Annotated in this window: 57 protein-coding genes (1 of these 57 only partly in view); 29 read left to right on the forward strand and 28 right to left on the reverse strand. The window is 59.6% G+C overall.

Going from position 1 to position 55,674, the window contains the following annotated elements:
* Window positions 1–225: 225 nt before the first annotated feature.
* From HMPREF2888_RS09675 to HMPREF2888_RS09695, 5 genes are read right to left on the reverse strand one after another with little or no spacing between them, the layout of a single operon-like run.
* Entirely contained in the window at window positions 226–1,224 is a 999-nt protein-coding gene (locus HMPREF2888_RS09675; RefSeq protein ID WP_061925181.1) for a hypothetical protein, read from the reverse strand.
* Entirely contained in the window at window positions 1,221–2,057 is an 837-nt protein-coding gene (locus HMPREF2888_RS09680; RefSeq protein ID WP_201040776.1) for an AAA family ATPase, read from the reverse strand. Before HMPREF2888_RS09680 ends, HMPREF2888_RS09675 begins: the two co-directional genes overlap by 4 nt.
* The gene (locus HMPREF2888_RS09685; RefSeq protein WP_070518706.1) at window positions 2,054–2,992 is read right to left on the reverse strand and encodes a hypothetical protein; all 939 of its coding nucleotides are present in this window, start codon (window positions 2,990–2,992) and stop codon (window positions 2,054–2,056) included. Before HMPREF2888_RS09685 ends, HMPREF2888_RS09680 begins: the two co-directional genes overlap by 4 nt.
* Complete coding sequence (locus tag HMPREF2888_RS09690) at window positions 2,985–3,863, reverse strand: ATP-binding cassette domain-containing protein (protein ID WP_070518707.1); 879 nt, start codon at window positions 3,861–3,863, stop codon at window positions 2,985–2,987. Before HMPREF2888_RS09690 ends, HMPREF2888_RS09685 begins: the two co-directional genes overlap by 8 nt.
* Window positions 3,860–4,234 carry a GntR family transcriptional regulator gene (locus HMPREF2888_RS09695; RefSeq protein ID WP_061925189.1) on the reverse strand — a complete coding sequence of 125 codons (375 nt, stop codon included), beginning with the start codon at window positions 4,232–4,234 and terminating at the stop codon, window positions 3,860–3,862. The genes HMPREF2888_RS09690 and HMPREF2888_RS09695 overlap by 4 nt, the downstream gene beginning before the upstream one ends.
* Window positions 4,235–4,448: 214 nt before the next feature.
* Between HMPREF2888_RS09695 and HMPREF2888_RS09700 the strand changes: the two genes are divergently transcribed.
* Complete coding sequence (locus tag HMPREF2888_RS09700) at window positions 4,449–5,627, forward strand: NYN domain-containing protein (RefSeq protein ID WP_061925192.1); 1,179 nt, start codon at window positions 4,449–4,451, stop codon at window positions 5,625–5,627.
* Window positions 5,628–5,731: 104 nt separating this feature from the next.
* On the opposite strand, the gene HMPREF2888_RS09705 is transcribed toward HMPREF2888_RS09700, so the two are convergent.
* Together HMPREF2888_RS09705 and trxA are read right to left on the reverse strand one after the other, a co-directional pair.
* Window positions 5,732–6,475 carry a PspA/IM30 family protein gene (locus HMPREF2888_RS09705; RefSeq protein WP_061925196.1) on the reverse strand — a complete coding sequence of 248 codons (744 nt, stop codon included), beginning with the start codon at window positions 6,473–6,475 and terminating at the stop codon, window positions 5,732–5,734.
* Window positions 6,476–6,622: 147 nt separating this feature from the next.
* The gene (gene trxA / locus HMPREF2888_RS09710; protein ID WP_061925198.1) at window positions 6,623–6,997 is read right to left on the reverse strand and encodes a thioredoxin; all 375 of its coding nucleotides are present in this window, start codon (window positions 6,995–6,997) and stop codon (window positions 6,623–6,625) included.
* Window positions 6,998–7,126: 129 nt separating this feature from the next.
* Between trxA and HMPREF2888_RS09715 the strand changes: the two genes are divergently transcribed.
* From HMPREF2888_RS09715 to HMPREF2888_RS09730, 4 genes are read left to right on the forward strand one after another with little or no spacing between them, the layout of a single operon-like run.
* Entirely contained in the window at window positions 7,127–7,330 is a 204-nt protein-coding gene (locus HMPREF2888_RS09715; protein ID WP_061925201.1) for a heavy-metal-associated domain-containing protein, read from the forward strand.
* A 42-nt stretch (window positions 7,331–7,372) separates the two neighbouring features.
* Window positions 7,373–9,637, forward strand: a complete 2,265-nt coding sequence (locus HMPREF2888_RS09720; protein ID WP_061925204.1) for a heavy metal translocating P-type ATPase — start codon at window positions 7,373–7,375, stop codon at window positions 9,635–9,637.
* Window positions 9,638–9,682: 45 nt separating this feature from the next.
* Window positions 9,683–11,020, forward strand: coding sequence for an MFS transporter (locus HMPREF2888_RS09725; protein ID WP_061925206.1), 1,338 nt, complete (start codon window positions 9,683–9,685; stop codon window positions 11,018–11,020).
* A 2-nt stretch (window positions 11,021–11,022) separates the two neighbouring features.
* The gene (locus HMPREF2888_RS09730) at window positions 11,023–11,601 is read left to right on the forward strand and encodes a VanZ family protein (protein WP_061925209.1); all 579 of its coding nucleotides are present in this window, start codon (window positions 11,023–11,025) and stop codon (window positions 11,599–11,601) included.
* Here the strand turns inward: HMPREF2888_RS09730 and HMPREF2888_RS12900 are convergent.
* The 9 genes from HMPREF2888_RS12900 to HMPREF2888_RS09770 all read right to left on the reverse strand — a co-directional run bounded on the left by HMPREF2888_RS12900 (window position 11,525) and on the right by HMPREF2888_RS09770 (window position 20,520).
* Window positions 11,525–12,532, reverse strand: a complete 1,008-nt coding sequence (locus tag HMPREF2888_RS12900; RefSeq protein WP_082778667.1) for an alpha/beta hydrolase fold domain-containing protein — start codon at window positions 12,530–12,532, stop codon at window positions 11,525–11,527. The genes HMPREF2888_RS09730 and HMPREF2888_RS12900 overlap by 77 nt on opposite strands.
* Complete coding sequence (gene dnaB / locus HMPREF2888_RS09735; protein ID WP_061925212.1) at window positions 12,525–13,964, reverse strand: replicative DNA helicase; 1,440 nt, start codon at window positions 13,962–13,964, stop codon at window positions 12,525–12,527. Before dnaB ends, HMPREF2888_RS12900 begins: the two co-directional genes overlap by 8 nt.
* Window positions 13,965–14,532: 568 nt before the next feature.
* The gene (rplI, locus tag HMPREF2888_RS09740) at window positions 14,533–14,985 is read right to left on the reverse strand and encodes a 50S ribosomal protein L9 (protein WP_061925214.1); all 453 of its coding nucleotides are present in this window, start codon (window positions 14,983–14,985) and stop codon (window positions 14,533–14,535) included.
* Between the two features lie 48 nt (window positions 14,986–15,033).
* A complete protein-coding gene (locus HMPREF2888_RS09745; RefSeq protein ID WP_061925217.1) occupies window positions 15,034–15,597 on the reverse strand; it encodes a single-stranded DNA-binding protein in 564 nt (187 codons plus the stop codon).
* Window positions 15,598–15,652: 55 nt separating this feature from the next.
* A complete protein-coding gene (rpsF, locus tag HMPREF2888_RS09750) occupies window positions 15,653–15,943 on the reverse strand; it encodes a 30S ribosomal protein S6 (RefSeq protein ID WP_179294269.1) in 291 nt (96 codons plus the stop codon).
* A 200-nt stretch (window positions 15,944–16,143) separates the two neighbouring features.
* A complete protein-coding gene (locus tag HMPREF2888_RS09755; RefSeq protein WP_061925223.1) occupies window positions 16,144–16,332 on the reverse strand; it encodes a hypothetical protein in 189 nt (62 codons plus the stop codon).
* A complete protein-coding gene (locus HMPREF2888_RS09760; RefSeq protein WP_061925226.1) occupies window positions 16,333–17,823 on the reverse strand; it encodes a glycosyltransferase family 87 protein in 1,491 nt (496 codons plus the stop codon). It abuts the gene before it with no gap.
* A 9-nt stretch (window positions 17,824–17,832) separates the two neighbouring features.
* Window positions 17,833–20,076, reverse strand: coding sequence for a transglycosylase domain-containing protein (locus tag HMPREF2888_RS09765; protein WP_061925229.1), 2,244 nt, complete (start codon window positions 20,074–20,076; stop codon window positions 17,833–17,835).
* Window positions 20,077–20,154: 78 nt separating this feature from the next.
* Window positions 20,155–20,520: a DUF5318 family protein gene (locus HMPREF2888_RS09770; protein ID WP_061925232.1), complete on the reverse strand. Its 366-nt coding sequence runs from the start codon at window positions 20,518–20,520 to the stop codon at window positions 20,155–20,157.
* A 183-nt stretch (window positions 20,521–20,703) separates the two neighbouring features.
* Between HMPREF2888_RS09770 and HMPREF2888_RS09775 the strand changes: the two genes are divergently transcribed.
* The 3 genes from HMPREF2888_RS09775 to HMPREF2888_RS09785 all read left to right on the forward strand — a co-directional run bounded on the left by HMPREF2888_RS09775 (window position 20,704) and on the right by HMPREF2888_RS09785 (window position 22,817).
* Complete coding sequence (locus HMPREF2888_RS09775) at window positions 20,704–21,177, forward strand: MarR family winged helix-turn-helix transcriptional regulator (protein ID WP_070455818.1); 474 nt, start codon at window positions 20,704–20,706, stop codon at window positions 21,175–21,177.
* 155 nt (window positions 21,178–21,332) lie between these two features.
* Window positions 21,333–22,316: a universal stress protein gene (locus HMPREF2888_RS09780; RefSeq protein WP_070518708.1), complete on the forward strand. Its 984-nt coding sequence runs from the start codon at window positions 21,333–21,335 to the stop codon at window positions 22,314–22,316.
* A 24-nt stretch (window positions 22,317–22,340) separates the two neighbouring features.
* Window positions 22,341–22,817: a hypothetical protein gene (locus HMPREF2888_RS09785; RefSeq protein ID WP_062042983.1), complete on the forward strand. Its 477-nt coding sequence runs from the start codon at window positions 22,341–22,343 to the stop codon at window positions 22,815–22,817.
* A gap of 281 nt (window positions 22,818–23,098) precedes the next feature.
* Here HMPREF2888_RS09785 and HMPREF2888_RS09790 read toward each other — a convergent pair whose 3' ends face one another.
* Window positions 23,099–24,037, reverse strand: coding sequence for an oxygen-dependent tRNA uridine(34) hydroxylase TrhO (locus tag HMPREF2888_RS09790; protein WP_070518709.1), 939 nt, complete (start codon window positions 24,035–24,037; stop codon window positions 23,099–23,101).
* Between the two features lie 58 nt (window positions 24,038–24,095).
* Window positions 24,096–25,592 (reverse strand): DUF1846 domain-containing protein, encoded by a 1,497-nt coding sequence (locus HMPREF2888_RS09795; protein WP_070518710.1) that lies wholly within the window; start codon window positions 25,590–25,592, stop codon window positions 24,096–24,098.
* Between the two features lie 712 nt (window positions 25,593–26,304).
* On the opposite strand from HMPREF2888_RS09795, the gene HMPREF2888_RS09800 reads away from it, so the two are divergent.
* Both HMPREF2888_RS09800 and HMPREF2888_RS09805 read left to right on the forward strand, forming a co-directional pair.
* On the forward strand, window positions 26,305–27,123 hold the full coding sequence (locus tag HMPREF2888_RS09800; RefSeq protein WP_070518711.1) for an Fpg/Nei family DNA glycosylase: 819 nt from the start codon (window positions 26,305–26,307) through the stop codon (window positions 27,121–27,123).
* Between the two features lie 22 nt (window positions 27,124–27,145).
* Complete coding sequence (locus HMPREF2888_RS09805) at window positions 27,146–28,771, forward strand: bifunctional ADP-dependent NAD(P)H-hydrate dehydratase/NAD(P)H-hydrate epimerase (protein ID WP_070518724.1); 1,626 nt, start codon at window positions 27,146–27,148, stop codon at window positions 28,769–28,771.
* Here the strand turns inward: HMPREF2888_RS09805 and HMPREF2888_RS09810 are convergent.
* From HMPREF2888_RS09810 to HMPREF2888_RS09820, 3 genes are read right to left on the reverse strand one after another with little or no spacing between them, the layout of a single operon-like run.
* Entirely contained in the window at window positions 28,768–29,460 is a 693-nt protein-coding gene (locus tag HMPREF2888_RS09810) for a YwaF family protein (RefSeq protein WP_246815066.1), read from the reverse strand. The genes HMPREF2888_RS09805 and HMPREF2888_RS09810 overlap by 4 nt on opposite strands.
* 43 nt (window positions 29,461–29,503) lie before the next feature.
* Complete coding sequence (locus HMPREF2888_RS09815) at window positions 29,504–30,118, reverse strand: ABC transporter ATP-binding protein (RefSeq protein ID WP_070518712.1); 615 nt, start codon at window positions 30,116–30,118, stop codon at window positions 29,504–29,506.
* Window positions 30,118–31,113, reverse strand: coding sequence for an ABC transporter permease (locus HMPREF2888_RS09820; protein ID WP_049146725.1), 996 nt, complete (start codon window positions 31,111–31,113; stop codon window positions 30,118–30,120). The genes HMPREF2888_RS09815 and HMPREF2888_RS09820 overlap by 1 nt, the downstream gene beginning before the upstream one ends.
* Window positions 31,114–31,219: 106 nt before the next feature.
* Here HMPREF2888_RS09820 and HMPREF2888_RS09825 point away from each other — a divergent pair, with 106 nt between their 5' ends.
* From HMPREF2888_RS09825 to HMPREF2888_RS09835, 3 genes are read left to right on the forward strand one after another with little or no spacing between them, the layout of a single operon-like run.
* Window positions 31,220–32,389 (forward strand): sensor histidine kinase, encoded by a 1,170-nt coding sequence (locus HMPREF2888_RS09825; protein ID WP_371326270.1) that lies wholly within the window; start codon window positions 31,220–31,222, stop codon window positions 32,387–32,389.
* On the forward strand, window positions 32,382–32,999 hold the full coding sequence (locus tag HMPREF2888_RS09830) for a response regulator (RefSeq protein ID WP_049146724.1): 618 nt from the start codon (window positions 32,382–32,384) through the stop codon (window positions 32,997–32,999). Before HMPREF2888_RS09825 ends, HMPREF2888_RS09830 begins: the two co-directional genes overlap by 8 nt.
* Window positions 33,000–33,998: an NAD(P)-binding domain-containing protein gene (locus HMPREF2888_RS09835; protein WP_049146722.1), complete on the forward strand. Its 999-nt coding sequence runs from the start codon at window positions 33,000–33,002 to the stop codon at window positions 33,996–33,998.
* On the opposite strand, the gene HMPREF2888_RS09840 is transcribed toward HMPREF2888_RS09835, so the two are convergent.
* Window positions 33,995–34,651 carry a TetR/AcrR family transcriptional regulator gene (locus HMPREF2888_RS09840; protein WP_168163263.1) on the reverse strand — a complete coding sequence of 219 codons (657 nt, stop codon included), beginning with the start codon at window positions 34,649–34,651 and terminating at the stop codon, window positions 33,995–33,997. The genes HMPREF2888_RS09835 and HMPREF2888_RS09840 overlap by 4 nt on opposite strands.
* A 110-nt stretch (window positions 34,652–34,761) precedes the next feature.
* Here HMPREF2888_RS09840 and HMPREF2888_RS09845 point away from each other — a divergent pair, with 110 nt between their 5' ends.
* Window positions 34,762–35,775: an ABC transporter permease gene (locus HMPREF2888_RS09845; RefSeq protein WP_061925253.1), complete on the forward strand. Its 1,014-nt coding sequence runs from the start codon at window positions 34,762–34,764 to the stop codon at window positions 35,773–35,775.
* Window positions 35,776–35,793: 18 nt separating this feature from the next.
* Here HMPREF2888_RS09845 and HMPREF2888_RS09850 read toward each other — a convergent pair whose 3' ends face one another.
* A complete protein-coding gene (locus HMPREF2888_RS09850; RefSeq protein ID WP_049146716.1) occupies window positions 35,794–36,381 on the reverse strand; it encodes a VanZ family protein in 588 nt (195 codons plus the stop codon).
* A gap of 87 nt (window positions 36,382–36,468) precedes the next feature.
* On the opposite strand from HMPREF2888_RS09850, the gene HMPREF2888_RS09855 reads away from it, so the two are divergent.
* Both HMPREF2888_RS09855 and HMPREF2888_RS09860 read left to right on the forward strand, forming a co-directional pair.
* Window positions 36,469–37,437 (forward strand): acrylyl-CoA reductase family protein, encoded by a 969-nt coding sequence (locus HMPREF2888_RS09855; protein WP_049146748.1) that lies wholly within the window; start codon window positions 36,469–36,471, stop codon window positions 37,435–37,437.
* A gap of 59 nt (window positions 37,438–37,496) precedes the next feature.
* Window positions 37,497–38,369 (forward strand): hypothetical protein, encoded by an 873-nt coding sequence (locus HMPREF2888_RS09860; protein WP_070518714.1) that lies wholly within the window; start codon window positions 37,497–37,499, stop codon window positions 38,367–38,369.
* 18 nt (window positions 38,370–38,387) lie between these two features.
* On the opposite strand, the gene HMPREF2888_RS09865 is transcribed toward HMPREF2888_RS09860, so the two are convergent.
* The 3 genes from HMPREF2888_RS09865 to HMPREF2888_RS09875 all read right to left on the reverse strand — a co-directional run bounded on the left by HMPREF2888_RS09865 (window position 38,388) and on the right by HMPREF2888_RS09875 (window position 41,985).
* Window positions 38,388–39,713 carry an MFS transporter gene (locus tag HMPREF2888_RS09865; protein WP_070518715.1) on the reverse strand — a complete coding sequence of 442 codons (1,326 nt, stop codon included), beginning with the start codon at window positions 39,711–39,713 and terminating at the stop codon, window positions 38,388–38,390.
* A gap of 45 nt (window positions 39,714–39,758) precedes the next feature.
* Entirely contained in the window at window positions 39,759–41,024 is a 1,266-nt protein-coding gene (locus tag HMPREF2888_RS09870; protein ID WP_371326212.1) for an AMP-binding protein, read from the reverse strand.
* Between the two features lie 352 nt (window positions 41,025–41,376).
* Entirely contained in the window at window positions 41,377–41,985 is a 609-nt protein-coding gene (locus HMPREF2888_RS09875) for a TetR/AcrR family transcriptional regulator (RefSeq protein WP_061925260.1), read from the reverse strand.
* A gap of 99 nt (window positions 41,986–42,084) precedes the next feature.
* Here HMPREF2888_RS09875 and HMPREF2888_RS09880 point away from each other — a divergent pair, with 99 nt between their 5' ends.
* From HMPREF2888_RS09880 to HMPREF2888_RS09925, 10 genes are all read left to right on the forward strand, one after another.
* On the forward strand, window positions 42,085–42,519 hold the full coding sequence (locus HMPREF2888_RS09880; RefSeq protein WP_061925263.1) for a hotdog fold thioesterase: 435 nt from the start codon (window positions 42,085–42,087) through the stop codon (window positions 42,517–42,519).
* A 134-nt stretch (window positions 42,520–42,653) separates the two neighbouring features.
* Window positions 42,654–43,622 carry a 1,2-phenylacetyl-CoA epoxidase subunit PaaA gene (gene paaA / locus HMPREF2888_RS09885; RefSeq protein WP_061925266.1) on the forward strand — a complete coding sequence of 323 codons (969 nt, stop codon included), beginning with the start codon at window positions 42,654–42,656 and terminating at the stop codon, window positions 43,620–43,622.
* A gap of 29 nt (window positions 43,623–43,651) precedes the next feature.
* Entirely contained in the window at window positions 43,652–43,939 is a 288-nt protein-coding gene (gene paaB / locus HMPREF2888_RS09890) for a 1,2-phenylacetyl-CoA epoxidase subunit PaaB (protein ID WP_005530876.1), read from the forward strand.
* On the forward strand, window positions 43,936–44,772 hold the full coding sequence (gene paaC / locus HMPREF2888_RS09895; RefSeq protein WP_061925270.1) for a 1,2-phenylacetyl-CoA epoxidase subunit PaaC: 837 nt from the start codon (window positions 43,936–43,938) through the stop codon (window positions 44,770–44,772). Before paaB ends, paaC begins: the two co-directional genes overlap by 4 nt.
* 14 nt (window positions 44,773–44,786) lie before the next feature.
* On the forward strand, window positions 44,787–45,326 hold the full coding sequence (gene paaD, locus HMPREF2888_RS09900) for a 1,2-phenylacetyl-CoA epoxidase subunit PaaD (RefSeq protein ID WP_061925273.1): 540 nt from the start codon (window positions 44,787–44,789) through the stop codon (window positions 45,324–45,326).
* Entirely contained in the window at window positions 45,326–46,480 is a 1,155-nt protein-coding gene (paaE, locus tag HMPREF2888_RS09905) for a 1,2-phenylacetyl-CoA epoxidase subunit PaaE (RefSeq protein WP_061925276.1), read from the forward strand. The genes paaD and paaE overlap by 1 nt, the downstream gene beginning before the upstream one ends.
* 30 nt (window positions 46,481–46,510) lie before the next feature.
* Window positions 46,511–47,287, forward strand: a complete 777-nt coding sequence (locus tag HMPREF2888_RS09910; RefSeq protein WP_061925279.1) for an enoyl-CoA hydratase/isomerase family protein — start codon at window positions 46,511–46,513, stop codon at window positions 47,285–47,287.
* Window positions 47,288–48,493: a thiolase family protein gene (locus tag HMPREF2888_RS09915; protein WP_061925282.1), complete on the forward strand. Its 1,206-nt coding sequence runs from the start codon at window positions 47,288–47,290 to the stop codon at window positions 48,491–48,493. It begins immediately after the preceding gene.
* On the forward strand, window positions 48,494–49,276 hold the full coding sequence (locus HMPREF2888_RS09920) for an enoyl-CoA hydratase/isomerase family protein (RefSeq protein ID WP_061925286.1): 783 nt from the start codon (window positions 48,494–48,496) through the stop codon (window positions 49,274–49,276). It begins immediately after the preceding gene.
* The gene (locus tag HMPREF2888_RS09925; protein ID WP_061925289.1) at window positions 49,260–50,096 is read left to right on the forward strand and encodes a 3-hydroxyacyl-CoA dehydrogenase family protein; all 837 of its coding nucleotides are present in this window, start codon (window positions 49,260–49,262) and stop codon (window positions 50,094–50,096) included. Before HMPREF2888_RS09920 ends, HMPREF2888_RS09925 begins: the two co-directional genes overlap by 17 nt.
* A 73-nt stretch (window positions 50,097–50,169) precedes the next feature.
* Here the strand turns inward: HMPREF2888_RS09925 and HMPREF2888_RS09930 are convergent, their stop codons facing one another.
* Together HMPREF2888_RS09930 and HMPREF2888_RS09935 are read right to left on the reverse strand one after the other, a co-directional pair.
* On the reverse strand, window positions 50,170–51,057 hold the full coding sequence (locus HMPREF2888_RS09930) for an endonuclease domain-containing protein (RefSeq protein WP_061925292.1): 888 nt from the start codon (window positions 51,055–51,057) through the stop codon (window positions 50,170–50,172).
* 144 nt (window positions 51,058–51,201) lie between these two features.
* Window positions 51,202–51,594 carry a PaaI family thioesterase gene (locus tag HMPREF2888_RS09935; protein WP_061925297.1) on the reverse strand — a complete coding sequence of 131 codons (393 nt, stop codon included), beginning with the start codon at window positions 51,592–51,594 and terminating at the stop codon, window positions 51,202–51,204.
* A 90-nt stretch (window positions 51,595–51,684) separates the two neighbouring features.
* Here HMPREF2888_RS09935 and paaZ point away from each other — a divergent pair, with 90 nt between their 5' ends.
* The 3 genes from paaZ to HMPREF2888_RS09950 form a co-directional block, all read left to right on the forward strand.
* A complete protein-coding gene (gene paaZ, locus HMPREF2888_RS09940; RefSeq protein ID WP_070432711.1) occupies window positions 51,685–53,766 on the forward strand; it encodes a phenylacetic acid degradation bifunctional protein PaaZ in 2,082 nt (693 codons plus the stop codon).
* Window positions 53,767–53,841: 75 nt separating this feature from the next.
* Complete coding sequence (locus HMPREF2888_RS09945) at window positions 53,842–55,518, forward strand: FAD-binding dehydrogenase (RefSeq protein ID WP_070518725.1); 1,677 nt, start codon at window positions 53,842–53,844, stop codon at window positions 55,516–55,518.
* A gap of 11 nt (window positions 55,519–55,529) precedes the next feature.
* Window positions 55,530–55,674, forward strand: partial view of a hypothetical protein gene (locus HMPREF2888_RS09950; RefSeq protein WP_061925305.1) — the start only. It continues 461 nt past the right edge of the window; the window shows 145 of its 606 coding nt (coding positions 1–145); its start codon is at window positions 55,530–55,532; the stop codon falls past the right edge of the window.

The following is a 55,674-nucleotide window of genomic DNA, read 5'->3' on the forward strand; positions in this document are numbered from 1 at the left end:
TGGCACACTATTGAGTTCTCAGACATCATCGCCACACAACGAACAGGCACCATTTGAATAGTGACAGCTCATTATGAGCAAAAAATTTGTTTTTGTCAGGGCCTGTTTTCCTATCGCCGCTTCAGCCAGTCACTGGGTGACTGTGGGGCACTGTCGGTCGCGCTGACTCACATAAAGTTACACACCACTTTGAAACTTTACAAATCCGCAGGTAAACACAACTTTTTAGGTCTTTATACCTAGCCATTTTTTAAGGCCTGAGGCGTATGGATTCACCCGTCGCACGTTGGCGGGCAGCAGCACCGCCCACAGCACGTACGTAACGGCCGCCGCGAGCATCATTGGCACCCCGTCGAGCATCTCCTTCATTCGCAACACGAAGATGGCTGCCGTTGCAGCGGCAATCAGCACCGGCATGTAGACGGTCTTCCACGAACACAATTCAAGCGAGACAACGAGAGCGGGCACCAGGAAGCCGAATGCTGCAATGAGCCAAATAGGTTTACCCACAATCAGCCAGCTAAGCCCAACGCCAAGGAGGCTCGCCGCCGGACTGACCAAGCTTGCGATGATGACATGTCGCGCCCAAGTACTTTGGCTGCCGCCAAGCGTGACGAAGTTGGCCAAAGAATCTAGGTGTTGCACAACAGTTGCCATCGCCAAGATGCCCATTGTCATCAGCATGTTTCCGATATTCGGTCCGTTCTCAGGCCATGTGCTGCTGATGAAGGCGTTCGCCACCGCTGCGATACCCAGGACCACCCAGCCGATGACCCAACCGCGAACCAACGGGCGGTAGACCAACTGACCTTCAAGGCTTGCTGGGAAGTGTCCAAAGCTATCATTGCCTGGAGTATCCGCTAGAAGGTCTTCGACCGTCATGGTTTTGGCTTTGGCCTTCCAACAGGTCAGCTTCCACGCGAGAATTAGCGCCGTTATGACGAGGGCGAACCACCATCGCAAATAGATGCTGATGACACCAGCAATTAGGGCTGGCATTACCGCTACGATTCGCCCATAGCGAGTTGTAACCGCGGTGCTAAGGCCCAGCGCCTGTGCTTTGGCCTTGTCTGGTTCAGTCGCAAAAGTCTCCGCCCAAAGTGCGACGAGGGCGAATACAGTAATCAGCGGGTCTTCAATTCCGCGAAGCAGGAAAATTCCGGACAGCAGGAATATCGTGACCAACGAGCTGCTCCAATTGAGCGTGCCGAAGAAGAGTTTCATTGTGCACCTCCTAGCGCCAGCACCGCCTCTTCCAGGGTGACTTCCTGCGCGCGTAGCCCGAATTCTGCCGCCTGATCGAAGACGCACTCGGCGAAGTTGGGGCGGGCGTCGATAAGCACACGCTCTGCGTGGACCGAGGAATGGCGGGCCAATACCGGCAACTGTAGGCGCCCCAGCGCCCTATCTACTTGTTCCGCAGGGCCCGTCACCGCCACGATGCAGTCGACGAGGCTTTCAATGGGGCCAGACAAGGGGGCTTCGCCAAGCAAAAGCACCGTGTCGAGGTAGCCCTCAATCTCATCGAGATGATGGGTGGACACCACAATCGTGCGTTTGCCCTGTTCCTTCCGGAGGACCTCAAGAAAGCGCTGACGCTTATCGACGTCGAGTCCCAGGTAGGGCTCATCCAGCAGCATCAACTCGCAGCCGGAAGCTACGGCGAAGATAAAGCCCATCGCGGACTTCTGGCCGCGGGACAAGCCGGAGTAGTTCTTCTTCGGGAGCGCAAATTGCGCGGCAAGTTCTTCAGCCCGCTCCTGGTTCCAGGTCTTCCACCGCGCCTTGCCAATGCGGAAGAGCTTGTCCACGTTCCAGCCATCGAAAAGCGGGTTATCGATGCCCATCAGGATGATGCGATCCATGATCTTCTGGTTGTCAAAGGGGCGCTCCCCAAAGACTTTCAACCCCTCCGACTTGAGCTGGCCTGCGATCATGCGCAGCAGCGTCGTCTTGCCCACTCCATTGGGGCCCACCAGGCCGTGGGTCAGGTTATCTTCGAGCGCGAAAGACAGCGCCGGAGCATTTTGCATAGCTAGGTTTTCGGCTTTAATCATTTCGACCACTCCGGGATACGTTGGGTATTTGCGTACAGCGGGTAAAAGTAATGAACGGGCAAAACAAGGACGATGCAGACTACGCATACGATCGCGCCGGTAGGCTGCGACATTTCCACGCCCCGAATAAACCCGAGAAGGCTCATTCCTCCTATCACTCCAACGAGGCCCAACCACAAACTCGCATTGCACAACACAAAGAACAGGACATAAAGTCCTACATTCACGAAGAGATCCGCGGGCGCAAGCAGCCCACTTAGTGCAAGCACGCACACCAAACCGAGCAAGCCCGTGCCTAGGTTGTGGCGGCGCCAGGAGCGGCGCGTGCGCCCGAATGCCTGCCACATGTAAAGGTCGTCGCCAAAGAGCCAGCTGCTACCAAGGGCGCCAAAGAGGACGGGAATTGCCCAAATAAATGGATCCCGCACTGAAGGGAATACGCCGGGAAGCAACTTCTGCCAAGCGAAGAGCAGGCCGCCAACGATGACGGCAGTGGATAGTATGATTTTCCACCGCGAGCCCTTCGAATCTTTAACGGCGGTGCGCTTGCGCTCACGATCTTTATCACGGATTTGCTTGTATAAATACCAAACGACGAAAAGTGCGACTAGCCCGGTGATTCCCAGCGCTTGCGGCAGTGGGATAACACCAATATTGAACACGGCAATGACTCCGACCACGAGCACCGCGAGGGGAATATTCAAACGAAGGAAATCCGCGCGCCGGTAGCCAAAGGCCTTGAATGCCGGAAAAGGGACCAAGAGTGCAACGGCCAAATTGAGACCCAAGCACGAGTACATAACCTGCGAAACTAGGGGGAAGTCTGTCCAGAACCGCGCCGAGGGAAAAACTACAATCAGTACCACCGCGGCGAGACAGTGCCACCAATAGTCGGTGATGTGGTGCCAAAACAGGCTAAACATGGGTTTAAACATCGAGCCCTCCCATCGCGAGCTTCACTGCATCTTCCAAGTTGACCGGCTTGCCTTGGGCGACGCCGCGCTCCACGATGACGCGGGTATTGCCACCCACGGTCTCCTTAGCGAGCGCCGCCTCTTTCAGCTCTGCGGGTAGGGACCCGGTAACGGCGACTTCAACGAGGGCGTCGTCAAGCAGGGCGGCATCAAAAGTGCGGACAACGCCGTCGCGCAGCACTAGGTAGCTGTCGACCACTTGCGAAGTCGCGTGCAGATCGTGGGTCGCCAACACCACCGTGCGCGGATGCGCCTCCAGCTCAGCGAGGAGCTCACGATAGAAGGCCTCATGGTTATAGGCATCGAGACCCAGGTAAGGCTCATCCAGCAGAGTTAACGGTGCACGCGCCGCGAGAGCAATGACAATGGCCAGCATGGAACGCTGGCCGCGGGAAGCCGAGCCGTGGCGCGTGCTCAGATCGAGGTTGAAGACCTCGATGAGATGCTCCGCCACCTCCTGCTGCCAGTGGGGGTAGCGCTGGGCTGCAACCTTCACAATCGCGCCAAACTTCCAGGAACGCGGGTAGGCGGTGTCCACGCCAGCGAAGACCACCTGATCCATCACCTCGGCGTTATCGAAAGGCGCTTGTCCGAAGACCTCAATTTTTCCCTTGTAACGCGCCTGCCCGGCCAGCAGCGAAAGCAGCGTGGACTTGCCTGTGCCGTTGCGGCCAACGAGCCCGTAGATGCGGCCTTCCGCCAGCTGAATATTGACGCCGTCCAGGACGGTCTTGCGGGAGAAAGACTTGGAAACACCCTGCGCGGTTACAACGGTGTTTGCAGTGATTGCAGCATTTGCGGTGTTCGCGGTGTTCGCGGTGTGTGCGGTCATGAGTAGAGTCCTCTGCTTTCTGCGACACGGTGGACAAGTTCTTGTAATTGCTCGCGCGTATACCCAAGGCGGACGGCCTCATCGACGAGGGGGGCGACGTATTCGGCGGCGAAGTCATTGCGGCGCCGCTGGCGGATTTTCTCGGTAGCGCCCGGCGCCACGAACATGCCGATGCCGCGGCGTTTTTCTAGAATTCCGAGTTCGGTCAACAAAGTGATCCCCTTTCGCGCCGTGGCGGGGTTGATGTTGTGGAAGGCGGCTAGCTCATTCGTCGAAGGCGCCTGCGCTCCTTCTTCCAGGCCACCTTCCACGATGGAGTCCTCAATTAGCGCGGCGATCTGTCTGAATAACGGCTGCGTTGAGTTATCCATGTACGCCTGCACCTCCTCGCTTGCTCAACTGGTTAGTTACTCAACTAACTAACTAAACAAGTACCTCGGATTTTAGGTTTACGCAAGAGCAAAACTTTTCTAGACCGTCTGACCTGCCAATTCCCCCCAAGGCATCGACGTTTAGTGACTAATGGGGCACACTGGATCCCAAAGCAAATTTATTTAGAACTATTAGGAACGGAACTTAGGAGCCATGCTTGAACGAACACTTGTCTTCGTTGACACGTCTTACCTGCTTGCGAGCTTTTATAACTCATGGGAAACCGGAGCTCGCGCGCAACTAGAAATTGACCTCCCAGAGGTCGTAAATAATCTCGGTTCCATGGTGGAGAACCAGCTCGGAAACCGCATTCACCGCCAGTACTGGTACGACGGAATCCCAGACACTGGCCCACACCGCTACCAGCGCGCACTGCGCACCTGTGATGGCGTGCAGCTTCGCACCGGCCAGCTCATCGAGTGGGGCGAGCGCCGCACCCAAAAGGCAGTCGATACCCGCCTCGTTGCCGACATGATTCTCGCTGCAATGAAGCAGCAAGTCACCGACTTTGTTTTGGTTTCCGGTGACGCCGACATGATCCCGGGCGTACAAGAAGCCGTAAACGCGGGCGTGCGCGTGCACCTCTACGGCTTTGGCTGGGACTCCATGTCCTCCGCCCTGCGCCACGCTTGTGACACCACGACCATCCTCGATCCGCGCGAAGATTTCGCCGATGCAATGGAGCTGCAGGTCCTGGAAGGCCCACTGCCACCCACCATCCGCGAGCCTCACAACAGCGACGAAGAACTGCCGCAGGTGCCTCAAGTAGAGGACGAATGCGAGCCTTCCGAGGCAGAAGCAGCGTTTACCTCAGCGCCGAAGCCCAGCCCCTCCCCTGCCGACCTCGCGCCACAGACGGCCACCACAGCGGGCTCGGGTGAAACTGCCGAAACCAAGCCTGCGGCCGAGAACACGCAGGCACCGCAGCCCCCAGCTACGGATTCCACCGACGAAACGCAAAGCGCAGCCGAGACTCCGAAGCCAGCTGCACCGAAGCCGTCCATGATGGCTCCGCGCCGCAAGCTGCGCTCCAAGTACGTGCCACTACCCGAGGAGGTCTGGACCTCTGCAGGCTTCCAGTCGCCATTCGACGTCGGCCAGCAATACGCCTCCTGGTGGTTCGAGAATGCCGCCAACGCCGAGCAACGCGACCAAGCACACCTACTCTCGGGCGGCGGCCTGCCGCCGGAGATCGACCGCCCGCTGCTGCAGTTTGCCTGTGAAACTCTGCACGAGTACACGCTGAGCGAATCCCAACGCGTCAATCTGCGCGATGGCTTCCACTCCGGCATTCGTGGCGTCCTCATCGCCATCCGCCGCGAGGAAAGCTAACCTCCTCGCCTAAAAGGAGGCGGCCACCCCTTCAGCTCCCTCAGCGTTGAGGAAAGAAGGAGGTGGCCGCCTCTTTTCTATTTCTGCCTTAAAAGCCTTAGTGGCTACTTCTGCTCACCGGAGCCTAGCTCTTTCTGCTTAGCCATCTCGGCGCGGATCCCCTCCAGACGGGAGGTTGCCTTCATGTCATTGCCGGCCGCGGTGATTTCCTGAATACGGCTGCCGCCGGAAGCCTGGTGCAGCTCCTGCGCACCCAGTGCATCGGTATAGCGCTTTTCAATCTTTGCGCGCACAGAATCTAGTGTAGGCACGGAGTCATCCGCCTGCAGTTCGTCCATGGACTGCACGACCTTGGCGTTTTGCTCCTGCATCGCAGCCTGATCAGCCTGCGCCATGAGCTCGTCGACCTGTGCCAGCTGCTCCTTCAGGCGCGCCTCGGACTGCTGCTGCTGAGCCTTAGCCTGCTCTGCAGCCTGAGCGGCAGCGGCGTGTTGAGTCTTTACGTTCTCCAGCTCATGTTCCACAGCAACCAGCTGAGAGGCTACAACCTCGGCAGCCTGGTTGTACTCGGAAGCAGACTGCGGGTCATCCGCCTTATCTGCTAGCTCGAGGGCGCGGCGCGTCTGGTTTTGGTAATCCTCCTGCTGCTTGAGCAGGCGGTTGATCTGCAGCTCGAGCTGGTTCTTGTGACCGATGATTTCCGCCGCATGCTCGGAGATCTTGCGGTGTTGTTCCTTGGCACCGTCCACAGCCTGCTGAATTTGCACCTTAGGGTCGGCGTTCTCATCGATCTTCTGATCGAAAGAGGCCATTACGTACTTCCAGCCTTTGCTGAATGGATTCGCCATTGAACTAACTCCTTGCGTGTGGAAATAAGGGAAGGTCCCAATAAAAAGGACGCTTTCTAGCGAGTTTAGCCGGACTAGCTAGAAAGCGTCCGAGAAAAGAGCTTGAGGGTGGGGGATAAAGCGCTATGCGCCGAACCCGCTGCCTTCCTAGCTCTCGCTTTGCGCGTTCTGCTCTTCAACCTGACGGCGAACGTCCTCCATGTCGAGCTCCTTAACCTGCTTGATCACATCCTCGAGGGCTGCTGGTGGCAATGCACCCGCCTCGCGGAAGACCAGGATGCCGTCGCGGAAGATCATCAGGGTAGGAATGGACTGAATCTGCAGCGCTGCGGAAAGGCCTTGGTTTGCCTCGGTGTCGAGCTTGGCGAAGGTCGCGTCTGGGTGCTCCTCGGAAGCCTTCTCAAATACCGGCGCGAAGCGCTTGCACGGGCCGCACCAATCAGCCCAAGCGTCTACGAGAGTAATGCCCTCACCGGACACGGTCTGCTCAAAGGTCTCTTCAGTTACGTCGATAGTTGCCATATAAATCTCTCCTGCTTTTCGGGGTCTTTCCTATCAACGGTACATGACTGAGTGTTATTCCTTAGCGCACTATTGCAATATACCCCCTGGGGGTATACGGTCGGGTTGTACCCAAAGAAAGGAAAAACAATGAGCGTAAAGAACTACACCGTAGAGGGCATGACCTGCGGACACTGCGAAATGTCGGTACGTGAAGAGGTCGGCGAAATCGCCGGCGTCAGCTCCGTTAGCGCAGACCACACCACCGGCGCCGTCACCGTCGAGGGCGAGGGCTTCACCGACGAGCAGGTTGTCGCCGCCGTTGCAGAGGCAGGCTACAAGGTCAAGGCCTAATTCACTCTTCCCCTTCCTGATTCACTCTTCCCTCTTAAAACCATGACTAATCTCGCCCACCTAGATCTTGGCGTTTCCGGCATGACGTGCACCTCGTGCTCGTCGCGCGTGCAGCGCAAGCTCAACAAGGTCGACGGAGTAACGGCCAACGTCAACTTCGCCACCGAGACCGCCGCCATTGACTACGACCCGGCCACTGCAAACCCCGAATCCCTCATTGAGGTAGTTCGCGGCGCCGGCTACAACGCTTTCACTATGGGCGATGATTCTTCCGATGCGGAAGACCCCGAGGATGGCTCAGATCCCACCGCGGCCGCGCGCGCCCAGGAGTCCCGTGATCTACTGCGCCGCACCCTCATCTCAGCCGCGCTTTCCACACCGGTAATGCTGGTTTCCATGCTGCCCAGCCTGCAGTTCGACAACTGGCAATGGGCGGCCGCAATTCTGGCGACCATCGTCTATATCTTCGGCGGCGCACCTTTCCACAAGGCGACGTGGGCAAACCTTCGTCACGGCTCCTTCACCATGGACACGCTGATTTCCATAGGAACCACCGCGGCCTATTTTTGGTCGCTGTATGCCATGTTCTTCGGCACCGCTGGCCAGCCTGGGATGAAGATGCACATGGAGCTGATGTCCAACCACGCACAGATGGATCACATCTATCTGGAATCGGTGGGCATGGTCATCACATTCTTGCTGTTGGGCCGTTGGTTTGAGGTCAAAGCCAAGGGCCAATCCTCGGAGGCGCTGCGCACGCTTCTGGGGATGGGCGCCAAGGACGCTACGCTGCTTGTCGACGGCGCGGAAAAACGCGTGCCCATCACACAGCTCCAGGTAGGAGACGTATTCGTCGTTCGTCCTGGCGAGAAGATAGCCACCGACGGCGTCGTGGAAGCCGGCGCCTCCGCCGTAGACGAGTCCATGCTGACAGGCGAGTCAATGCCCGTGGAAGTCAAGGCGGGTGACCACGTTACCGGCGCCACGTTAAACTCCGCCGGCCGCTTAGAAGTCCGCGCCACCAAGGTCGGCGCGGATACCACGCTCGCACAAATGGCCAAGCTGGTCACCGACGCCCAGGCTTCCAAGGCCCCAGTCCAGCGCCTGGTGGACAAGATTGCACAGGTCTTCGTGCCCGTGGTCATCATCATTGCCGCCCTAACGCTGCTCGCGCACTTGATCTTTGGGGACGGCGTCGCACCAGCCTTCATCGCTGCGGTCGCTGTACTCATCATCGCCTGCCCCTGTGCAATGGGCCTTGCAACTCCGACTGCCATTTTGGTGGGCACTGGCCGTGGCGCGCAGCTGGGGCTTCTCATCAAAGGCCCTGAGGTCCTCGAGTCCACCAAGAAGGTAGACACCATCGTCATGGACAAAACCGGCACCATCACCGAGGGCAAAATGACCGTCGCACGTGTGCATCTCGCACAGCAAATGGGAGGCTCTACAGCAGAAAGCAGGCTTCTCCTGCTCGCAGCGGCGGTGGAAGCAGGTTCTGAACATCCGATTGCCAAGGCCATCGTTTCAGCAGCCCAAGATCTGCCGCAGGCAGGCCGCATTGAGCCCGCAAGCGACTTCCATTCCGTGGCAGGCCAAGGCGTCGAGGGCACAGTAGACGGACACCGCGTGCGCGTCGGACGCATAGAGGGTGAGCAAGCAGCACGCGGCGAGCTCGCCGCCACCTTCCAGGCCGCGGAGGCCGAGGGTGCAACCCCGGTCGCCGTCTACGTGGACGATACGCTCGCTGGAATCATCGATGTTCGCGATACGGTGAAGCCGACGTCTGCCGCGGCCGTCGCCAAGCTCCGCGAACTCGGCCTTACCCCACATCTTCTAACCGGTGACAACGAAGGAGCAGCGCGCGCCGTCGCCAAGGCCGTGGGCATCGCCAACGCGGACGTAACCGCAGGGGTGCTGCCGTCCGGCAAGGTGGCGGTAATTAGGCACCTGCAGGAGGAGGGAAAGACCGTTGCCATGGTGGGTGACGGCGTCAACGACGCAGCAGCCCTTGCCCAGGCAGACCTCGGCCTAGCCATGGGGGCTGGCACCGACGTGGCGATTGAAGCATCCGATATCACCTTGATGAACAGCGATCTGCGCTCCGCAGCCGACGCCATCCGGCTCTCGCGCCGCACCCTACGAATCATCAAGGGGAACCTGTTTTGGGCTTTCGCCTACAACGTACTGCTCATCCCAGTGGCTGCATTGGGCCTACTCAACCCGCTTTTCGCCGGCATCGCTATGGCCTTTAGCTCGGTGTTCGTTGTCAGCAACTCACTGCGTCTGCGCAACTTCCAATCTTCCTAGCATTTTCCCAGCACACAGAGCTGGACCAAGCTATAGTGCCCTTGTATGCGGACAATCAACCAAGGCCATATTTCACGCGCGGAGCGTCTCGACCGCCTGCCTGTTACTAAGAAGCACAAGAAGCTGTTAGCCGGCTCAGGGATCGGCTGGGCACTCGATGCCATGGATGTCGGACTCATCTCTTTCGTCATGGCAGCTTTGGCAACCCACTGGGGCATTAGCCCTACCGAATCCTCTTGGCTGGCTTCAATCGGCTTCGTGGGCATGGCACTCGGCGCGACCTTTGGAGGATTGCTCGCCGATAAGATTGGGCGCCGCCAAGTATTCGCGCTAACCCTGCTGGTCTACGGTTTGGCCACCGGCGCATCAGCCCTCTCGACCGGATTGACGATGCTCCTTATCCTGCGCTTTATCGTCGGCCTCGGTTTAGGCGCAGAACTGCCGGTGGCATCAACGCTCATTTCCGAGTTCTCCCCGCTTAAAGTGCGTGGACGCATGGTGGTCATACTTGAGGCTTTCTGGGCAGTGGGCTGGGTGCTCGCAGCGCTCATTGGCACCTTTGTAGTCGGGGCGTCGCCTAGCGGCTGGCGCTGGGCCTTGGCGCTGGGAATGGCACCTGCCATCTACGCCCTGTTCGTGCGCCTCCGTCTGCCCGAATCGGTGCGTTTCTTGGAATCCAAAGGCCGGCACGCGGAGGCAGAAGAGGCGGTGGCCTCCTTCGAAGCAGCGGCCAGATCCGAGGGCAAACCTCAATCTTCTGCCGTTACCCCACCGACCTACGGGGAGGAAGACATCACCTCGACTAGCATTTGGTCGGCATCACTGCGCCGGCGGACCGCCGCGTTCTGGAGCATCTGGTTTTGTGTGAACTTGAGCTACTACGGCGCGTTCATCTGGATTCCTTCACTCCTCGTAGCCGATGGGTTCAGCCTGGTTAAATCCTTCAGCTTCACGTTAATCATCACGCTTGCCCAGCTGCCCGGCTACGCCGCTGCAGCCTGGCTTATTGAATCCTGGGGCCGACGCCCAACGCTCGCCGCGTTCCTAATCGGTTCCGCCTGTGCAGCAGGAATGTATGGTTTTGCATCCACCACGACCTTGATTCTCGTGGCAGGTTGCCTGTTGTCCTTCTTCAACTTGGGAGCCTGGGGTGCGCTTTACGCCATCGGCCCAGAGCTCTATCCCACCCACCTCCGCGGCGCGGGAACGGGTGCCGCCGCGGGCTTCGGCCGGCTTGCTTCCATTCTCGCTCCATTGATGGTGCCAGTGGTAGTCTCGCACGGCGGTAAGCCCTGGCTTTTTGCCATCTTCGCCGCCGCATTCGCCGTGGCAACAATTGCCGCATTCTTACTTCCGGAACAACGGGGAAAGGCCCTGGTATAGAGATGAAAGCACGCTTGCGCGCTGCCGTTGCTCTGGGTGGATATTGCACGGTCATTTTGTCACTGACCACCCTGAAAGCCTTCTTCCAGATCGGCTATCTCTGGAATCCGGACAATCAACGCGCCAGGGAGCTGCGTCTGATGCCGCTGGATGATCTGTTCTCCGGCAGCTGGTTCAAGCCCGCGTTTGAATACGGCGGTAACTTCGCATTCTTCGTCCCACTTGGAATACTGCTCTACGTGCAGGTGGGCTCGAAACTCAAGGCAACGATCTGGGGTCTTGTCTTCTCTGCCCTAGTCGAGACCATCCAATACGTCTTTTCGCTAGGGCGCACCGACATCGATGATCTCTTCTTCAACACCCTGGGTGCATTCTTCGGCGCCTGGTTCGCGCAACAGCTCGGAAAAAGATTGCACGCCTTCTGGCAATGGTTGGCCATCGCCACGACCGCAGTATTTATCGTGCTCGTAGTACTCGGCCCGCGCCTAGGTGATCCTGCAAAGGTCAAGGATTTGTCTCTGTATGGATCTGCTGAAGAATCGCTTTCCGCGCAGCTTTCCACTGCGGCCCTTCCGGCTTAGACCACGAATAATGCTCCGCGTCATCGAGGAGCACCGTCTCAATGCTGAGTCCATGCGCACGTGCTCGAGCCATGAAGTATTTGACCTCGTCGGCGTTGACGGTCTTGTCATTTTTACCGTGGAGCACCACGATGCGGGCTTTGTCGTTGACATTGTCCGCAGGTGAAGCTTCGAAATAACGCTGCGGCACTTGGCGCGGCGTACCACCTAGAAGCGTGCGCACAAACTTATCGTGCTGTCTAAAGGCCAGGTGCATGTCATAAACACCGGCAATACCCACGCATTTATCTACGCGGAACTTTGGTGCGGCACCAGGTGCCTTTGCCGGCAGCGCCGGACGCGAACAAGCCCACGTCGAAAGGTTGCCGCCCGCTGAATAACCAGCAACAACGACATTGCTGATGTCGAGGGGGATGCGTGATTCATGCGCGAGCTGCGGAATGAAGTCAATAGCCGCCGCAACGTCGTTGTACGTCATTGGCCACCCACCAGGCGCATCCTTCGCGTTCAAAGTCACGCCACGGTATTCCACGTTCCACACTGCAACTCCGTGTTGGGCTAGGTCGTTGACCACGGGTGCCGCAGAGCGCGCAGTAGACTTTTCTTGCCATCCACCACCATGGAAGAAAACCACTAAAGGGATCTTTTTCGCAGGTGAAAGCTTCTTGGGCGTCACCAAGTATCCATGTTGTCGCGGGTGTTGATGGCCATAAACAAACTTCTGGGCATTTACCTGCGGAGAGGGTTTAGTGGGCATCACGGGCGCCGACGTGGGCTGCCCCGTGCCTCCTTCAGGCGCTGGGGTGCCGGAACAACCAACGCCACTGAGGCTCAATGCCATAACGGCCGCGGCAAAGGCGCCGGAAATCGCTAAGCCGCGGATATGCGACACCGGTTGCCTATTCTGAGGGTGCGGCAGGCTATTAGCCATGTGCCATGTTGACGAACTTGGAGTAGTGCAGCTGGTGCGCAACCTGGATTGTATCGATAGGACCACCACGGTGCTTAGCCAGAATGATGTCAGCCTCGCCGGCTCGTGGGTCATCCCGGTCCTGGGAGTCTGGGCGGTAAAGCAGCATAACCATATCGGCGTCCTGCTCCAGCGAGCCCGACTCACGAAGGTCAGCAAGCTGCGGCTTCTTGTCAGTGCGGGACTCCGGGCCACGGTTCAGCTGGGAAATAGCAATCAGCGGCACCTCGAGCTCCTTGGCCAAAAGCTTAAGCTGTCGGGAGAATTCCGAGACCTCTTGCTGACGGGATTCAACCTTCTTGCCGGAAGACATCAGCTGCATATAGTCAAGCACGATGAGGTCCAAACCATGTTGTTGCTTGAGGCGGCGGGCCTTGGAGCGAATCTCCATCATGGTGAGGTTCGGAGAATCATCGATGAACAGTGACGCGTCTTGGATGCGGTTGAGCGTCTGGTCGATCTTGGCCCAGTCTTCAGTGGAAACGCGGCCACCGCGCATATCGGTTAGCTTTACCTCCGCCTCAGCCGAGAGCAAACGCATCACGATCTCAGAGGCAGACATCTCGAGGGAGAAGATTACGGAAGTCTTGCCATGCTGCAACGAAGCCGAACGCATGAAGTCCATGGCCAGCGTCGACTTACCAACACCAGGACGCGCCGCGACAATGATCATCTGCCCTGCACGCAGACCATTGGTGAGCTTGTCCAAGTCAATGAAGCCAGTTGGTACGCCGGCCTCCAAGCCACCGTTTTGCTGCAGCATCGCGAGCTCGTCAATGGTTGGATCGATAAGCTTTCCAAGAACTTGATAATCCTCGGTTGTCTTCTTCTGCGCCACCGCAAACACTTCTTGCTGGGCACGATCCAAGACAGACTCGATTTCTGCATCTTCGGCGCCTTCAAAACCCAGCTGAACAACTCGCGTACCTGCGTCAACAAGCTTGCGCAGAACTGCCTTTTCCGCAACGATTTCCGCATAGTAGCGAGCATTCGCTGCAGTAGGCACGGTGGCCAAAAGGGTGTGCAAATAGGGCGCACCACCCACGCGCTCCAGATTGTTATAGCGGTCTAGACGGGAGGCCACGATGACCGCGTCAATGTCAGTGCCGGCGGCATAAAGATCGACCATAGCCTGGTAAATCAACGCATGCGCTGGGTAATAAAAGTCATCTGGTTCGAGCTCCTCAATGACTTCCATAACCGTATTCGGGCTAAGGAGCATAGCGCCCAAGACGCCTTGCTCCGCTTCCCTATCTGAAGGCGGCTGGCGGAACTCGCCATAGCGCTTAACGTCATCCCTGCGCTTGCCGCGGTAGGGGCGATCTTCTACCTCCGGCACATCGGGCGCCTCTGGCGGTACGTAGTCAGAGTCATCAAAGCTTGCATTAGTCATAGACAATCCATCCCACCATATTTTTGCGGCCGCTAGGCGGCATATCTCCCCTCGGCTACTCTTTCGAGCTCTAAGTCTAATGCAGGGGATAGACATACAATTTTCGCCCCTCCACGCGCTTCGCTTGGGTATAAAACGAAAGTTTTCCACAGGCACTTGTGCAATTCCCAGGTGAGTGCGTACTTTTGTCCCAGAACTGCTGTTAGGACCTGTGGATAACTCCTTCAAGCCACTGACCTGCGATTACTATAAGCGCAGGTCAGGTGGTGTTTTTGCCAATGTGAAAATGTACACAAAACCAGTGGACAACCGCATTTACCTGCGTATTAACGCTTTTACCCGCGGATTAACGAGCGGTAAAAGCAGCTTCCACTTGACAAAAGTTATCCACAGATTTGGAAAGTTATCCACAGTTGTCCACAGGCGGGTGAAATCGTGCCTAAAACGCGCAAAAGGCCCCTGGGGCTTGCCACCTCACATGGCAGGCCCCAAGGACCAACTGCGTTGCTGTTGTCATTGTGGTTTCCATGCTTCGGGCATGGAAACCGTCGTGCGCCTTAAATCAGTTTTAGGCAGCGACGACCGAGAAGTTCACCTTGCCGAGAACATCAGCGTGCAGCTTCAGCTCGACCTGGTAGTTGCCGGTCTTCTTGACCAGGCCCTTTGGCAGAACGACGATGCGCTTGTCCAGCTTCGGGCCGCCAGCGGCCTCAATAGCGGAAACGATGTCGTCTGCAGAAACGGAGCCGAAAAGCTTGCCGTTTTCAGAAGTCTTCATTACAACCTGAACGCCGGAGAGCTGCTCGAGCTGGTTGCGGACCTCGCGTGCGTGATCCAGGTCGCGGATTGCGCGAGCTTCCTGGGCGCGCTTGATGCCCTCGATCTGCTTCTCAGCACCGCGGGTGGCAACGATAGCCAGGCCGCGAGGAAGCAGGTAGTTACGTCCGTAGCCGTTCTTGACCTCAACAATTTCGCCTGGGGCGCCGAGGTTCTCAACGGCAGCGGTGAGGATCAGCTTCATGATCCCTGCCTTTCAATTGAGTTAGTTAATAATTGCGTTTGACAGTGTTTAGAACGGGGGTTCAGCGTCTGCACCGCCGAAGCTGCCGGCTTGTGGTGCAGAATTCCACGGATCATTAGAAGGAGCTGACTGCTGCGGAGCGCTCTGGTTTCCACCAAAGCCACCCTGGTTGCCGCCGCCAAAGTTGTTGCCGCCCTGGTTCTGCTGCTGGCCGCCGTAGTTGCCACCACCATTGCCGCCATTGGCGGACTTGCGGGTGACCTGAGCGGAAGCGTAGCGCAGGGATGGGCCAACTTCGTCGACCTCAACCTCAAAGACAGTGCGGTTTTCGCCCTCGCGGTTCTGGTAAGAACGCTGGCGGAGGCGGCCATTAACAATGACTCGCATGCCCTTGGTCAAAGTCTCTGCAACGTTTTCTGCGGCTTGGCGCCACACGTTGCAAGTCAGGAACATGGCTTCGCCATCCTCCCACTGATTCGTCTGCGAATTGAAGCGACGAGGGGTGGAAGCAACGCGGAAGTTTGCTACAGCCGCACCCGCTGGGGTGAAGCGAAGCTCCGGGTCAGCAACTACGTTGCCAACAACGGTGATTGGGGTATCTCCCTGTGCCATGGTCTGTTCTCCTTATCGGTTACGTGGATTCTTAAAACTCTGAAACCAGTATCCGCTATTTGCTGTCGGTGCGCAGAACCTTGGTACGCAGGATGGTGTCGTTCAGGTTCAGGCGGCGGTCAAGCTCGAGCACCGATGCGGACTCGCACTCAAGGGTAACGACGGCGTAGATGCCCTCTTCCTTCTTGTTGATGGCGTAAGCAAGACGACGCTTGCCCCATACATCAACGTTTTCAACCTTGCCGCCGTCCTTGCGGACAACTTCCAGGAACTTGTCTAGGGACGGGGATACGGTGCGCTCATCCTGGTTAGGATCCAGAATAATCATGACTTCGTAGTGACGCACGGACCTCATCACCTCCTATGGTCTAGTAATTGTTTTCGGCCATATCACCTTTGCGGATATGGCAGGAGGGTACGTTGCGTCAAGCAACCCCACCACAATAGCGCATTGACCGGCCAAAAAGAAATCCTCAACGGGATATTTCCGCTGAGGACTTACAGTCTGTAACCAAGCACACGAACGCCCGTGCGCGCGGCTCGCACCTAGCTCCGCATGGTGGTGGCGAAGAAGATCGCACTGCCGGCTGGAATCACCGTCAGAAACAAAAGCGCCAGCAGGCCAAGCAAGATGGGCCAACGGCGGTCATCGCTGCGCTGATAGAGATAGTAAGCAGCCATGACGCAGAAGAACCCGAGGACGATCGAAACGATTCCCACGATTGTGATACCCATTTAGGCAAACTCCCCTACTAGCGGATCGCGGCCTGCGTGTGCCGCGCGGACTTTATCGACGCTCTTGCCCAGCATCTGGCGCACGACGAGCACACCAATGACGATGATGAAGCCGTCGCGGGCGATGACCATGATATCGAGCAGCTCATGCCCGATGCCCTTGTTCTCCTCCCCCAGCATGTGCCACATGAGAACCGGCCACACCAGGGCGTCGACAAGCATCCAGCTCATCAGCAAACGCCAACGCGGCAGGGCCAACAGAACCGGGACCACCAACCATAGCGAATACTGCGGGGACCAAACCTTGTTCACCAACAAGAAGGCCATCAAAATGAGGTAGATTAGCTCGGCCACGCGCGGCGTACGTGCCACCCGCAGTCCGAAGACTCCAATGACCGCGCATGCGATGAGGAAGGCGGGCAGGGTGAAGGCGTTGAGGAATTCCGGGCTGAACTCAATTCCCGTCACGCGGTTAAGCACAGCATAGATGGTGGTCCACTCCGCGCCACGTTCCTCGTTCAAGCGGAAGAACTCGTGCCAAGCCTCCGGGTACTTTACTGCCACAGGGACGTTGACCACGAGCCAGGAGATCACCGTGCCGCCGAGCATTGCGCCTAACGGCGCCCACTTCTTGTTTCGCACTGCCAGCACTAAGAACGCGCCCAGCATGAATAGTGGCCACAGCTTGAACGCAGTACCGCAACCAATCAGGATTCCGGCGAGCCAATTCTTGCCACGGGTTACGGCGAGAAGTGCGCCCACCATGAAAGCGATGGAGGGGATGTCCCAGTTGGTAAATCCATGGATGACTACCAGTGGGCTGGCCGCCATCAGTACGGTGTCCCACGCCCGGTTTCCGGTCAGGCGGAAGACCATGTAGACGGTAACGACCCAGATGCACGACATCACCAGTGCGGTGAGCCCGAAGTACCAACCGGATTCGGCGATGCCAAACCAGTGGCCCACCGGGTAGGTAGTGCGCGAGAGCCAACCCATGATTCCCTGAAACATCCCGGCCAAGACTGGGTATTCCATGTAGCGGGTGAGGTCACCCTCCTGCCACGAAAAGGCATAAGGGAAGCCACCCTGGTCGAGGCCGCGGCCACCGTAGAGCGGGATGATGTCGTTGTAGCAGAACGAGGTGTACTGACGGTTGCCATCCCAGTTCAGCGAAATGAGCCCTTCTGCAGAAGTGCGGCTGCCCGCGCAAGTGGCCTTGCTGAGAAAGCCGAATACCAGAAACATCCAAGCCACCGCGATGAGGGCGCGCAGGGGGCTAAACCATTGCTTCTTGCCCGAATATGCGAAACGACCCTTCGGCCCTCCGAAGAACTCGACGACATCGTGCGCAAAAGGCTCCGACGAAAGCGGAACGAGTCCAGTATTTTCCGCCGCTGCCTTATCCGTGGCGGCGGGTGATGCGGGGGCAACAGGTGAAGCGGGGCGAGCTTGCGCCACCGACTTCACCTTACGAAGGGCCCTATCAGTCACGCTGATCTCCTATTGATTAAGCAGATCGGCCAAATCGCCTTGGCCGCTAATGATGTCCTCAATCGACGGGACATCTTGCGCCGGCTGATTAGGCGGTGCCGGACGGCCCTGCTGACCCTGTCCCGGCTGACCCGGCTGGCCTTGCTGCTGTTCCGGCGAAGGCGCCGGCTGCTGGGCCTGTTCCTCTGGTGCCGGAGTAGGTGCCTGAGCGTCCTGTTCCGGAGCGGTGTTGCTGTCGCCGCCAGCGGTACCGGAGTTATAGGAAGAGTCGTAGGAGCCGGTGTAACCCGAACCCCAGCTACCGCTACCGTAACGGACGGGGTAAGCCTGCGGGAAGGACTTGTACTCAGCGTTAGCCAGCGAGGTATCCAGAATCTGCTTCCAAATCTGAGTCGGGGAGTTCGAGCCGTACATGATTCCGCCATAGGAGTTGAAGATGGCAGAGGTGTTGTCAGCGGTACCAACCCACACGGCGGTTGCTAGCTGCGGGGTGGAGCCAACCATCCAAGCGTCCTTGTTGTTGCCGGTATCGCCCAGCTGCGTGGTACCGGTCTTGGAAGCGGACTCACGGCCGCCGGCCAGAGCACCGTTGGACCAACCTGCGACCGGGAGCATTGCCTTCAAGACATTGTTGGCAACGTTCGCGGAAACACGGCGCTCGCCACCCTTGTCATCGAACTCGTAGAGAACCTCGCCGCCGGTGGTCTCCACCTTCTGAACGAAGTGAGGCTGGTGCCAAACGCCACCGTTGGTCAAAGTGGCCATAGCGCTAGCCATATCCAGCGGACGGGACTGGTACTGGCCCAGCACAACACCCTCGAACGGAGTCCCGCCCTTCTCGCTCAGGGTCTTATCGATGCCCGGCAGCGACTTTGCAATACCCAGAGCATGCGCCATGTCTGCGGTGTCCTGCGTACGGTTTTCCAGATCGTCCTGCAGGCGGAGGAAGGAGGTATTGTAGGATTTCTTCAACGCCTCAGCGATGGAGCAGCTGCCGCAGCCACCATCGACGTTGGTAACCACCTGGGAACCAGGCAGCTGATAAGGAGCCGAGGAGTAATAGGTATCCAAGCCAATGCCCTGCTGCAGTGCTGCCGCAAGAGTGAAGATCTTGAAGGTGGAGCCGGTCTGCAGACCCGCATTTGCGTAGTCCCAACCAGTTGCCTCGTTGCCGCCGAAGTAGCCGCGGATACCGCCGGTTGCCGGGTCAATGGTGACGGCAGCAGCACGTGCGTCTTCCTGCAGGGAAGCCAGCTGACCATCCACCGCATCGGTGGAGGCGTTCTGCACGTTCATATCGATGGTGGTGGTGATCTTCAGACCACCGGTTGCCACCTGATCCTCAGTGATACCGACGCGCTCGAGTTCGGCGATGACCTGATTCTTGATGTGGCCAAAAGCGCCCGGCGCCTCGGTGTATGCGGAGTACTCGGAAGGATCACGAGTCTGCGGGAACTGCATTCCCTTACGCTCGGTGGCGTTGAGATCGCCCATCTCTACCAAACCATCGAGAACATAGTTCCAACGCGCCTTGGAGCTTTCCTCATCAACGCGCGGATCAAGAACGGAAGGAGACTGGATAAGGCCGGCCAACATGGCGCCCTCTTCCACGGTGAGATCCTTTGCGTCCTTGTTGAAGTAGGCGTTCGAAGCAGCCTGGATGCCATAAGCATTACGTCCGAAGTAGACCGTATTCAGGTAGGCCTGCAGGATGTCTTCCTTAGACCATTCGTTGGTCATCTTGATGGAGTAGATGAGCTCACGAATCTTACGGACATAGGAGTACTCGTCACCCACCAGAGTGTTTTTCACATACTGCTGGGTAATGGTGGAGCCACCACCCGCGGTGGAGTCACCGGTGAGCTTTCCCAAGACTGCGCGGCCTAAGCCGGTAAAGGAAAAGCCCGAGTTGGTCCAGAACTCGCGGTCCTCGGCCGAAAGCACGGAATCTTCTACGTAATCAGGGACTTCTTCCAGCTTGACCTGCGTGCGGTTGCCTTCCGGCGGCACCAACTTAGCCAGCTGGGTGTTTCCGTCACCAGCAACAATGGTCGAAACCTGGTTGGCCTGAAGGTCCTTTGGATCCGGGACCGTGTATTGGGAGTAGGCGTAGCCGAAGAGAGCTGCGGGCACAACCACGAGCACCAAGGCAACGATCAAAACAATCCAGGGCCAGCGACGTCGTTTGCGCTGGTTCGTAGATTTTTTACTATGACGCCCAGCTCTCTGTTGGGCGGATTCCTTTTCGGTCACTGCTTCGTGTCCTCGTCAATCATGGGCAGATTTTCTTAAATAAATGCAGCTTACCGGCCACAACGGCCGAGCCAAAAACTAACCTTCATCATAGGCCGTCGCCGCCGCCAATAGGTGATTCCACCGGCACGCCGTACAAACTTCGACTTTATGAACCGTAAATTCGATGCCTTCGGCGACGAATTCTGCGATTTCCTCATCGCTGCGCGCGCTGCCGGCACGCCGCCCTAACGCCTCGCCATAGACCCATTTAGTAAGGCGCATCGCCTCCCCGCAGAGAGGACATTTGCGCACCATGTCGATGCCATGGTGCTTGGCTGCTGCGCGGAGGAGAAAGTCGGCGTCGCAAAGCGCGTCCTTTTCTATAAGGCCCGCTCGATATTTGCGCAGGTGCTGCGCACGCTCCCACTCGTGGGAGATCACGTGTTTGAAAGAAACCGCCACAGTGGTCCTATCCTCCTTTCCTAGATCCAGGCCTGAAGTTGACCAGACACCAAATTAGACAACAGCTTAACCACGCCACCTGTTCCCGCGTGCGAATGAGCGGAAAGTATTTTTCAACTCAAAAGCTAAATTTTTCGTAGCCTAACTACCGTTGCGAGTGTACGGGCGCTACTATTACTTTCCATGAGTGAACAAGCTGCTGAGTCCCCCTCCACCTACGAAGACGCCCTTGACGTAGCCCGCAGCATTCAGCCCGCGCTAAACAAGCTGATGCTCATCTTCCAGCGCACCACCGAAGGTTCCTCCCTGACCACCTCCCAGGTCTCCATCATGAACCAGCTGCGCCTGCGCGGCCCATCCCGCGTGAGCACCATCGCACAGGCAGAACTCATCCGCATGCCCACCGCGTCCAATGCCCTATACCAATTGGAGCGCCACGGCTTTGTGGAGCGCCACCGAGATGACAAAGACCGCCGCGGCGTCCTCGTGGCACTGACCCAACTAGGTGAATCTGAACTGAACATCGTCTCCCGTCAGCGTGCCGCCGCCCTGGCGGAGATCCTGCAGTGGATGGAACCTAAAGACTTGCAAGAGGCTCGTCAGATGAGTTCCCTGATTGCCAAGTTGGCAGACGTCTATCGCCCGACAATGAACTAAAGCCCGCTTAGCAAAGAAACCGGGCATGAAACCGCATGTAGACCAAAGCAACCAGGGGTAATGCGGAGCAGACCCGGATTTCTTTTTCGCCCCTCCCGTGACTAATAATGGGCTAAGAATTACGCCCCCGGACAGTTCACGGGATGTATTGCTGAATGGATAAAAATTATCAACACAGGTCTTTTGCTTCTCTCGCTAAAGACCCTGTGCGAATCCTAATTTCGTGGAGTCCTTCCTCCACTGGCACTGAAGCGATCGATTTTGCAGCGTGGCTCGCCCGATCCACCAACGTTCGCATCAGAGTCGTTTCCACGATCTCCGTCCCGCTGGCCACCACCGCGCTGAACAAGCACGGCAATAAATTTAAAAAGTGGTTCACCAAGGAACAGGCTAAGTGCAAAGAACGCGTTCTGGAAGCACTCGAGGCGGCGGGTATCTCCGATTCCCAGCTGGACGAAGAACCTTCCGTTCTTTTGGCCGGCCCCTCCCGCCCGCAGCTGCTGACCGAGATGGCAGAAGAATTCGGCGCGGATGCAATCCTGCTTGGCGCTAACCAATCCGCGCCAAAAGGCCGTTTCTTCGCAGGCTCGACTGCCGACGCCCTGCTGCACTTCTCCCCTATTCCATTGGGCCTTTCCCCGCGCGATATCAAGCTTTCCAAGCATGGCGTGACCCGCATCAACTTCGCTTTCACCGAGCGCGGCGACTCCGAGGACCCCGCCTTGCTGTGCGCCGCCCGCCTGGCGAATGCATGGAACGTTCCGCTGCGCATCGTGGCCTTTTCTGCCGACGGGCTTCTCGACGCCCAGGTCAGCGGCAACGTCGACGTCGCCTCCAAGCTAGCCAAAGGCTGGCACGAGCATTCCTTGTCCATGCTGGACCGCGCACACGATGTGGTGGCAGAGCGCTTCCCAGAGCTACCGATTACTACCGCAATCGGCACCGGCCATGGCTGGTCTGGCGCGGTGGACTCGCTGAAGTGGAAGAAGGGCGACTTGATGTGCCTAGGTTCTTCCCCGATGGGCCCCTTCGAACGCGTATTCATTGGCTCCACGGCCACCGAGCTGCTTCCGCATGTGCGCGTCCCAGTTCTGGTGCGTCCTTCGGACTCAGCGCCTTCAGTCGAAACTGCGGACTAATCCACGGCGACTAGACTTTGGCCTATGAATCTCCAGCCTGAGCATCCGGAAAACGATCTGACAACTGATGCCGACTACGCCAACCTGCGGCGCCCGGAGCCAAGCTCTTTCGATGAGCTCGCGGATGAGCCAGATCCCCTAGCGGTAGCTGCGGCCAACCGCCGCTCTTCCCGGCAGGCTATCTGGTTCATGGTCGCTGTGCTGCTACTTTCCGGCCTCTACGCATTTGCGGTGGCCCTAATTACCCGCTCCCAGGGCGGGGCGCTTTGCGACGCCCAGCTTGCCACCTGGCTGTGCACCGAAGGCCAGCGCCGCTTCTTTGCACTGACCACCGTCATCATCCCGTTCCTGGGAATGGTGGGCACCGCCGTCATCATGGTGCGCAAGCTCAAACGCTATCTGCGCTGGCGCTCCTGGATGGCAATTTTCTGGGTAATGGCCTGCAACTTCATGCTGTGGTGCATCACCGACATTCAAATCTTGTTGGTTCCGCTGGGCTAACCGTTCCCCCGTGAATCCGTGAATCTCGGTCTTCCTTGCGCCTAAGACGCCGAGCTAGAGCCGAAGCCGCTACCCGCACATCCTGCGATGACCAGACCCAACAGCAGCGCGGCGGCCGCACCACCAGCTAGACCTCCCAGCTGCGGCAGCGAGTACCGGCCCACAAGAATTAGGCATCGAAGAGCCATGCGTTGGCTGTGGTTTTGGAATCGGCTTCGGGTTAGGCTCTGGTTCAGGCTCGGATTCAGCCAAGACCTTAACCGCAAATTCGTGCTCGCTGGTTACTGAGCTGCACTTTGCGCCGCAGCCGCGGCTACTTCCGCGCAATCTGGACGCCCACAGTGCTGGGTTTCTACGCTCTGGATGCAATCATCACAGATGAGCACCTGCTTGCGGCAGGTGTCCTCGTTGATGCAGTTATGGAAGGTGTTGGTGGCATTGCCGCAATGCACGCAGTGGCCAAGCTGGATAAAACCTGGATCTTGCAGGCCCTGCCCAAATTCGTGATGCATGCGCTTGTCAAAGACGTAGAGGGAGCCTTCCCAAAGACCGTCGTTGCCGAATTTCTCGCCATAGCGGACGATGCCGCCGTCTATCTGGTAGACCTCTTTGAAACCACGATTCTTCATCAGGGAAGAAAGAATCTCGCAACGAATGCCGCCGGTGCAATAGGAAACGACTGGCTTATCCTTCATCCAGTCATACTTGCCGGACTCGATTTCCTGGATGAAATCATGGGTGGTCTTAACATCTGGGACGACAGCGTTTTTGAACTTGCCGATCTCAGCTTCCATGGCATTGCGGCCATCGAAGAAGACGACTTCGTCGCCGCGCTCTTTAACCAGCTCGTTGACCTGCTCTGGCTTCAGGTGCACGCCGCCACCGACGACGCCGTTCTCATCCACCTTTAGCTCACCGGGCGCGCCGAATGCCACGATTTCGTCGCGAACCTTCACGGACAGGCGTGGGAAATCATCGGCACTACCCTCGGACCACTTGAATTCCATCTTTTTAAAGCCCGGGTACTCGCGGGTCTCACGGACATAGCGCTTACAAGCATCCATGTCACCACCGACGGTGCCGTTAATTCCGTGCTCGGAGATGAGGATGCGGCCCTTCAGCCCGAGTTTTTCGCATAGGTTGCGCTGCCACAACATGATGGCAGTGGGATCGCTGATTGGGGTAAAGCAGTAATAAAGGAGAATTTTGCTGAGGCTCACGCCATCGATTGTAGGCGTGAGCTGTTGCTTTTCCTAAATTTCCCGAAAATCTTTGAGCTTAACGCTTCTGGTAAAGCGCCTGCTTACGTGCAAAGACCGGATCGGAGGTCACGAGCACGCCCAAATTGCGGAAGATTCCCTCATCCACCGAGCCCAAGATGGTGGTGGTGTGAACGTCACAACCTGCCAGCTGCTTTAGTTCCGCCATTGCACGGCGAGCGTTCTCGTCCTTCGCAGCGGAGGCGGAAAGAGCGATGAGCACCTCGTCGGTGTGCAGGCGCGGGTTTCGCGAACCCAGATACTCGGTCTTGAGCTTCTGGATCGGTTCGATGGCCTCTGGACTCAGCAGGTGGATCTCATCGTCGATGCCGGCGAGATGCTTAAGCGCATTGAGCAGCATGGCAGCGGAGCAGCCCAGCAGCGCAGAAGTGCGGCCGGTGATGATGGTGCCGTCGGTAAGCTGCAGCGCAGAGGCCGGCTCGTCAGTTTCCGCGGCACGCTCGCGCGCCGGCACTACTACCGGGCGGTCATCAGACTTAATGCCAGCCTTCGCCATGACGACGGCCGCGCGCTCGGACTGCGTGGAATCCAAGCCGAGGCGCGCCTCTTCCACCAAAGCCTTGAAGTAGCGACGAATAATCTCCTGTTTGGAGGCCTCACGGCAGACTTCGTCATCGGTGATGCAGAAGCCAGCCATGTTGACGCCCATATCCGTTGGGGACTGGTACGGGGTGTTGCCGGTCAGCTTCTCCAGGAGGGTCTTAAGCAGCGGGAAGGCCTCGACATCGCGGTTGTAGTTCACCGTGGACTCGCCGTAGGCGCTTAAGTGGAAGTGGTCGATGACGTTTGCGTCGTTGAGGTCAACGGTTGCGGCCTCGTAAGCCAGGTTCACTGGGTGATCGAGCGGCAGGTTCCAGATAGGGAAGGTCTCAAACTTGGCGTATCCAGCCTGCACACCGCGCTGGTGCTCGTGGTAGACCTGCGATAGGGCGGTCGCCAGCTTGCCTGAGCCTGGCCCCGGCGCAGTGACGACAACCAGGTCACGCGTGGTTTCCGCGTACTCGTTCCGGCCAAGGCCTTCCTCAGAAACGATGAGGTCTGTGTTGGAAGGATAACCCGGGATAACGCGGTGACGTGCAACGTTAAGCCCAAGGCGCTCCAGGCGGTCAATGAAGGCCTCCGCTTGGCTGTTGCCATCCTCCAGCTGGGTCATGACGATGTTGTTTACTAGGAAGCCACGGCCGCGAAAGACGTCTACCAAGCGCAAGACGTCATCTTCGTAGAGGATCCCGAGGTCAGCGCGCGTCTTCTGGCGCTCAATGTCCTTGGCGTTGATGCAGACGAGAATCTCGACATCGTCCTTGATGCGCTCAAGCATCGCAATCTTGTTATCGGGAGTAAAGCCCGGCAGCACGCGGGAGGCGTGCATGTCATCGAAAAGCTTGCCGCCCATCTCCAAGTAGAGCTTACCGCCGATTTCCCCGCGCCGTGCGTGAATGTGCTCCGACTGCATCTCGATGTACTTCTCACGGTCAAAACCAAGCAAACGCGTCATTTATAAAGGCCTTCCGCCATAGACAATCCCCGCAACCGGGCTGGATCTTTTGGATTGGATTTTACTCGAAAGAACCGGGTTTACTCATACGCCCTGCCACGGCACCACACCACAAGAAACCGCACTGACGACGCCGCCTAAACATACGAGTAACGCCTGGGCCCATCCTTTCCAGGGCCCAGGCGTTACCTGTCTCTCTAAGGGTGCGGAACAAGCCCCCACCCTCTACAGCCAGGCAGTCCCACCCACCTGACTATAGCCGCCGCGCACCCCTACATGCGCAGCGGTTGGATCTATCACTCACCAGTAGATACATCCATGCGAAGCATATCAACGGCGGTTTCAAAGTCAACGTTTACAAAGCCAATCGGACAAAATCCGATAAAGAAATTCGTTAACTAATCCTAACTTAATAAAGATTTAGCGCCATGTGCTGGCACTTTCTAGTCCAATTAACCCGGAAGAAAAATAAATATGAAACGAGTCACTATATATTTGGGCCAATCTTTATCAGATATGGTTGCGTTATAAGCTAAGCGACAAAATAGATAAATGTTTATTATGTTAACTTTCGTCTATTTAACCTAGACCTTTAAAGCAGAAAATGAACGTTTAAGTCTCGTCTTCGCACTTCAATCCCACATTCCAAACGGGAAAGATGTCCAATTTATCCTCACGTTGTCCCCGCGACACATGCAATAAACTTGTCCGCATGCCCGAAGGCCACATCATTCATCACCTTGCACAGCGCCTCAACCTTGATTTCCGGGGTGGGCCGCTGCGCGTCACGAGTCCGCAGGGCCGCTTTGCGGCGGAAGCAGCCATGCTCGATGGGACGCAGCTCGATTTCGCCGAAGCGCGCGGCAAGCACCTCTTTATGCACTTTTCCGCCGATGCGCCAGAGCACATCATCTATATTCACCTCGGGTTGATCGGCAGCTTGCGCTTTGAGCCTTTGGACGATGTCTGGGGCCAGATTCGCCTGCGCATCGAAAGCGATGACCTAGCTGCCAACCTGCGCGGGCCGCAGTGGTGCCGGCTCATCACGGATGCTGAATACGACGTCGCCCTCGCCAAGATTGGCCAGGACCCCATCCGCGAGGACGCATCACCGGCCAACCTTTGGCCGCGGGTGCACAGGTCGAGCCGCAGCATCGGCTCCTTGCTGATGGATCAGCATCTCTTCGCCGGAGTCGGCAACATCTACCGCGCCGAGGTTTTATTCCGCCAGAACATCTCGCCTTTTATTGCCGGCAATGAACTGGACCGCCATGAATTCGATGTCATCTGGGAAGACTTAGTAGAACTCATGCGCGCCGGCGTGCCCACCGCCCGTATCGACACAGTCCGCCCGGAGCACACGCCTGAGGCCATGGGTCGCACGCCACGCAAGGATGACCATGGCGGCGAGGTTTATGTCTATCGCCGCGCCGGCATGCCTTGTTATATCTGCGGCGAGCCCATCGCAGAAAAGAAGCTCGAAGGCAGGAACCTGTTCTGGTGCCCTACCTGCCAGAACGCTCCAGCCTAAGCAGGCGGGTATTTTGGGCGGCATGCGATATGCCTTTCACGTCGACGCCGTCCGCGCTGCCGAGGAGCGCCTACTTGCCCAGCAGAGCTATCCAGACCAGCTCATGCAATTGGCCGCCCACGCGGTGGCCGATGCCGCCGCGGTGATGCTCGCCGCGCACCCAGGCCGCATGATGATTCTGGCAGGCAGCGGTGGCAACGGCGGCGACGGCCTTTTCGCCGGTGCACTCCTCGCCCAGCAGGGACACGCCGTCACAGCCCTCGTACCCGAGACTTGCCACACAACCGCTCTTGCTGCGTTCGAGGAAGCCGGCGGCGAGGTTCTAAAAAGTGGGTCCACTCCTAATTCCACCGCTTCCCTGCCCGATGACACGGGCTTGCTTATCGACGCCGTGGCTGGCCTCGGTTCCGGACGCGGGCTCAGCGGCCAGGCGCTGGAGGTCTACGAGCAGGCAGCAGGAATTCCGGTGCTCGCGGTCGATATGCCCACTGGCATTAATGCGGACACCGGCGTAGCCGCCCGCAAAGGCGCAGTGCATGCTGACGTCACCGTAACTTTCGGTTGGGCACGCATGGGTCATGTGCTTGCGGCCGAATGCGGCCAAGTAGTGCTGGCGGACTTAACGCTGCCCGGCGCGACGTCGTTTAGCGCGATGCTCGAATCGCTCGCGCAACCGGCCGGGCACATCGCCAACGAGCCCACCCTGGAATCCGCATATGCGTGGCGCCCCGGCAACATCGAGACCGCCCACGGCATCGCCACGCACCCACGCCCGGTTGGCTGTACCGGACCAATCGTTGACCCCACCCCAGGGATTTCCTCCGATAAATATTCCGGTGGCGTGGTGACTATTGCCGCCGGAAGCGACACCTATCCCGGAGCTGGCATCTTGGCAGCCACCGCGGCAGTGCGCACCAGCCCGGCCATGGTGCGCTTTATCGGAGACCGCTCCATCACCTCGCTCCTGCCGGAACTCGTGGTTCACCCAAATCTTGACTCAGCAGGTCACGCCCAGGCCATCGTCGTGGGCCCAGGACGCGGCACTGACGCTGCGGCCCAAGCGGAGCTCGCGGAGGTACTCGATGGGTTCATCCCGGCCGTCATCGATGCCGATGCGCTGCGACTCCTTGCCCGTCACCCCGAGTTGCGCGCCCGCCTAGGAAGCCTGCCCGTCACGGTTCTCACCCCTCACCTGGGCGAGTTCACCGAGCTTTACGAGGCGACCTTCAACAAGGACCTCGACCTGTCATCAGGCAAAGCAGCGCCACTGCAGGAGCTCGCCACGGCACTGGGCTGCATCGTGCTGCTCAAGGGAAGAAATACCCTGGTTACCGCACCCGGCCAACCCATTTATGCCTACAATGCAGGCCATTCCTATGCCGCTACCCCTGGTTCAGGCGACGTGCTCGCGGGCATCCTCGGCGCAGTCCTCGCACAGATGCATCTCGATGAGCGGATGCAGGAGAAGAAGGCTGACTTCGATCTGCAGGAAGCGCTAATCACCGAGGTCCTGCATGCCGGGGCTATCCATGCCCATGCGGCAGCCATCGCGGCGCAAACGCCGGAGGGCTATGCCATCTGCTCGGCTTCGCAGATTGCCGCGGCGATCCCGCGGGCCATCGCCAAGCTTTTGCGTATGGCTCGCTAAAGCCTATTTGCCACGGCGCCGATCTCGGCGAGGATGTACCACGGCCACGGCCCCAGCAGGTTGATGATGGAGGGGCTGCCCGGCGCGTGGTTTAAGAATCCATAGTTGCCATCTGTGCGGGCGTTTACCGCCATGACGCTGGCCATCCACACCGGGGTTACTCCCACCGCAAAGCGGTAGCCCTTCCAGGTCGGGCGATAGCCCAAGCCGAAAGTCAACGCCAACGGAATGGCCAGTGCGGTGATGTGGAAGAACCAGTAGGTGGCAAAGCGCAGCCAGCGCGGATCGAAGTAATAAATAACATCTGGGGTGATAATTGCCTGCGGGTTCAAGATGATGCCCCAGTAATAGGTCAGCGTCAGCGCATGCTCATTGCCCGTAATCAGACCGAGCGCCAATACTGGGCGCAGAACATCGCACAGGTGCAGCGGCAGAGATTCACGGATGTCGAATTGCGAAGGGTCCAGGGAGACGATGGTCCATGCCGTACCGAGCACCAGCATCACCCAGCCAGTCATCTGCCGGTAGAAGGTCTCCTTGGTAGTGCCCCGGATGCGCCGTGCAGCCACGATGAATACACCGCATGCGGCAATGGTCACAGAAAGCATCGTGTAATGCACTCCGGTCCATTGCGCCATGCGGGGATAGGTGGTGGGCGTGACGCGCACTCGCGGATTCTTTTTCGGCATAACGGGAAAACAGAATACTCCGTTTGCGCCCGCTTGCAGGACTTTAGGTACCGGCCGCCAACTTTCCGTCCTTGACGGTGACCACAGTGTCCGCAAAATCCAGCAGGCTGCGGTCATGGGTTACAAACATCGTTGCGGTCTGTTGTTCATCGGTGATGTCACGCAGCAGCTTGGCGACGTCGCGCGAGAGCGCAGAATCCAGCGCCGCCGTCGGCTCATCCGCGAGCAGCACCTCGGGATCATCCATCAAGGCACGCGCGATATTGATGCGCTGGCGCTGACCGCCAGAAAGCTGGGTGATGCGGCGAGCCTCCATCCCGGGCAGGCCTACATACTCAAGCAACTCCCGCGCCTTTTCACGGCGAGGTTTTCGGCCTGCCATATGGTCCACAATGAGAAGTTGATCCAGGGCATTGAGCGAGCTGACCAAGTTGGATTGTTGGAAGATGATGCCGCGCTCACCGCTTACCCGCACGCGACCACTATCGGGCTCGATTAGCCCAGCAGCCACGGAGAGCAAGGTGGACTTGCCGGAGCCGGATTCGCCGACGACGGCCATGAGCTGGCCCGGCTTGATGGCCAGGCTGACGTCATCCAGCGCCACCACGCGCTCGCGGCCATCGGGGAAGGTGACCGTCACGTTTTCAATCTCTAGCATTAGCCTTGTCCTCCCAACGCATCCAAAGGGTTGATTTTGCTGATTCGGCGAGTGGCCAGGACCGCGCCCAGCATGCCGAGTACCCACATGCCAGCGGCCGGGGCAGCAATCGTGCGCGCCGAGAGCACAAAAGGCACCGTCGATTGCGCGAGCGCGCCCAGGCCCCAGCCCACTGCGGCACCCACACCAACTCCGAGGGCGAGGATGAGTGCGGATTGTGCCAGGGCGTCGCCAAGCAGGTAGCGCGTCCGCGCCCCCAGCGCACGCAGAATCGAAAGATCGCGGGTGCGCTGCATGGTCCAGATGCTCAAGAAAGCCACCATCACGAGCGCCGAAATTGCATACAGGAAGCCCTGCATGGTCAAAAGTGAGCCGCGCTCCGAGTTGTAGGCGGGCAGGCCGCTTAAGGCCTCGCGCATGCTGACGGACGTGGGAAGCCCGGTGGCAACGCTGTTCGCGTGCAGCAGGGCGGTACCCACGACGTCGGAAGGCGCGTGGCTCAACTGCGCCCAGGTCTGCGTGGAAACCCACAGCACCGGCGAGTGGGAATAGTACAGATCCGGCACGGTGCCGCGGACGGCATAGGCCTCATCCCCAATCGCCACGGAATTTCCCTGCGTAATCGCTTGCGAGGCCACCACTCCCGTGGCCGGCACCTGCTGCTTGGTACCCGGAATAGGCTCGCCCGCCGGCAGGCCCAGCACGGCCACGCCGCCGAAGCCCTCCACCTTGGTCTGCGCGGTACCCAAAGGCGCGCTGCCAGGCACCACGTCGTCCGCGTAAATCTCCGACTCCGTAAAAGTTGGCTTCTGCGTGCTAAAGCTCGCCTGCTCATACTCATGCCCCAAGGCCTCCAAAGCCGAAGTGTTTTGTTTGCCAAGGCCCTCCGTGAGCCCAGAGAGCATGACCAAAAGCAAGGTAATGAGCGCGACCACCGCCCCAATCAACGCAAAGCGCCCGCGGGCTGCGCGCAATTCTCTAAGTGCAAGAAACATAGCTTCAAGCATCGCTACGGCGCGCGGATTAGTAATCGGGCCGCTAGTTGAACTTCGAGTCAACCAACTGGTTGATTCCCCGTGTCCGGCCTGAGGATTAGGGTAAATGGCTGTGAATGACGTGAAACAGCGCTCCCCGCAGACCTTCCATAAGCGCCTTAGCCCCTGGCGCGCCGGGCTGCACGTGATGTTCGCGTTTTTGTTGCTATTCGGCCTGCTGCGCGCCGGGCTCGACGGGCGCCTCGATGCCCGCGCCCTTGGTCTGGCAGTCGGATTGGCCGTGGTCTACGCACTGCGGCGCGTACTCCCCCGCGCCCTGTGGCTGGTGGGCCTGTGCGTGCTGTGGTGCGGGCTCATGGTGCATGCCCAGGACTTCATGTGGCTGGAATTCCCGCTGGTCTTTGCTTTTCTAAGCTCGCTTCCCCGCTGGCCGGGCATCGCCTGCAGCGCGCTGCTGTGGGCACTGGCGGCCTTCCTTCCCGCCTGGCAGCATCCGGCGGAATGGACCATCGCGGCGGCCATCGGCCCCTTCATCGGCACGGCCTTTGCCATCGGCGCCTTCCATGCCGGGCGCATGGTGCAGGCTGAGGCGGCGCACCATGCAGAGGTTGCCCGGCAGCTGCGCGCCACCCAGGCCGAACTTGCCGCGAGCGAGCACCAAGCAGGCCGCCTGGAAGAGCGCGAACGGCTCTCCCGGGAGATCCACGACACCGTGGCCCAGGGCCTTTCCTCCATCGTTCTGCTCTCGCGCGCGGCTCAAAAAGATCCTTCCCCAGAGACACTGGCGCTGATTGAAAAGGTGGCCAGCGAGAACTTAAGCGAGGCCCGCCGCTTCGTCAGCGAGCTAGCATCTCCCGCCGCCTCCTTGGAGGAGGCCCTCCAGCAGGTAGTGGATTCGGCTGCCGCGCAAGCCGCGGCGCTGGGTAAAAATACCGTCATCGACCTGGTTGTTTCGGGAGAATGCACGGTGCCCGAAGCGCACCATCAGGACCTGCTGCGCGCCGCACAGGAAGGGCTCAACAACATGCTCAAGCATTCTGGCGCCCGGCGCGCGGTGGTCACTTTAGGCTGTTTTGAAGGCGAGACCACGCTCGACATTGTCGACGACGGAGAAGGCATGGACCCTGCTTCACCTTCGCAGGGTGGCTTCGGGCTGCGGGGCCTGCGCCAGCGCGTGGAAAGCCACGGCGGTACGCTCACGGTGGAATCTTCCCCGGGCGAGGGAACCGCCCTTGCTATCCGTATGCCGCAAAAAGTGGAGGACCAGGATGCTTAACGTCATGCTCATCGATGATCATCCCGTGGTGCGCGCCGGCCTGCGGGCCATTTTGAACGCTTTCCCCGACATCGATGTGGTGCTAGAAGGCGCGGATGGGGCGGACGTCGCCAAGCTTGCAGCTCCCGATGCTCCACATGTTGACGTGGTCATTTGCGATATCCAGATGCCCGGCACCGATGGCATTGCGGCCACTTCCCAGCTCGCCCAGGCTGGCGGCCCGCCGGTGCTCATCCTCACCACCTATGACACCCAATCCGACATCGTTTCCGCCGTGGAGGCAGGCGCCCTGGGCTATCTCCTAAAGGATGCGCCGGAGCAGGCGCTTCACGACGCCGTCCTGGCCACGGCCGCCGGCAAACGCACCCTGGCACCCGAGGTGGCAGCACTTTTGGCCGAGCGCATCACCCGCCCCGAGGTGGCGCTTTCCGGCCGCGAGCTGGAGATCCTAGAAGCCCTGGCCACGGGCAAATCGAATAAGGAGCTTGCCCAGCGCCTGTTTATCTCGGAAGCTACAGTGAAGACGCACTTGATTCACATCTATCAGAAGCTGGGCGTGGATACCCGCACAGCGGCTGTCACCGTGGCCCGGGAAAGGAAGCTCATTTAAGTGTCCGCGCAGGTTTATGATTGCCTCGTTTTAGGCGGCGGCCAAGCAGGGCTGGCCACGGGCTATTACCTGCGCAGAAAGGGCTTGAACTTCGCCATCTTGGATGCGGAATCGCGCCCCGGTGGTGCGTGGCTGCACACCTGGCCCTCGCTGACTTTGTTTAGCACCACGAGCGCCTCCAACCTACCGGGCTGGCCCATGCCTTTTTATGAGGGTTTCCCACCGGCGAGCCATGTAGTGGATTATCTAACTCGCTACGAGGAGCGCTATGAGCTGCCGGTACGACGCCCCTTCATGGTTGAGTCCGTGGAGCACGATGGCGAGTTCTTCCACGTCTACTCGGACACGGAACGTTTGATGGCCCGCACCGTGGTGGCGGCCACGGGTACCTGGCGTGCGCCCTTCATCCCGTACTACCCCGGTAAGTTTGCGGGGACACAATGGCATTCGGCCATTTATCCCGGCGTCGCGGAGTTCAGCGGCTCCCGCGTGGCAGTGGTGGGCGCGGCCAATTCCGGCGCACAGATCGCGGCAGATCTGCTGCTTGAAGACATTTCCACGACCTGGCTAACGAGGGGCGAGCCGCGCTGGATGCCTGACGACGTCGACGGACGCGTGCTCTTCCGGCGCAACCGCGAGCGTCTCAACGCCATCAATCGCGGCGAGCCTGACCCCGGCGCGGATACGAACCTGGGCGATATCGTCATGGTCCCGCCGGTGCTCAAGGCGCGTGATGAAGGGCTCCTGCGCGCCACCCCGATGCCGGATTCCCTCGACGACATCGACGCGGATCACCTGATTTGGGCCACCGGCTTCCGGCCCGCACTTCGCCCCATTTCTCGCCTCCTGGTAGACCGCCAGCCCACCGTGCCGGGGCTCTTCCTCGTGGGATATGGCACGTGGACTGGCCCGGGCTCAGCCACCATCACGGGTGTTAGCCCCTTTGCCAAGCAGGCGGCTACCGATGTCGCGGAGTTCGTGAAAAACCTCAAGCCTTAGCCTTGGTTAGATAGGAGCGTCTCGATAGCGGGATACATGTCCTCCACTATGTCGTCGATGCTCTTCTCCGTCATCAGCGGAACCTCCACGACGTAGCGAGCAATCGCCGTTCCAATGAGAATAGGACCCAAATACGCGATCTTGCCCAGGAGATTACCTTCACTAATCGTACTTTGGGCGAACTCTGTTTCTAAAAGGGCCGTTACGAAGCTGTCCATGATCGATTCACGGAGGATAGCTGATGCATGTGAAGAGCCAATGCCGCCGCGAACCACAGCACGCAAACGCAGACCCATGTCCTCGCTTTCCCACAGGCGCAGATAGTTCGCGATGAATCCTCGAAGGTCAGTAGACGCCCCCAACTGAGCCGGAAGCATTTTTAGGTCCGCGATTACCGCATCGAACAAGCCGTCCTTGTTCTTGAAGTAATGCATGACGAGAGCGGGATCGACGTCGGCTTCTTTGGCGACCGCGCGGATGGTGGTGGCTTCGAAGCCCACCTCGCTAAACCTCATGCAGGCGGCTTCCAGAATTTTCTCGCGCGCTTCTGGGGCGCCTGGACGACGTCCAGCTTTCTTGCGCTCTGCCTTTTTATGCTCAGCCCCTGGCTGAGCACCGTCACCGGATTCTTCGACCTTGCCTTTAGCTGCCATGGCTTCAACCATACTTCCTCGAACCCTCGAAGAATTCATCACGTGTTGACTTTCAACAACTGTTGAAATATCTTATTCAACAAGCGTTGAAAATCAAGCAAAGGAACGACATGAAAGACTGGACCAAGGCAATCGCCGTTGGATTCTTGGCACCTCTCGCAGTGTGCCTCTTCGTACCTGCCTTCTTGTGGCCCATGGCCACGATGACCCCCAAAGACCTCCCACTCGCAGTAGTTGGAACCCAAGAACAAGTGAGCAAGGTTTCTGAAGCCTTTGAGCAGAAGCAACCCAGACTCTTCGAGATAACACCTGTAGAAGACCGCGCAGCCGCGGTATCCCTCATCGAAGAACACGAGGCTTACGGCGCCATCGTGCTGGGCCAAGAACCAGAGGTCCTCACCGCAAGCGCTGCCGGCGCCGCACAAGGCAACATCGTGAAGAACCTCGCGCAACCAGTAGAGGCAATGGCAAACCAGCAAGCTCAGGCGATGGCTGCCGCGAAGGGCATCCCGGCTGACGCACTCCCTAACGTCACCGTCAAGACCACCGACGTTGTGCCCACCAGCAGCGAAGACCCGCAGGGCCTCGCCATGAATATGGCTATTATCCCCGTTGCCATCGGCGGCATGCTCGGTGCAGCGATTCCTTCCTTCCTCCTGAAGCGAAACTCGCAGCGTCTCCTCGCCCTAGCAATCTTTGCCCCCATTGCCGGACTGCTCACCACCGCAGTAATCGGCGGAGTATTCGGATTACTGCCAGATAGTTTCTGGGCATCGACCGGCGTATTCACACTAGGCATCGCCGCAGTCTCCAGCTTCATCCTAGGCCTAAGGGCGCTGCTTGGCGCCCCCGGCTTTGGTCTCGGCGCACTGACCATCATGCTGGTGGGCAACCCACTGGCCGGTACCATGGCCCCCAAGGAATTCGTGTCCGGCAGCTGGGGATACTTCGGCCAGTTCCTGCCTAACGGCGCCACAGCTACGCTGCTGCGCCTGGTTAACTACTTCCCTGCAGCAAGTATCGCCACCCAGGTATGGACTCTGCTCGCATGGGTAGCCTTCGGACTAGTCCTTCTCGGCAGTGGAATTGTGCGAGAGTCGCGCTCCGCAAAGAAGGCCGCGTAGAAAACTCAGAGCAGAAGATTAAGCAACAAACCCCGTGACTAGCGCGCAGCCCAAAACGGTTAGCGCGGTCGCTGCAATGAATCCCATACGGTGTAGGACTTTGGACTGCAGCTCTTTGCTTATCCGGGCCAAAAAGAATGCGCCCACGGCGGTGCCCAAGGTGTTGAACACAAGGTCATCAACGTCGCTGAAGCCGAGGGCGAAGAGGTACTGGAGGGTTTCGATGCTCAAGCTCAGCGCCAAGCCGGCCAGGATGGTTCCGCCGAGGCCAAAGCGCACGCGGCGCAGATTCTGGCCCATCACGATAAGGCTTGCGCCGAGTGGCATAAACAACAAGAAATTGCCGATGGTGTTGGTCCAAGGCCCGTACCAGATGGTCGGATGATCAAAACCGTTGAACATTTGCAGATCTAAGCTTCGCACCGCATGCGCGGAGGCATTGACCACGCCGGGGATCTCAATGAAGGATTTACCCAACGTCGCCACACCAACAACGAGCAGCACGAGCGCCGTGACTAGAAGTGAGTCACGGCGCAGCGTTTGGTGGCGGCGCGGGGCCGCCGGAATACGGCTGCGCGAATGAGTGGTTTGTTCGGTAACGAGCATGTCCGAGAATCTAACAACAAAAGCTGTACTTTTGCCGTGTACTTCGCTGGCAAAACACTGATTCATAATGGGCGTACCATCGTGGGCATGAGCACACTCAAAGTCACGCGAAACGAAGACGGTTCCATCTCTCACGCTTTCGAGGATGAGCCGATTCTGGCCGAGGGCGACGTACTGGTTAACGTTTCCCATTCTTCGTTGAACTACAAGGATGCAATGGCACTCGACGGTAACAAGGGCGTCATGCGCATCAACCCGCTGGTGCCGGGCATCGACGTCGTGGGCACCGTTGCGGAGTCAAACGATGAACGTCTACCTGAGGGCGCCCTGGTGGCCGCTTTCGGCGACGGCTTGGGAGAATTCCGCCACGGCGGCTACACCACTAAGCAGCGCGTGAATGCCAACGCCACCCTCGTGGTTCCGGAGCGCTTCACCGCTGCCGACGCCGCAGCAATCGGCACCGCGGGCTACACCGCCGCCATCTGCGTCAACCAGCTGCTCACCCACGGCACGCGCGAGGGCCATGTGCTGGTCACTGGCGCCACGGGCGGCGTGGGCTCCATCGCCGTCCAATTGCTCAAGTCCCTGGGCTTCGAGGTCACCGCCGTTACCGGCCGCGTTGATAGCGAAAGCGAGTACTTGCAGGCCCTGGGCGCAGACCACATCATTGATCGCTCCGAGCTCTCGGAGACCGGCCGTCCGCTGCAGAAGGCGCTTTACGACGGCGCGGTAGACACCGCTGGCTCCACCGTCTTGGCCAACGTCTTGGCGCAGGTCAAGTGGGGCGGCGTCGTGGCAGCAACCGGCATGGCCGCTGGTCCTGACCTCCCGGCTTCGGTACTGCCATTCATCCTGCGCGGCATCGTCCTGGCAGGCGGCAACTCCGTCGACGCACCGCTCAAGGTCCGCGAGGACGCCTGGAAGCTGCTGGACGAACACCTTGATCTTGAGATGCTGCATTCTATTTCCAACACCATCGCGCTCGACGATATCGCAGACGCCGCCAAGGAGCTGCTCGCCGGCACCCACCATGGCCGCACGATCGTAGAAATCTAGACAAACTATTTAGCAGCGCTGGGAACAATTAATTTTCCCAGCGCTGTTACTATTTTCCTATGCGTTCCCGTCTCTCTATCTCTGCTGCCGCGCTGGTTGGCACCCTCGCCGCCGGCCTCGTCACGCCCGTTGCCCAGGCTGGCATCACCATCGACCCTAACGCTGTGCCCGGGCGTACTCAGGTCACGCTGCGCTACAGCAATGGCACAGTGGTCTCTACTGCTAATTCCCACGAATCTCGCCCGGCGCTTTCCTTGGTCAAGCTCTACTTGGGCTATTGGGTGCTGCAGCACGGCGCTCCGGCGGATAAAGCCCGCGTGGAGAACATGATTCGTTTCAGCGAGGACGGCACGGCCACAGACTTGGACCGCCGCTACCCGCAGGCAATCCCTGAGGTCATCGGCCAGTTTGGCCTGCATGAGACCCACTACCCAGGATTCTGGGGCAACACCACTACCTCTACTGAGGACCTTGCGCGCTTTACCTCCGCGATTGTGGGCGACCCACTAGCCACGCCAATTATCAATGGTATGCGCACCGCTTCCCCCGTTGCCGCTGACGGCTATAAGCAAGACTTTGGCACCTCACGCGTGCCGGGTGTTGTGGGCACGAAGTTCGGCTGGGCCGATAACCGCAACGTCCATGCCACCGCCTCCTTTGGCAATGGCTTTACCATCGCCGCGAATACTTATGGCGCGGCCTCCCAGCTCACCGGCGACATCTTGGGTGCTGTTCGCATCACCGCTGACGGCATCCGCAATTCGGGCCGCCAGCCTTCCCCGCTGGAGCAGCAAATCCTCAACTTCGTGCCGGTGCAGTTCCACGACCCAGCCCGCCAGGCAATCCGCGGTGCCGAAGATTCAGTGACCAACGCCCAGCTACAGTTCTGCGCCTTGGCCGCCCAGGCAGGCTCTTCGCACTTATGCGCCTAGTTTAGAAGTCAGATACTTCTAAACGTGCAGGTCGCGGTCCTGAATGCCCTTTGGCACCATGAGAACGCCGATGAGAGAGATGGCGGAGATGACAATCGCGTAGGTAGCGATAGCCATGGAGGTCTTGTATTCAGTGAAGAGCATCTCCGCGATCATCGGGGCGAAAGCACCACCGATGATGGAGCCAAACGCGTAGCCGATTGAAACACCCGAGAGGCGTACCTTCACTGGGAACATCTCCGCGTAGAGCGCGGACTGGGGACCATAGGTGGCACCCAGCATGGTCGCCAGGATGAGAACCGCACCACCGAAGAGGGCAAGATTGCCGGAGTCAACAGCCATCCAGGACGGAATGGACCACGCAGCCAACGCAATGTAGCCCACGATGAAGGTGCGCTTGCGGCCCACCTTGTCCGACAGGTGGCCGAAGTAGAGGGTGCCAGCGAACCAGCCGATGGATGCAATGAGCGCGATTAGCAGGGCGTCGGTGCGCGAGTAGCCCACTACCTTGGTGCCATAAGAGGTGAAGTAGGCGATGACAAAGTAGCCCACAGCGTTGTTAGCGGCGAAGATGAGCGCGCACTTAATGACGGTGCCGGTGTGGCTCTTGAACAGGACCGCCAAGGGGGCAGATTCCTTCTTCTGAAGATCCTGCAGCTCAGCGAATGCTGGAGACTCTTCCACCGCGCGGCGGATAAAGTAGCCCAGAAGAATCAGGACAACAGAGGACAGGAAGGGGATACGCCAGCCCCATGCCAAGAACTGCTCCTGCGTCAAGACCGCGGAAAGCAAAAGCATGAAGATGGTGGCCAGGAACATTCCGAGCGGAACTCCCACCTGTGGGAAGGCGCCGAAGAGGCCGCGGCGGCCGCGTGGCGCGTGTTCCACGGCGAGCATTGCCGCACCGCCCCACTCGCCGCCAGCAGAAAGCCCCTGCAGCACGCGCAGCGCCACCAACAGGATTGGGGCGGCCATGCCGATTGCAGAATAGTTGGGCAAGACACCCATGAGCATGGTGGCCAAGCCCATGCCCACCAGGGTGACGACGAGGACTGGCTTGCGGCCCAGCCGGTCACCCAAGTGACCTGCGATGATAGCACCCAGCGGGCGGAACAGGAATGAGATACCCAATGAAGCCCAGGAAATGATCTGCGCGAGCGAGGCGTTTTCATTCGAGACTGGGTCAAAGTACTGCGTGGCGAAAATAAGACCCGCAGCTTGGGCGTAGATAAAGAAGTCGAACCATTCGATGGTGGTTCCGACCATGGAGCCAGCGAGCACGCGCTTGTGCTCCCGAGTAATTCCAGTTGCCGGTTGGCTACGTTCAATTACAGGTGCAGACATAGGGTGACTCTCTCTATGGGTGCAAAAGCAGATGGATAAGGTCGATTACTTATCGCGGTTATCGACGATGCGCTTTGCCTTGCCCTCACCGCAGTCAACGTGGTCAACCACATCGACGCCGACGGAGATACCGATGCGGTTCTTGATCTGCTTCTTGAGCCAATCACCCGATGCTTCGATATCAGACTGGGCAACGTCTGTTGCATGTTCAACAACCAGCGTCAGGTGATCCATGCGCCCCTTCTTCGACAGGATGCATTGGTAGCGCGGGCGCAGGTTGGAATCCTCAGTGATGATTTCCTCAAACTGGGATGGGAAACAGTTCACGCCGCGCAGAATGATCATGTCGTCGTTTCGAGCCGAAATTCGGTCGATGCGGCGCATGGAACGCGCTGTTCCCGGCAGCAGGCGAGTGATGTCGTGCGTACGGTAACGGATGATCGGGAATGCTTCCTTGGTCAAGGAAGAAATCACGAGCTCGCCGTATTCTCCATCAGGCACCGGCTGCAGGGTTTCTGGGTCAATGATCTCTGGGTAGAAGTGATCCTCCCAGACGGTCAGACCGTCCTTGGTCTCCACGCATTCTTGCGCAACACCAGGACCCATGACCTCAGAGAGGCCATAAATATCGGTGGCCGTGATGCCAAAGCCTTCTTCGAGCTCGCGACGCATGCCCTCAGTCCACGGCTCGGCGCCGAAGACGCCAGCTCGAAGCGAGGTTTCACGCGGGTCGATGCCGTCTTTACGCATACGATCCAAAAGGTTAAGCATGTAGGACGGGGTGCCAAGGATGGCATCCGGCTGGAAGTCCTGCATGATCTGAATCTGGCGCTCGGTTTGACCACCAGAGGTTGGGATTGCGGTCGCGCCCAGCTCCTCGACGCCGTAGTGAGCGCCAAGACCACCGGTGAATAGGCCGTAGCCGAAGGTGATCTGCACCTTATCGCTTGGGCGCAGGCCACCGGCACGCAGGGAACGAGCCACGAGTTCAGCCCAGATCTTCACGTCATTTTGGGTATACCCCACCACGGTTGGGCGGCCGGTAGTGCCGGAGGACGCGTGGATACGGGAGATCTGGCTCTGGTTTACAGCAAACATTCCGAACGGATACTCGGAGCGCAGCGTTTCTTTGTCAGTGAACGGGAACTTGGCAAAGTCTGCCAGCTCCTTGAAGTCATCGGGGTGGACGCCCAATTCATCAAACGCACGACGGTAGTGAGGGACGTTGTAGTACGCGTGGCGCAGCTCGTTCTTTGCGCGCTGCGTCTGCAAGGCGATGATTTCGTCGCGGGAAGCATACTCAATGCCCATCTGCGGGCCGTGGTGATCAGAAAAGATGTCAAACGTTGCGGTCACGTTGTTGCCTTTCGACTCGGGAGAATTGAGGTCCACACCCGCATTCCCTCGAAAGCGCTGCTCGAGATATTTAACTGTCTTGCTTGGGTTAAGCCGAGGAATATTAACCTCGGCGAATTCATGACCTACCGTTCGTTCAGGTAAATCATGTGAGGTACAATACAAGGCCTGTACGTGAGTTACAACACAATTAAAAAAGTTTCATGACCCAGGGCACATTTCCCGTTGGGAAAACGCAGCTAAGGCCTAGAATTTTTCTCTCACAGATTCTCCCCAGTCGAGCTACCCCCGCGGCACCCCAAAACTTCTAGCCCCTCAGGCCACCAAACAACAAGCCCACCACAGCATCGGCGACTTCCTCCGCCTCCAGCTTGCCGCCCGGGTTGTACCACTCCGCCACTGAGTTGACCATGCCAAAGACCATGCGAGTCAAGATCGCAGCGTCCAGGTCAGACCTGATTGCGCCATCCTCCTGAGCATCGCGCACGAGCGGGATAACTGAGCGGGTTAGCTTACGACGTCGCTCCAAAGCGCGGGACTCAACCTCCGAGTTGCCACGCAGCCGCAGCAGCAAAGACACCGACTGCGGGTCTACACACAGCACATGAATGGACCCCTCCACCAGGCAGCGCACACGCTCCCCGGAAGCCAAGTCCGAATCTTTAACCTCGGCAACCACGGCCTCAAGCTCGCTGAGCGCGCGGGCAACCGTCAGCTCCAAAATCTCCTCTTTTGAAGAGATGTGGTGATAGAGCGCCGACTTTGTAATTCCCAGCTCGTGCGCAACATGCCCCATCGATGTCGCGTCATATCCACGGGCATTAAAAGCGCGCACAGCCGCGCTAATTACATCATCACGGGAATAGCCCGGGCGACCCCGCCCGGCACCAACATTTGCTTCAACCACGGTCCCCATTCAAGCAGAACGGCCAAAAAATGGTTAGACTCTCCAATCACCACACCCCCATTTCTCATCGAGTGCTTGCTCTAGATCTCCAGCTAACTAGGAGCATCCATGAGCCAGATCCTGCGCCCCGGCGTGGCCGAATCTGAAGAATTCGCCCACGTCCGCGCCATGTTTGAAAGCGATAAAGCCACCGCGCACATCGGCGCGGAGATTACCAAGCTCGAACTTGGACACTGCGAAGGCCAATTCACCATCCGCCCAGAGATGTGCAACGGCCACGGCACAGCACAGGGCGGTTTTCTCTACACCTTCGCCGATTCGCTTTTTGCCGGCGCGTGCAACTCCCCCGGCGAAGTCGCCGTCGCTGCCCACAACTCCATTCACTACATCGCCCCCGCTTTCGAGGGCGACGTCGTCAGTGGCGTAGCCATCACGCGCGAGACTTGGGGACGCAACGGAATCGTCGACGTTTCGCTGAGCATCCACGGCAAACCCATCGCCGAGTTCCGCGGAACCTTCCGCGTCCTGCCGGCCAAGAAGTAACGAAGTCTCCCCCAAGAAACTAGAGACACATCACAAAATGTGTTGACGTAGGTCACAGATCTCCCATATACTGACCAACCATTCAGTAAGTAATACACCGCTTATTCCTCCATCTGGATAGAAGGATTTCCTCCATGACTACCACTGACTCCGCACTCGCCAGCGCAGAGGCAGAAGCACGCTTCGACGAGCTCATTGCGGAAGATTCCCGCATTGAGCCCACCGACTGGATGCCGGCCGCCTATCGCAAGACGCTGACCCGCCAGATCTCCCAGCACGCGCACTCCGAGATCATCGGCATGCAGCCAGAAGCCAACTGGATCACCCGCGCACCATCACTTAAGCGCAAGGCAATCCTCATGGCCAAGGTGCAGGACGAGGCAGGCCACGGCCTTTACCTCTACTCCGCCGCCGAGACCCTCGGCACCTCCCGCGATGAGCTGGTACAACAGCTTCTTGATGGCACGGCGAAGTACTCCTCCATCTTCAACTACCCGGCGCGCACCTGGGCAGACATCGGAGCAATCGGCTGGCTGGTCGACGGTGCGGCAATCTGCAACCAGGTCCCACTGTGCCGCGCTTCCTATGCCCCATACGGCCGCGCCATGGTGCGCATCTGCAAGGAAGAATCCTTCCACCAGCGCCAAGGCTGGGAGATCCTCTACGAACTCTCCCACGGCACCGAGGAGCAAAAGCAGATGGCGCAAGAGGCCATCAACCGCTTCTACGGCCCAGCCCTGCAAATGTTCGGCCCACCAGATGATGATTCCCCGAACTCCAAGCAGTCCATGGAGTGGAAGATCAAGCGTTTCTCCAACGATGAACTGCGCCAGCGCTTCGTCGACATGATCGTCCCGCAGGCTGAGGCCCTAGGCCTCCACTTCGAAGACCCGGACCTTAAGTGGAACGAGGAGCGTGGCCACTACGACTTCGGCGAGCTGGACTGGGCCGAATTCAAGTCCGTCATCAAGGGCGAGGGTCCGTGCAACGTGCAGCGTATGCAGCGACGTCGCCAAGCGCATGACGACGGCGCCTGGGTCCGCGAGGCAGCAGCTGCTTATGCCGAGAAATACCACAACGTCGACTCCGCCCTGTCGGCCTAATCCGCTCCACATCAACCAAAGGAAACCCCATGTCTGAAAATCAATGGCCAATGTGGGAAGTCTTCGTCCGCTCTTCCCGCGGCTTGTCCCACGTCCACGCTGGTTCTTTGCACGCGCCCGACGCAACCATGGCGCTGCGTAACGCGCGCGATCTATACACCCGCCGCAACGAAGGCACCTCCGTGTGGGTAGTTCCCACCGAAGCAATTTCTTCTTCCGATCCTGACTCCAAGGGCGGCTTCTTCGAGTCCCCGCAGGGCAAGAGCTACCGCCACGCCACCTACTACGACAAGTCCGAGGGGGTGCCGCACCTGTGAGTGGATTCGCAACCGCCGATTCTGCGACCAAGCAGTCGCAGGGTAACGGCATTACCGCAGAAGACATCGCCGCTTCCGGCGCCGTGGCCTCGGAAGACGTTGCTGCTTACGCACTAACGCTTGGCGACGACGCCCTTATCCTCGCCCAGCGCCTGGGCTGGTGGATCTCCCGCGCCCCAGAGATGGAAGAGGACATCGCACTCGGAAATATCGCACTCGACCTCATCGGCCATGCCCGCTTCCTTCTGACCTACGCGGGTACTGCTTATGGCAAAACTGAGGACGATCTCGCCTACTTCCGCAACGAAGAACAATTCCGTTCCTGCCGCCTCGTGGAGCAGGAAAACGGCGACTTTGGCCAGACCATCGCACGCCAGCTGCTCTTTTCCTACTACCAGTACGGTCTCTACACCGCCCTGCTGGCATCCAAGGATGAGACGCTAGCGGCCATCGCGGCAAAAGCCATCAAGGAAGTCGAGTACCACGTCGACCACGCCAATCAGTGGATCCTCCGCCTTGGCCTGGGCACCGAGGAATCCAAGCGCCGCGTGCAGGCAGGCCTGAATTACATGTGGCCTTACCTCGACGAACTCTTCGAGGATCTGCCGGTGCACGAGAAACTCGCCGCCGAAGAGATTGCCGTTCTGCCTTCCTCCCTGCGCGCTGAGTTCGACGAGCGCATCGCGCACGTCCTTGGCAAGGCCGAACTGGATATCCCGCAGGTAAAGCAGGCTCGTTCCGGCCAGCGCGGCGGCGGTTTTTCCGAGTACCGCGGCTACATCCTCGCCGAGATGCAATCGCTCGCCCGCCAGCATCCGGGCGCTACCTGGTAAGGAGTTTGACCACTGTGACCATCACTGATACCTCTCATCCCCTGCGCCCGGCAGCGCCTGCCGACGCCCAGGTATGGGACGTCGCCGCGCAAGTCCCCGACCCCGAGATTCCCGTCATCTCGATTGCGGACCTGGGGATTCTGCGCGCAGCGAAGCTAGAAGACGACGTCGCAGTGGTAACCATTACTCCGACCTACTCGGGCTGCCCCGCCATGGAGCACATCACCGCGGATATCACCGCAGCGCTGGGGCAGGCAGGCTACAGCGCTGCCCGCGTGGACCTAGTGCTGCAGCCGGCGTGGACCACCGACTGGATCACCGAGTTGGGCCGCAAGAGCCTCAAGGATTATGGCATCGCGCCGCCAACCGGCAAGTCCCGCGCGGCAAACTCTGGACCCATCCCGCTGACCCTTGGTCCCCCACCTGCCATCGAATGCCCACACTGCGGCTCCCGCCGCACCCGCAAGCTCGCCCAATTTGGCTCTACTTCCTGCAAGGCACTGTATAACTGCCTGGACTGCCTAGAGCCTTTCGACTACTTCAAGGTGCACTAATGACCACCACAATCCCCGCTAAGAAGAAGGCTACGTTCAACACCCTGACCGTGACCGGTGTACGTAAGCTCACCGAAGACTCCGTCGAGGTTTCCTTCGCAGTCCCCGCCGAACTCCAGGAAGACTACAACTACATCCCCGGCCAGTACGTGGCACTGCGTGCCGAGATCAACGGCCAGGAAGTGCGTCGCTCCTATTCCATCTGCGATGTGCCGCGCGACGGCGTCATCCGCGTGGCCATCAAGCGCGACCGCGGCGGCATCTTTTCTACCTGGGCCAACGAGGAGCTAGAGCCCGGTACCCAGATGGACGTGATGAACCCGCAGGGCGCGTTTACCTCAAAGACCCACCTGACCGGCCTTAATAACCCAGAGGCCGTGCGCGAGGAGCTGGAAAAGCTTGACCATCCGCACCTCGTCGCCGTTGCCGCGGGTTCGGGCATCACCCCAATCATGGCGATTGCTCAGACCGTGCTGGCGGAGTCCCCGGAAACCACCTTCGAGCTCATCTTCGCCAACAAGGGCGGCGGAGATGTCATGTTTGCCGAGGAGATCGGTGACTTGAAGGATAAGTACCCGAACCGCTTCGCCGTCCATCACGTGCTTTCCCGCGAGCAGCGCGTCAACCCGCTGTTTTCCGGCCGCATCGACGCCGAGAAGCTGCAGACGTTGCTCGATAACGTGGTGCGCACCGAGAACGTGGACGAGTGGTTCCTGTGCGGCCCCTTCGAACTGGTCCAGCTGGTCCGCGACGAGCTCTCCGGCCGCGCTGTCGACGAGAAGAACGTGCGCTACGAGCTCTTTACCACCGGCAAGCCCACGGGCAATCAGAACCAGTCTGGCCGCCGGGTAGAAGCCGATCCAGAAGGCAACAACGTCGAAATCACCTTCCAGCTCGATGGCCTCTCCGGCTCGGTTACCTCCCCGGTTTCCGCCCACGAATCACTCCTGAACGCCGCTCTGCGCGTGCGCTCCGATGTCCCATTCGCCTGCGCCGGCGGCGTGTGCGGCACCTGCCGCGCCAAGGTCACAGAAGGCGAAGTGGAGATGGATGAAAACTACGCCCTCGAGGCCGACGAAGTGGCAGCCGGCTATGTGCTGACCTGCCAATCCCACGCCACCACGCCAAACGTCTCCCTCAACTTCGACGCTTAAAACCCACTACTTACTTTATAAAGGCACAGCATGATTGAACTACAGGTGGACGCTGAAAGCGGCGTCGCAGAACTCATCTTCAACAAGCCTAAGGCCATGAATTCTCTAGGCATTGCGGATTTGGCAGAGCTTTCCGATGCCCTCGATGCCGCAGCCAAGGCGCAGCCCAAAGCACTCATCGTCCGCGGCGAGGGCAAGGGCTTTAGCGCCGGCCGCAACATCAAGGGGCTAAACCCGCGCGAAGATGACGCAACCGACTTCCTAGCCAACAAGGTCACCCCAGTCCTGCGCCAGCTCGACGAGTTCCCCGCCCCAACCTTTGCCGCAGTCCACGGCCCCTGCCTCGGCGTAGGCCTAGGCATCGCGCTGGCCTGCGACGTTGTCTATGTCGCCGAAGACGCCAAATTCGGTTCTCCTTTTGCCAACCTCGGCGCCACCCTTGACTCCGGGGGCCACCACCTCTTCGTCGAGCGCCTCGGACCGCACCGCGCGATGGACCTCATCATCACCGGTGAGCTCATCAGCGGCGCCGAGGCTGTACGCGCGGGCCTGTTCTCCCGCGCACTCCCGGCAGAGGAGCTGCTGGACTTTACCCGGGGCGTCGCCAAGCGCGCGGCTCAAGGGGCCACCTTGGCATTCATGGCCAGCCGCAAGCTCGTCCAAGACATCCGCGACAACGGCACCGGATTGTGGGACTCCGTGGAGCAAGAAAACATCGCACAAGGAAAGCTGTGCGAGACCGAAGACTATTACGAAGGTTTTGATGCCTTCAACGAAAAGCGCAAGCCGCAGTTCAAAGGAGCATAAATGACTACCTCTAACGCATACCTCGTCTCCGGTTTCCGCACGCCGGTGGGCCGCTACGGCGGCGCGCTTTCTTCCGTGCGCCCCGACGATCTCATCGCCACCGCCATCAAGAAGACTGTGGATGAGGCGGGCATCGATCCCTCCTTGGTGGATGAAGTCATCATCGGTAACGCCAACGGCGCCGGCGAGGAAAACCGCAACGTAGCACGCATGGCGTGGCTGCTCGCTGGCTTCCCCGACACCGTTCCGGGCATCACCGTCAACCGCCTGTGTGCTTCGGGCATGTCCTCGATTGCGCTGGCTACCGCCCTCGTGGAATCCGGCCAGGCCGACATCATCGTCGCAGGTGGCGTGGAGTCCATGTCGCGCGCGCCGTGGGTTATGGAAAAGCCCACCAAGGCCTTTGCCAAACCGGGCGAGGTCTATGACACCTCCATCGGCTGGCGCTTCCCCAACTCCAAGTTCCTGGCGCAGGAAAAGATGACCTACTCCATGCCGGAGACCGCCGAAGAGGTAGCTAACGTCTACGGCATCACCCGCGAGGACGCGGACGCATTCGCCCTGCGCTCCCACCAGCGCGCACTTCAGGCTATCGCCGACGGCAAGTTCGCCTCCGAGATCGTCGCCATCGAGGTCACCGACCGCAAGGGCAACGTCACCGTCGTCGATACCGACGAGGGGCCGCGCCCCGAGACCTCCCTGGAAAAGCTCGCCAAGCTACGCCCGGTAACCAGCCTCGGCGATGTCACCACCGCCGGCAACGCATCTTCGCTTAACGACGGCGCTTCCTGCGTCATCGTCGCCTCCTCTGCGGCGATTGAAAAGTACGGCCTTAAGGCTCGCGCCCGCGTGGTCGCGAACTCCGCCCGCGGCGTCAAGCCCGAGATCATGGGAACCGGCCCGGTGCCCGCTACCCGCCAGGTGCTTGAACGCGCTGGCTGGAGCATTGAGGGCCTCGACGCGGTTGAGCTCAACGAGGCCTTCGCCTCCCAGTCCCTCGCATGCATCCGCGAGCTCGGGCTCGACGAGGAGAAGGTCAACGCGTGGGGCGGCGCCATCGCTCTGGGCCACCCGCTGGGTTCCTCGGGTTCGCGCATCACGCTGACCCTGCTCAACCGCTTGGAGACCGAAGGCTTGCAGCGCGGCGTCGCCACCATGTGCGTCGGCGTAGGCCAGGGCACCGCGATCGCGATCGAGAGGGTCTAAATGAGTACCGCTATCGAAGTAACCCAAGAAGAAGGCTTTGTTCTAGCCCGCCTGAACCGCCCAACAGTGCGCAATGCCATCGACGAACAGATGGTGGCTGAGCTGCACGAACTCTGTGCGCAGTTGGAACAAGAACCGCAGATTCTCATCATCACCGGCTGCACCGTGGAAACCTCCAAGGGCCCGCGCGGCATCTTCGCCTCGGGCGCGGACATCGCCCAGCTGCGGGAGCGCCGCCGCGACGACGCCCTGCGCGGCATCAACTCCGGCATCTTTCACCGCATCGCCCAGCTGCCGATGCCCGTCATCGCTGCCGTCGACGGCTATGCCCTAGGCGGCGGCCTGGAACTGGCACTCGCTGCGGATTTCCGGGTAGCCACCCCGTTTGCCAAGTTCGGCCAGCCGGAGGCCAACCTGGGAATCATCGCCGCGGCCGGCGCGCTGTGGCGGCTCAAGAACACGGTCGGTGTGCCGCTCGCCAAGGAGATTCTGCTGGCAGGACGCATCTTAAGCGGCGAAGAGGCGCTGGAGGCACACCTTATTAACGAGGTTCACTCCCCCGCTGAGCTCCTCGACGGCGCAAAGGCCCTAGCCGAGCGCATCGCCGCGCTCGACCCGCTGGCCGTGCGCATTACTAAACAGCTAATGGACATGCCGGATTCCGCGCACCCCTCAGTAGACAACATCGCTCAGGCCGTGCTCTTCGAGTCTCAGGCCAAGTTCGACCGCATGCAAGCATTCCTCGACCGCAAGAAGGAAAATAAAGATGAAAACCCCGAATAAAGTTGGAGTACTAGGCGGCGGCCGCATGGGTGCCGGCATCGCGCATGCCTTCCTGGCAGCGGGTGCGCAGGTCCACGTCGTCGATATCAACGACGATGCCGTCGCAGCCGCCCGCCAGCGCGTGGAGAAGGCCATTCAGGGTTCCCTGGATCGCGGCGCTTCCGGCACCTTCGAATCGTGGGCTCAGCGCCTGACGCTGTCCACCGAGGCTGCCGACTTCGCGGGATTCCCGCTGGTAGTCGAGGCAGTCCCGGAGTCCATGGAGCTCAAGACGCAGGCATTCGCCAACGTTTCGGCGGCAGCTCCGGAGGCAGTCATTGCCACCAATACCTCTTCCCTGTCCGTATCCGAGCTGGCAGGAAGCGTAAACAACGACGTGATCGGCCTACACTTTTTCAACCCGGTTCCGGCATCCAAGCTGGTGGAGGTCGTTATTGCCGATTCCACGCCTGAGCAGCTCGTCGAGGACGCCAAGGGCTGGGTTGAGGCTTTGGGCAAGACGGCCGTGGTAGTCAAGGATGCCCCAGGCTTTGCATCCTCCCGCCTGGGCGTGGCCATTGCACTCGAGGCCATCCGCATGGTGGAAGAAGGCGTGGCCTCCCCGCGCGATATCGACAACGCGATGGTGCTGGGCTACAAGTTCCCCATCGGCCCGCTCGAGCTCACCGACATCGTGGGCCTCGACGTGCGTCTCGGCATCGCCGAGTACTTGGAGTCCCAGCTTGGCGAGCGCTTTGCGCCTCCGCAGCTGATGCGCGACATGGTTGCTCGCGGGGAGTTGGGGCGGAAAACGGGTAAGGGGTTTTACGACTACAGCTAGCGCCTTTAAGTTCCGCCGCCCTAGATGCCAAATCGGAGCGAAATCGCGACGTCGTAAAGCGCAGATTTGGCATTTAGGGCGATATTTCGTGTACCCACTCCGGCTCTGGCGGCAGCGCGTATTCCTCCCATGGTTTAGGCAGCAGCGCCTTGTGCCAGAGGTGAACGAAGGAATAGAAACGCCGCGACCAATTGGGCGGCTGCGCTACCTGCTCCACGATGTAATCTAGGTGATGCGCCACGCAATGACCGGTGTAGCGCAAAGTCCGCCAACCTCTTAATACGGCTTCGTTGTTCTTCCAGTGATCGCGAATCCACACGCCCAACTCGGAATGGAACTGCAGCCCGTTAATCTCGATGGCTATCTTGCGTGAGGGAATCACGATGTCCCAGCGATGCACGCCGATGAACACGTTGCATTCAATTTTCAACCCTGCCTGCTGGAGTGCGCGTGCAACCGCAATCTCCGCGCTGGAGTCGGTGAACAATACGGCGGACCTCAACAGCTCCTGCGCTCGGGCGGGCAGGCTGGATATTTCAGCCCGGTCTGCCTCGAGCTTCTCGCGCCCGCGATGTCCGGCATAAAGCGCCTCACAGAGCTCGATGCCGCAGCCCCAGTCAATCTGTTCGAGGGCCAACAGCGGATTCTGCACGGAGCAGCCCAGCACGTCGCGCGTCTGCTCCCGCACGCTTCGCCGCGCGGAATAGTACGTAGATGCTGGCAGACGCTTCGGTGCGGCGAGTTCTAATGGCAGTGTCACCTCGCGCTTCAGATACAACTGCGCAGCTGTCCGCCCAGTGGCGACGGCCTGCGGGTATCGCTGTTGGACCGCCCAGAGCACTTCCAGCGGCGTGGGCCTGCCCCAGACGTTGAGTCCCCGCGCAATCTTGGTGACGCGCCCGTGTTTGATGTGCGTGGCCAGTTGGCTCTTCGTCAGCCCCGACACTAAGCCCTTGTGCATGATTATCTCCCCCAATTGGAAGCTAGCACCGGCGGGCGGGGTGTGCAGCTTGAAGCGGTGGAGGCGCTCACGCCTGCCTAGATGCCAAATCGTGGCCCATTCAGGCAGCCAACATGCGTCGATTTGGCATCTGGGGCGGCTAACCTAGCTTCTTTCCACCAATGCGTTCGTGATTCGCGCGGTGCACAGGCGCTTGCCGGCTTCGTCGGTAATCACGACCTCGTGGCTACACAGCGTGCGCCCCAACTTAATGGCCGTCGCAGTAGCGGTAACCAACCCGGCGCGCCCGGAAGAGTGATGCGTGGCGTTGATGTCCACGCCCACAGCTACCTTGCCCTGCGTCGAAGCATGGATGACGGCCGCCCAGCTGCCCACGGCCTCGGCTAGGCACACCATCGCACCGCCGTGCAAGATGCCGAAGGACTGCGTATTCCCCTCCACCGGCATGGTGGCCACAACTTTCTCCGGCGACTGTTCGAGCACCTCAACGCCCATTTTCTTGTCTAGCTCACCGAGCACAATTTGCCATTGCTGCATGGTTCTCCCTCCTCGCGATGTGATGTGGATTATACTAACTTAAATTACTGACCGAACGATCAGTTACTCGCGAAAGGAACGATTCCCGCAATGACAAACGAGAACACCGCGCAGCTTGTCCCCAGCTTCCTCGCCGGGCAGTGGGTCACGCCTGACAACCCCAGCAAGATCACCGATGTTCACGATGCATCCACCGGCGAGCTGGTCGCTCGCGTGAGCGCAGAGGGCCTCAATATTGCCGCGGCCGTCGATTATGCCCGCACCACCGGCCGTATGGGCCTGCAGGCGCTTACCTTCCACGAGCGCGCCATCAAGCTCAAGGAACTGGCGCTTTACCTGCAGGAGCACCGTGATGAGCTCAACGAGCTCGCGCACAAAACCGGTGCCAACAAGCGCGATAACTTCGTCGACGTCGACGGCGGCATCTCCACCATGTTCACCTTCTCTTCGAAGGGACGTCGCGAGCTGCCTAACTCCACCGTCATCCCCGACGGCGAGGCTGAGGTCTTCTCCAAGGACGGATCGTTCATTGGCCAGCACATCTACACCTCGATTCCGGGCGTGGCCGTGCAAATTAACGCCTTCAACTTCCCGGTCTGGGGCATGCTCGAGAAGTTCGCGCCGGCTTTCATCGCGGGCGTACCCTCCATCGTGAAGCCAGCCACCCCTACCGGTTACGTCACCGAGGCCTGCGTCCGCCTCATGCTGGATTCCGGCATCCTCCCCGAGGGATCCCTGCAGCTCATCTCCGGTTCCGCGCGCGATTTGCTGGATCACCTCGATTACCGCGATCACGTGGCCTTCACCGGTTCCGCAGCCACCACACACGCGTTGCGCAGCCACCGCAACGTCGTGGAGGGCGGCATCCAGTTCAGCGCCGAGGCCGATTCCCTGAACGCGGCCATCCTAGGCACCGACGTCACCGAGGACTCCCCCGAGTTCGAAGCCTACGTCAAGGCCGTCTTCGGCGAGATGACCGCCAAGGCTGGGCAGAAATGTACCGCCATCCGCCGCGCTATCGTGCCGCAGAACCTCGTCGATCCCGTCATCGCAGCGCTGAAGGCACGCCTCGAGGCGAAGGTCGTACCAGGCGATCCGCGCGACACTAACGCCACCATGGGTCCGCTGGTCTCCGTTGAGCAGCGCGAGGACGTCGCCACTGCAGTGCGCACGCTTGTCGACGCCGGCGGCGAGCTCATCTGCGGCGGCCCCGACGAGCTCGAAGGCGCATTCTTCGCACCGACGATTCTGCGCTTTGCAGATTCTCGCACCCCAGCCGTGCATAACACCGAGGCCTTCGGCCCGGTGGTCTCCTTCATCGGCTACGAGACCCCTGAGGAGGCCATCGAATTGGCGGCCCTGGGTGCAGGCTCACTGGTCGCATCCGTCGTAACCCACGACCCAGAGCTAACTGCCCAGCTCGGACGCGGTATCGCCGCTCACCACGGCCGCCTGCATTTCCTCGACCGCGACGACGCCAAGACCTCAACCGGCCACGGCTCTCCCCTGCCGCACCTAGTCCACGGCGGCCCGGGCCGCGCCGGCGGCGGCGAGGAGCTCGGCGGCGTGCGCGGCATCAAGCACTTCATGCAGCGCACCGCCATCCAGGGCACCCCAGACCACCTCACGGCAATTACCGGCCAGTGGCACCGTGGCGCGGCCGTTAACCGCGTGACCCGCGCCGATGTGGAGGCAGGCACCGGCACACATCCTTTCCGCAAGGATCTGGCAACGCTCAAGGTCGGCGACCAATTCGCTTCCGATCTGCGCAAGGTCACCTTGGAAGACATCACGGCCTTCGCCAACGAAACCGGCGATACTTTTTACGCCCACACCGACGAAGAGGCCGCCACCGCGAACCCCTTCTTCCCACGCCGCGTCGCACACGGCTACCTCCTGGTCTCCTGGGCCGCAGGCCTTTTCGTGGAGCCGGCGCCGGGTCCCGTTCTGGCAAACTACGGGCTAGAGAACCTGCGTTTTATCAACCCTGTCACCTACGACGATTCCATCCGCATCGAGCTCACCGCCAAGCGCATCACCCCGCGCGTGACCGACGATTATGGCGAGGTCTGCTGGGATGCTGCCCTCTACAACCAGCACGACGAGCTGGTTGCGTCCTACGACGTCCTGACCCTGGTGGAGAAAGTCGACACCATCTACGCGCAGCAGTAATACGAATAGGCGTCATTGCCGCCACAATTAAAGAGACTGCGTCACAGGTCACATTCCTGCCGTATGCTTTTGTGTATGAAAGAGAACTCAGTCATTATCGTCGGCGCTGGGCTGGCAGGAATGGTCGCAGGTTACGAGGCCATCAAAGGCGGCAAGCACGTCATCTTCCTCGAGCAGGAAAACCGCAATAACCTCGGTGGACAGGCCTTTTGGTCACTTGGCGGCCTGTTTTACGTCGGCTCCCCTGAGCAAAAGCTCATGCGCGTGAAAGACTCCGAGGAGCTGGCCTGGCGCGACTGGGCCAACTCCGCCGACTACGACGAAGTCACCACCGAAGACTCCCACGACTACTGGCCCCGTAAGTGGGGCCGCGAGTACGTTCGCTTCGCTGCAAATGAAAAGCGCTCTTACCTCAAGAAGCTGGGACTTAACGTGCTGCCCACCATTGGCTGGGCAGAGCGCGGCTCGGGCGACGCCTCCGGGCACGGCAATTCAGTCCCCCGCTTCCATCTCACCTGGGGCACCGGCCCTGAGGTAGTCCATGTCTTCCGTGAACCTCTTGAGAAGGCCGAGAAGGAAGGCAAGGTGGAATTCCACTTCCGCCACCGCGTGGACGAGCTCATCACCGAGGGGAACGGGAGCGCACGGCGCGTCGTCGGCGTGAAGGGCTCGGTCCTGGCGCCCACCGACCAAGTGCGTGGTGAGGCGAGCGGAAGGGACGTCGTCAAGCAATTTGAGCTCCGTGGCCAGGCCGTGGTGATTGCCACCGGCGGCATCGGCGGAAACCTTGAGAAAGTGCGCACCATGTGGCCCACTGAGCGCTGGGGTAAATGCCCAGAGGAGCTGGTCAGGGGTGTTCCCGCGCATGTCGACGGCCGCGGAATCGACATCGCCAGCAAGGCCGGCGCCAACCTCGTCAACCAGGACCGCATGTGGGCCTACCCCGAGGGCATGAGCAACTGGGATTCCATCTGGCCAGAGCATGGCATCCGCATCATCCCAGGCCCATCCAGCCTGTGGCTCGACGCGGAAGGCAATCGCCTGCCCACCAACCTCTTCCCTGGTTCGGATAACCTCGCCGCACTGTCGCACATCACCAACACCGGACATGGCTACTCCTGGTTCGTGCTTAACCAGGAGATTGCGGACAAAGAGTTCATCTTCTCCGGCTCCGAGCAGAACCCCGATCTCACAGACAAGGAGTTCAAGAAGCTGGCCGGCAAGCTCGGCCCAGGCACCCATGTGGCCATCAAGGCTTTCATGGACAACGGCATCGACTGGGTTGTCGAAGATAGCCTAGAAGACCTGGTCAAAGGCATGAATTCCATCAGTCCAGAGGGTTCACCCAAGATTGATGTGGACCAACTGCGCAAGATCATTGAGGATCGCGACGCGCAGCTCGACAACCCGTTCTCCAAGGACGCTCAGGTCAACTACATCCGCATCGCTCGCGGTTTCTTGGGCGACAAGTTGATTCGCTGCGCGGCCCCGCATCGCTTGCTCGACAAGGGCCCGCTCATCGCGGTGCGCCTCAAGGTGCTCACCCGCAAGACGCTGGGCGGCATCGAAACCAACCTCGACGGCGCCTGCCTCAATCCCGACGGAACCGTCCTGACCGGCCTGTATGCCTGCGGCGAGGCGTCCGGCTTCGGCGGCGGTGGCATGCATGGCAAGAACGCGCTCGAGGGCACGTTCCTGGGCGGCTGCATCCATTCTGGCAAGCGCGTAGGCGAGGCTCTCGCGCGCAGCTAAGATGGCCCATCATGGACATCTTTTTGGAAACCGTCGACGAGCTCCACGAGGTCGCGCGCTCCCATGAGGACCCCGCGTTTGACGAGGTCCTCTATCACCACGATCCTTCAGGCATCTGCATCACTGCGATGACCTACGAGGATGAGCAGACCGCCG

It is taken from the genome of Corynebacterium sp. HMSC077D03 (assembly GCF_001808545.1).
GTDB lineage: Bacteria > Actinomycetota > Actinomycetes > Mycobacteriales > Mycobacteriaceae > Corynebacterium > Corynebacterium simulans.

Coding starts and splice junctions, on each gene's coding strand:
- HMPREF2888_RS09795 (WP_070518710.1), bottom strand. CDS start 25,592: ATGACGCGTTTGCTTGGTTTTGACCGTGAGAAGTACATCGAGATGCAG.
- HMPREF2888_RS09935 (WP_061925297.1), bottom strand. CDS start 51,594: ATGCAGCAATGGCAAATTGTGCTCGGTGAGCTAGACAAGAAAATGGGC.
- HMPREF2888_RS09920 (WP_061925286.1), top strand. CDS start 48,494: ATGAGTACCGCTATCGAAGTAACCCAAGAAGAAGGCTTTGTTCTAGCC.
- HMPREF2888_RS09845 (WP_061925253.1), top strand. CDS start 34,762: ATGAAAGACTGGACCAAGGCAATCGCCGTTGGATTCTTGGCACCTCTC.
- HMPREF2888_RS09680 (WP_201040776.1), bottom strand. CDS start 2,057: ATGATTAAAGCCGAAAACCTAGCTATGCAAAATGCTCCGGCGCTGTCT.
- HMPREF2888_RS09685 (WP_070518706.1), bottom strand. CDS start 2,992: ATGTTTAAACCCATGTTTAGCCTGTTTTGGCACCACATCACCGACTAT.
- HMPREF2888_RS09810 (WP_246815066.1), bottom strand. CDS start 29,460: ATGCCGAAAAAGAATCCGCGAGTGCGCGTCACGCCCACCACCTATCCC.
- HMPREF2888_RS09675 (WP_061925181.1), bottom strand. CDS start 1,224: ATGAAACTCTTCTTCGGCACGCTCAATTGGAGCAGCTCGTTGGTCACG.
- HMPREF2888_RS09910 (WP_061925279.1), top strand. CDS start 46,511: ATGATTGAACTACAGGTGGACGCTGAAAGCGGCGTCGCAGAACTCATC.
- HMPREF2888_RS09690 (WP_070518707.1), bottom strand. CDS start 3,863: ATGACCGCACACACCGCGAACACCGCGAACACCGCAAATGCTGCAATC.
- rplI (WP_061925214.1), bottom strand. CDS start 14,985: ATGAAGCTGATCCTCACCGCTGCCGTTGAGAACCTCGGCGCCCCAGGC.
- HMPREF2888_RS09730 (WP_061925209.1), top strand. CDS start 11,023: ATGAAAGCACGCTTGCGCGCTGCCGTTGCTCTGGGTGGATATTGCACG.
- HMPREF2888_RS09815 (WP_070518712.1), bottom strand. CDS start 30,118: ATGCTAGAGATTGAAAACGTGACGGTCACCTTCCCCGATGGCCGCGAG.
- HMPREF2888_RS12900 (WP_082778667.1), bottom strand. CDS start 12,532: ATGGCTAATAGCCTGCCGCACCCTCAGAATAGGCAACCGGTGTCGCAT.
- HMPREF2888_RS09755 (WP_061925223.1), bottom strand. CDS start 16,332: ATGGGTATCACAATCGTGGGAATCGTTTCGATCGTCCTCGGGTTCTTC.
- HMPREF2888_RS09860 (WP_070518714.1), top strand. CDS start 37,497: ATGCGTTCCCGTCTCTCTATCTCTGCTGCCGCGCTGGTTGGCACCCTC.
- HMPREF2888_RS09840 (WP_168163263.1), bottom strand. CDS start 34,651: ATGGCAGCTAAAGGCAAGGTCGAAGAATCCGGTGACGGTGCTCAGCCA.
- HMPREF2888_RS09745 (WP_061925217.1), bottom strand. CDS start 15,597: ATGGCACAGGGAGATACCCCAATCACCGTTGTTGGCAACGTAGTTGCT.
- HMPREF2888_RS09855 (WP_049146748.1), top strand. CDS start 36,469: ATGAGCACACTCAAAGTCACGCGAAACGAAGACGGTTCCATCTCTCAC.
- paaE (WP_061925276.1), top strand. CDS start 45,326: ATGACCACCACAATCCCCGCTAAGAAGAAGGCTACGTTCAACACCCTG.
- HMPREF2888_RS09915 (WP_061925282.1), top strand. CDS start 47,288: ATGACTACCTCTAACGCATACCTCGTCTCCGGTTTCCGCACGCCGGTG.
- paaA (WP_061925266.1), top strand. CDS start 42,654: ATGACTACCACTGACTCCGCACTCGCCAGCGCAGAGGCAGAAGCACGC.
- HMPREF2888_RS09865 (WP_070518715.1), bottom strand. CDS start 39,713: ATGTCTGCACCTGTAATTGAACGTAGCCAACCGGCAACTGGAATTACT.
- HMPREF2888_RS09780 (WP_070518708.1), top strand. CDS start 21,333: ATGGATAAAAATTATCAACACAGGTCTTTTGCTTCTCTCGCTAAAGAC.
- paaB (WP_005530876.1), top strand. CDS start 43,652: ATGTCTGAAAATCAATGGCCAATGTGGGAAGTCTTCGTCCGCTCTTCC.
- HMPREF2888_RS09880 (WP_061925263.1), top strand. CDS start 42,085: ATGAGCCAGATCCTGCGCCCCGGCGTGGCCGAATCTGAAGAATTCGCC.
- paaZ (WP_070432711.1), top strand. CDS start 51,685: ATGACAAACGAGAACACCGCGCAGCTTGTCCCCAGCTTCCTCGCCGGG.
- HMPREF2888_RS09695 (WP_061925189.1), bottom strand. CDS start 4,234: ATGGATAACTCAACGCAGCCGTTATTCAGACAGATCGCCGCGCTAATT.
- HMPREF2888_RS09775 (WP_070455818.1), top strand. CDS start 20,704: ATGAGTGAACAAGCTGCTGAGTCCCCCTCCACCTACGAAGACGCCCTT.
- HMPREF2888_RS09725 (WP_061925206.1), top strand. CDS start 9,683: ATGCGGACAATCAACCAAGGCCATATTTCACGCGCGGAGCGTCTCGAC.
- trxA (WP_061925198.1), bottom strand. CDS start 6,997: ATGGCAACTATCGACGTAACTGAAGAGACCTTTGAGCAGACCGTGTCC.
- HMPREF2888_RS09870 (WP_371326212.1), bottom strand. CDS start 41,024: ATGGGCATTGAGTATGCTTCCCGCGACGAAATCATCGCCTTGCAGACG.
- HMPREF2888_RS09705 (WP_061925196.1), bottom strand. CDS start 6,475: ATGGCGAATCCATTCAGCAAAGGCTGGAAGTACGTAATGGCCTCTTTC.
- HMPREF2888_RS09945 (WP_070518725.1), top strand. CDS start 53,842: ATGAAAGAGAACTCAGTCATTATCGTCGGCGCTGGGCTGGCAGGAATG.
- HMPREF2888_RS09820 (WP_049146725.1), bottom strand. CDS start 31,113: ATGTTTCTTGCACTTAGAGAATTGCGCGCAGCCCGCGGGCGCTTTGCG.
- HMPREF2888_RS09830 (WP_049146724.1), top strand. CDS start 32,382: ATGCTTAACGTCATGCTCATCGATGATCATCCCGTGGTGCGCGCCGGC.
- dnaB (WP_061925212.1), bottom strand. CDS start 13,964: ATGACTAATGCAAGCTTTGATGACTCTGACTACGTACCGCCAGAGGCG.
- HMPREF2888_RS09800 (WP_070518711.1), top strand. CDS start 26,305: ATGCCCGAAGGCCACATCATTCATCACCTTGCACAGCGCCTCAACCTT.
- HMPREF2888_RS09925 (WP_061925289.1), top strand. CDS start 49,260: ATGAAAACCCCGAATAAAGTTGGAGTACTAGGCGGCGGCCGCATGGGT.
- HMPREF2888_RS09850 (WP_049146716.1), bottom strand. CDS start 36,381: ATGCTCGTTACCGAACAAACCACTCATTCGCGCAGCCGTATTCCGGCG.
- HMPREF2888_RS09825 (WP_371326270.1), top strand. CDS start 31,220: ATGGCTGTGAATGACGTGAAACAGCGCTCCCCGCAGACCTTCCATAAG.
- HMPREF2888_RS09720 (WP_061925204.1), top strand. CDS start 7,373: ATGACTAATCTCGCCCACCTAGATCTTGGCGTTTCCGGCATGACGTGC.
- HMPREF2888_RS09875 (WP_061925260.1), bottom strand. CDS start 41,985: ATGGGGACCGTGGTTGAAGCAAATGTTGGTGCCGGGCGGGGTCGCCCG.
- HMPREF2888_RS09805 (WP_070518724.1), top strand. CDS start 27,146: ATGCGATATGCCTTTCACGTCGACGCCGTCCGCGCTGCCGAGGAGCGC.
- HMPREF2888_RS09930 (WP_061925292.1), bottom strand. CDS start 51,057: ATGCACAAGGGCTTAGTGTCGGGGCTGACGAAGAGCCAACTGGCCACG.
- HMPREF2888_RS09700 (WP_061925192.1), top strand. CDS start 4,449: ATGCTTGAACGAACACTTGTCTTCGTTGACACGTCTTACCTGCTTGCG.
- HMPREF2888_RS09715 (WP_061925201.1), top strand. CDS start 7,127: ATGAGCGTAAAGAACTACACCGTAGAGGGCATGACCTGCGGACACTGC.
- HMPREF2888_RS09785 (WP_062042983.1), top strand. CDS start 22,341: ATGAATCTCCAGCCTGAGCATCCGGAAAACGATCTGACAACTGATGCC.